Source organism: Enterobacter cloacae complex sp. IR53041, from assembly GCF_049238285.1.
GTDB classification, from domain to species: domain Bacteria; phylum Pseudomonadota; class Gammaproteobacteria; order Enterobacterales; family Enterobacteriaceae; genus Enterobacter; species Enterobacter roggenkampii.
Window position 1 is genome coordinate 1 of record NZ_JBMKHB010000034.1, and the last position, 46,218, is coordinate 46,218.

Annotated in this window: 46 protein-coding genes and 3 pseudogenes; 45 read left to right on the forward strand and 4 right to left on the reverse strand. The window is 50.6% G+C overall.

Annotated features, from left to right (window positions below):
- Positions 1-101: 101 nt before the first annotated feature.
- Positions 102-251 (forward strand): annotated as a pseudogene (locus ACOTXF_RS19660) (DUF5431 family protein); the annotation flags it as partial.
- Positions 193-318 carry a type I toxin-antitoxin system Hok family toxin gene (locus ACOTXF_RS19665; protein WP_223540704.1) on the forward strand — a complete coding sequence of 42 codons (126 nt, stop codon included), beginning with the start codon at positions 193-195 and terminating at the stop codon, positions 316-318. The pseudogene ACOTXF_RS19660 and the gene ACOTXF_RS19665, both read left to right, overlap by 59 nt.
- Positions 319-535: 217 nt before the next feature.
- On the opposite strand, the gene ACOTXF_RS19670 is transcribed toward ACOTXF_RS19665, so the two are convergent.
- Positions 536-1,276: an SDR family NAD(P)-dependent oxidoreductase gene (locus ACOTXF_RS19670; protein ID WP_058842246.1), complete on the reverse strand. Its 741-nt coding sequence runs from the start codon at positions 1,274-1,276 to the stop codon at positions 536-538.
- A gap of 906 nt (positions 1,277-2,182) precedes the next feature.
- Here ACOTXF_RS19670 and ACOTXF_RS19675 point away from each other — a divergent pair.
- The 3 genes from ACOTXF_RS19675 to ACOTXF_RS19685 all read left to right on the forward strand — a co-directional run bounded on the left by ACOTXF_RS19675 (position 2,183) and on the right by ACOTXF_RS19685 (position 4,679).
- On the forward strand, positions 2,183-2,587 hold the full coding sequence (locus ACOTXF_RS19675) for a hypothetical protein (protein WP_058842245.1): 405 nt from the start codon (positions 2,183-2,185) through the stop codon (positions 2,585-2,587).
- A gap of 898 nt (positions 2,588-3,485) precedes the next feature.
- Positions 3,486-4,307 carry a DUF932 domain-containing protein gene (locus tag ACOTXF_RS19680; RefSeq protein WP_058842198.1) on the forward strand — a complete coding sequence of 274 codons (822 nt, stop codon included), beginning with the start codon at positions 3,486-3,488 and terminating at the stop codon, positions 4,305-4,307.
- A gap of 63 nt (positions 4,308-4,370) precedes the next feature.
- Positions 4,371-4,679, forward strand: a complete 309-nt coding sequence (locus tag ACOTXF_RS19685; protein ID WP_058842199.1) for a DUF5983 family protein — start codon at positions 4,371-4,373, stop codon at positions 4,677-4,679.
- A 32-nt stretch (positions 4,680-4,711) separates the two neighbouring features.
- Here the strand turns inward: ACOTXF_RS19685 and ACOTXF_RS19690 are convergent, their stop codons facing one another.
- A complete protein-coding gene (locus ACOTXF_RS19690; RefSeq protein ID WP_058842200.1) occupies positions 4,712-5,197 on the reverse strand; it encodes a transglycosylase SLT domain-containing protein in 486 nt (161 codons plus the stop codon).
- A 420-nt stretch (positions 5,198-5,617) separates the two neighbouring features.
- Between ACOTXF_RS19690 and traM the strand changes: the two genes are divergently transcribed.
- The 35 genes from traM (at position 5,618) to ACOTXF_RS19865 (ending at position 39,374) form a co-directional block, all read left to right on the forward strand.
- A complete protein-coding gene (traM, locus tag ACOTXF_RS19695; protein ID WP_001568107.1) occupies positions 5,618-6,004 on the forward strand; it encodes a conjugal transfer relaxosome DNA-binding protein TraM in 387 nt (128 codons plus the stop codon).
- A 219-nt stretch (positions 6,005-6,223) separates the two neighbouring features.
- Positions 6,224-6,913 (forward strand): conjugal transfer protein TrbJ, encoded by a 690-nt coding sequence (locus ACOTXF_RS19700; protein ID WP_421635294.1) that lies wholly within the window; start codon positions 6,224-6,226, stop codon positions 6,911-6,913.
- A gap of 174 nt (positions 6,914-7,087) precedes the next feature.
- Complete coding sequence (locus ACOTXF_RS19705; RefSeq protein ID WP_071594636.1) at positions 7,088-7,252, forward strand: TraY domain-containing protein; 165 nt, start codon at positions 7,088-7,090, stop codon at positions 7,250-7,252.
- Between the two features lie 78 nt (positions 7,253-7,330).
- Positions 7,331-7,699, forward strand: coding sequence for a type IV conjugative transfer system pilin TraA (gene traA, locus ACOTXF_RS19710; RefSeq protein WP_001568105.1), 369 nt, complete (start codon positions 7,331-7,333; stop codon positions 7,697-7,699).
- A gap of 79 nt (positions 7,700-7,778) precedes the next feature.
- Positions 7,779-8,147: a type IV conjugative transfer system pilin TraA gene (traA, locus tag ACOTXF_RS19715; RefSeq protein WP_001568104.1), complete on the forward strand. Its 369-nt coding sequence runs from the start codon at positions 7,779-7,781 to the stop codon at positions 8,145-8,147.
- Between the two features lie 13 nt (positions 8,148-8,160).
- Positions 8,161-8,466, forward strand: a complete 306-nt coding sequence (gene traL / locus ACOTXF_RS19720) for a type IV conjugative transfer system protein TraL (RefSeq protein ID WP_024191986.1) — start codon at positions 8,161-8,163, stop codon at positions 8,464-8,466.
- An 18-nt stretch (positions 8,467-8,484) separates the two neighbouring features.
- Positions 8,485-9,051, forward strand: a complete 567-nt coding sequence (traE, locus tag ACOTXF_RS19725) for a type IV conjugative transfer system protein TraE (protein WP_001568102.1) — start codon at positions 8,485-8,487, stop codon at positions 9,049-9,051.
- The gene (gene traK / locus ACOTXF_RS19730) at positions 9,038-9,778 is read left to right on the forward strand and encodes a type-F conjugative transfer system secretin TraK (protein WP_001568101.1); all 741 of its coding nucleotides are present in this window, start codon (positions 9,038-9,040) and stop codon (positions 9,776-9,778) included. Before traE ends, traK begins: the two co-directional genes overlap by 14 nt.
- Entirely contained in the window at positions 9,778-11,190 is a 1,413-nt protein-coding gene (traB, locus tag ACOTXF_RS19735; RefSeq protein ID WP_001568100.1) for an F-type conjugal transfer pilus assembly protein TraB, read from the forward strand. Before traK ends, traB begins: the two co-directional genes overlap by 1 nt.
- Positions 11,183-11,419: a hypothetical protein gene (locus ACOTXF_RS19740; RefSeq protein WP_001568098.1), complete on the forward strand. Its 237-nt coding sequence runs from the start codon at positions 11,183-11,185 to the stop codon at positions 11,417-11,419. The genes traB and ACOTXF_RS19740 overlap by 8 nt, the downstream gene beginning before the upstream one ends.
- 18 nt (positions 11,420-11,437) lie before the next feature.
- A complete protein-coding gene (traV, locus tag ACOTXF_RS19745) occupies positions 11,438-12,007 on the forward strand; it encodes a type IV conjugative transfer system lipoprotein TraV (protein WP_072253691.1) in 570 nt (189 codons plus the stop codon).
- 113 nt (positions 12,008-12,120) lie between these two features.
- Positions 12,121-12,534: a hypothetical protein gene (locus tag ACOTXF_RS19750; RefSeq protein WP_001568093.1), complete on the forward strand. Its 414-nt coding sequence runs from the start codon at positions 12,121-12,123 to the stop codon at positions 12,532-12,534.
- Between the two features lie 4 nt (positions 12,535-12,538).
- Entirely contained in the window at positions 12,539-12,937 is a 399-nt protein-coding gene (locus tag ACOTXF_RS19755) for a hypothetical protein (protein ID WP_001568092.1), read from the forward strand.
- A 462-nt stretch (positions 12,938-13,399) separates the two neighbouring features.
- Positions 13,400-16,039: a type IV secretion system protein TraC gene (gene traC / locus ACOTXF_RS19760; RefSeq protein ID WP_001568090.1), complete on the forward strand. Its 2,640-nt coding sequence runs from the start codon at positions 13,400-13,402 to the stop codon at positions 16,037-16,039.
- Positions 16,039-16,416 carry a type-F conjugative transfer system protein TrbI gene (gene trbI, locus ACOTXF_RS19765; protein WP_001568089.1) on the forward strand — a complete coding sequence of 126 codons (378 nt, stop codon included), beginning with the start codon at positions 16,039-16,041 and terminating at the stop codon, positions 16,414-16,416. Before traC ends, trbI begins: the two co-directional genes overlap by 1 nt.
- A complete protein-coding gene (gene traW, locus ACOTXF_RS19770; RefSeq protein ID WP_023332867.1) occupies positions 16,413-17,042 on the forward strand; it encodes a type-F conjugative transfer system protein TraW in 630 nt (209 codons plus the stop codon). The genes trbI and traW overlap by 4 nt, the downstream gene beginning before the upstream one ends.
- Before the next feature lie 31 nt (positions 17,043-17,073).
- Entirely contained in the window at positions 17,074-18,045 is a 972-nt protein-coding gene (traU, locus tag ACOTXF_RS19775; RefSeq protein WP_176602138.1) for a conjugal transfer pilus assembly protein TraU, read from the forward strand.
- Positions 18,046-18,057: 12 nt separating this feature from the next.
- Entirely contained in the window at positions 18,058-18,684 is a 627-nt protein-coding gene (gene trbC, locus ACOTXF_RS19780; RefSeq protein ID WP_001568086.1) for a type-F conjugative transfer system pilin assembly protein TrbC, read from the forward strand.
- Complete coding sequence (gene traN / locus ACOTXF_RS19785) at positions 18,681-20,573, forward strand: type-F conjugative transfer system mating-pair stabilization protein TraN (RefSeq protein ID WP_001568085.1); 1,893 nt, start codon at positions 18,681-18,683, stop codon at positions 20,571-20,573. The genes trbC and traN overlap by 4 nt, the downstream gene beginning before the upstream one ends.
- 12 nt (positions 20,574-20,585) lie before the next feature.
- Positions 20,586-20,846: a conjugal transfer protein TrbE gene (gene trbE, locus ACOTXF_RS19790; RefSeq protein ID WP_001568084.1), complete on the forward strand. Its 261-nt coding sequence runs from the start codon at positions 20,586-20,588 to the stop codon at positions 20,844-20,846.
- Positions 20,843-21,175 carry a hypothetical protein gene (locus tag ACOTXF_RS19795; RefSeq protein WP_421635295.1) on the forward strand — a complete coding sequence of 111 codons (333 nt, stop codon included), beginning with the start codon at positions 20,843-20,845 and terminating at the stop codon, positions 21,173-21,175. Before trbE ends, ACOTXF_RS19795 begins: the two co-directional genes overlap by 4 nt.
- A 15-nt stretch (positions 21,176-21,190) precedes the next feature.
- Positions 21,191-21,940, forward strand: coding sequence for a type-F conjugative transfer system pilin assembly protein TraF (traF, locus tag ACOTXF_RS19800; protein WP_001568082.1), 750 nt, complete (start codon positions 21,191-21,193; stop codon positions 21,938-21,940).
- A gap of 10 nt (positions 21,941-21,950) precedes the next feature.
- Entirely contained in the window at positions 21,951-22,184 is a 234-nt protein-coding gene (traQ, locus tag ACOTXF_RS19805; protein ID WP_001568081.1) for a type-F conjugative transfer system pilin chaperone TraQ, read from the forward strand.
- 19 nt (positions 22,185-22,203) lie between these two features.
- Positions 22,204-22,740 carry a type-F conjugative transfer system pilin assembly thiol-disulfide isomerase TrbB gene (gene trbB / locus ACOTXF_RS19810; RefSeq protein ID WP_032160235.1) on the forward strand — a complete coding sequence of 179 codons (537 nt, stop codon included), beginning with the start codon at positions 22,204-22,206 and terminating at the stop codon, positions 22,738-22,740.
- Complete coding sequence (gene traH / locus ACOTXF_RS19815; protein WP_023332869.1) at positions 22,727-24,097, forward strand: conjugal transfer pilus assembly protein TraH; 1,371 nt, start codon at positions 22,727-22,729, stop codon at positions 24,095-24,097. The genes trbB and traH overlap by 14 nt, the downstream gene beginning before the upstream one ends.
- Positions 24,097-26,946: a conjugal transfer mating-pair stabilization protein TraG gene (traG, locus tag ACOTXF_RS19820; RefSeq protein ID WP_001568078.1), complete on the forward strand. Its 2,850-nt coding sequence runs from the start codon at positions 24,097-24,099 to the stop codon at positions 26,944-26,946. Before traH ends, traG begins: the two co-directional genes overlap by 1 nt.
- A 2-nt stretch (positions 26,947-26,948) precedes the next feature.
- Complete coding sequence (locus ACOTXF_RS19825; RefSeq protein WP_001568077.1) at positions 26,949-27,479, forward strand: hypothetical protein; 531 nt, start codon at positions 26,949-26,951, stop codon at positions 27,477-27,479.
- 177 nt (positions 27,480-27,656) lie between these two features.
- Entirely contained in the window at positions 27,657-28,388 is a 732-nt protein-coding gene (gene traT / locus ACOTXF_RS19830; RefSeq protein ID WP_001568076.1) for a conjugal transfer complement resistance protein TraT, read from the forward strand.
- A gap of 184 nt (positions 28,389-28,572) precedes the next feature.
- Entirely contained in the window at positions 28,573-30,780 is a 2,208-nt protein-coding gene (traD, locus tag ACOTXF_RS19835) for a type IV conjugative transfer system coupling protein TraD (RefSeq protein WP_001568075.1), read from the forward strand.
- A complete protein-coding gene (traI, locus tag ACOTXF_RS19840) occupies positions 30,780-36,035 on the forward strand; it encodes a conjugative transfer relaxase/helicase TraI (protein ID WP_001568074.1) in 5,256 nt (1,751 codons plus the stop codon). The genes traD and traI overlap by 1 nt, the downstream gene beginning before the upstream one ends.
- Before the next feature lie 80 nt (positions 36,036-36,115).
- Positions 36,116-36,838: a type-F conjugative transfer system pilin acetylase TraX gene (gene traX, locus ACOTXF_RS19845; protein WP_001568073.1), complete on the forward strand. Its 723-nt coding sequence runs from the start codon at positions 36,116-36,118 to the stop codon at positions 36,836-36,838.
- A gap of 98 nt (positions 36,839-36,936) precedes the next feature.
- On the forward strand, positions 36,937-37,521 hold the full coding sequence (locus ACOTXF_RS19850) for a fertility inhibition protein FinO (protein WP_001568072.1): 585 nt from the start codon (positions 36,937-36,939) through the stop codon (positions 37,519-37,521).
- 118 nt (positions 37,522-37,639) lie between these two features.
- The gene (locus ACOTXF_RS19855; RefSeq protein WP_001568071.1) at positions 37,640-38,428 is read left to right on the forward strand and encodes a DsbA family protein; all 789 of its coding nucleotides are present in this window, start codon (positions 37,640-37,642) and stop codon (positions 38,426-38,428) included.
- A gap of 3 nt (positions 38,429-38,431) precedes the next feature.
- Positions 38,432-38,968 carry a phospholipase D family protein gene (locus tag ACOTXF_RS19860; protein ID WP_001568070.1) on the forward strand — a complete coding sequence of 179 codons (537 nt, stop codon included), beginning with the start codon at positions 38,432-38,434 and terminating at the stop codon, positions 38,966-38,968.
- A 136-nt stretch (positions 38,969-39,104) separates the two neighbouring features.
- Positions 39,105-39,374, forward strand: a complete 270-nt coding sequence (locus tag ACOTXF_RS19865) for a replication regulatory protein RepA (RefSeq protein ID WP_001568069.1) — start codon at positions 39,105-39,107, stop codon at positions 39,372-39,374.
- 23 nt (positions 39,375-39,397) lie between these two features.
- Here the strand turns inward: ACOTXF_RS19865 and ACOTXF_RS19870 are convergent.
- Positions 39,398-39,508, reverse strand: a pseudogene (locus ACOTXF_RS19870) (replication protein RepA).
- A gap of 82 nt (positions 39,509-39,590) precedes the next feature.
- On the opposite strand from ACOTXF_RS19870, the gene tap reads away from it, so the two are divergent.
- From tap to ACOTXF_RS19895, 5 genes are all read left to right on the forward strand, one after another.
- Entirely contained in the window at positions 39,591-39,665 is a 75-nt protein-coding gene (gene tap / locus ACOTXF_RS19875; protein WP_071594637.1) for a RepA leader peptide Tap, read from the forward strand.
- Positions 39,646-40,539, forward strand: a complete 894-nt coding sequence (gene repA, locus ACOTXF_RS19880) for an incFII family plasmid replication initiator RepA (RefSeq protein ID WP_101706504.1) — start codon at positions 39,646-39,648, stop codon at positions 40,537-40,539. The genes tap and repA overlap by 20 nt, the downstream gene beginning before the upstream one ends.
- Positions 40,540-41,730: 1,191 nt before the next feature.
- Positions 41,731-42,054 carry a Tn7-like element transposition protein TnsE gene (locus tag ACOTXF_RS19885; protein WP_157843664.1) on the forward strand — a complete coding sequence of 108 codons (324 nt, stop codon included), beginning with the start codon at positions 41,731-41,733 and terminating at the stop codon, positions 42,052-42,054.
- A 163-nt stretch (positions 42,055-42,217) separates the two neighbouring features.
- Positions 42,218-43,126: a transcriptional regulator gene (locus ACOTXF_RS19890; RefSeq protein WP_032676764.1), complete on the forward strand. Its 909-nt coding sequence runs from the start codon at positions 42,218-42,220 to the stop codon at positions 43,124-43,126.
- Between the two features lie 14 nt (positions 43,127-43,140).
- Positions 43,141-44,274, forward strand: a complete 1,134-nt coding sequence (locus tag ACOTXF_RS19895; protein ID WP_421635296.1) for a DUF262 domain-containing protein — start codon at positions 43,141-43,143, stop codon at positions 44,272-44,274.
- Positions 44,275-44,283: 9 nt separating this feature from the next.
- Here ACOTXF_RS19895 and ACOTXF_RS19900 read toward each other — a convergent pair.
- Positions 44,284-46,137, reverse strand: a pseudogene (locus ACOTXF_RS19900) (Tn3 family transposase); the annotation flags it as partial.
- Between the last annotated feature and the right edge of the window lie 81 nt (positions 46,138-46,218).

The following is a 46,218-nucleotide window of genomic DNA, read 5'->3' on the forward strand; positions in this document are numbered from 1 at the left end:
AAATTAAAAGGTCTGAGTCCAATTGAATATCGAACCCAGACCTATGTGCCTCGTGTTTAACTGTCCAACTTTTTGGGGTCAGTACAACCCGAGGCCCCTGTATGTCTCAACAACAACAGTATGGCCGCTTACCTGCCGAAAGGCAAGGAGAAGTCAGCTATGAAACTGCCACGAAGTACCCTGCTCTGGTGTGTGTTAATAGTGTGTCTCACACTGCTGATATTCACTTACCTGACACGGAAATCGCTCTGCGAAATCCGTTACAGGGACACGAACAGGGAGGTGGCGGCTTTTATGGCCTACGAATCCGGTAAGTAAGCTACCTGAAGGCGGGGGAAACCCCGCCTTTTCAGGAGCCGAGTTGCTCTGACATGCCTGAAGCGCCTTTATGAAGGGGTTACCGGTTTACCGGTAGCCCCTTTTTCCTCCCCGACGCGACCGCACGCCTGAACTTCCGGGAAGGGCTGTTCCCCTGCGGGGAACGGGGGAAAGGGGACGCGCCTCCGGCGCTGCCCCTCTGCTCCCTCATGATCGCCTATAAACGCAGTAACCCCCCATCGACCACATACTGGCTACCCGTTACATATCCGGCATCGTCCGACAGTAAAAACAGTGCAACGGCAGCGGCTTCTTCTGCAGTACCGGGACGTTTCAGGGGGACGCCAGCGCTAATCTGGGCATCATACTGCGCACGGAAGGGGGCGGGAATAATGTCCAGTAACGGCGTATCGATGGCCCCTGGCACAAGCGCGTTCACCCTGATCCCCCGTGGTGCAAAGGCCGTTGCCCAGCTGCGAACCAGCGCCAGTTGTGCGCCTTTACTGGCAGCGTAAAGTGCTGCCATGGGGGTTCCTTCATAGGCTGCCGTGGAGGCGGTCAGTACCACGGAGGCCCCTTCTTTCAAAAAACGGGAGAGACTGGCGACCTGCAGGACTGCGGCCCGGACATTGTTTGCCATTATCGTATCGAACTGAGTCGCGCTGCAGTGTTCAACGGATGAGAAGGCGAGTTGTCCGGCGTTAAGCCACAGGCCATCCAGCATGCCGAACGATTCAACAGCATCTGCCAGTGCCTGTGCTGCCTCAGGCTCGGCGCCATCGTTCTGAAGAAGTGTGGTGTGACGGGGGAGTTGTGTCCGGAGTTGTTCCAGTTTATGCAGGTTGCGGCCGGTTATCATGACCTCGCCACCTTCTGCTGTAATGCGCTTTGCCCCGGCCAGACCAATACCGCTGCTTGCACCCGTTATCACTATTTTCTTGCCTGAGAACCGTCCCATTGTATCCCTCGCAGAGTGTTTTACGTCCGGTTTACTCACACTAGAACAACGGTTATTGGTTGTAAAACCATAAACCTGAGGGGCAGGGCTATGGACCCCTTCGGCTCCCGGCCAGCTGCGCTGTCCAGTCGTCGAGCCACACTCCGCCAGGGCAGCTGCTTCGCACCCGCCGGGCTCCGCCGAACCCGCAGGCGGGTTCGTGCCTGACGGCTAGTGTCTGATGTCTGAGGTCAAGATCAAGGTCAAGGGCAGCGCTTGCTGCGACCGTTCCGGTCACGCCGCTTTCACCGTGCCGGCGATAAAGCTGCCGGCACTCTAGTGCTTCTCTCCTCTCCTGCGTTCATAACCGGCGTTCTGCTGGTTAACTTTCTCAGCTGCAGCTCTGTGGCCATAACCCGAAAAACGGGCAGGGCGATGGCCCCCTTCGGCTCCTGACCAGCTGCGCTGTTCAGTCGTCGAGCCCCACTCCGCCAGGGCGGCTGCTGACGCACCCGCCGGGCTCCGCCGAACCCGCAAGCGGTTTCGGGCTGACGCTAGGGTCTGATGGCGAAGGTCAAGGTCAAGGGCAGCGCTTGCTGCGACCGTTCCGGTCGCGCCGCTTTCACCGCGCCGGCTGATGCCGTCGCTTTAATGTCGCCACGCCGTTCCGTCGTGTCGGGTGTGTTCATTCTCTTCCCGTGCTTCTGGTGAGCCATCTCCCGTTAAGTCCCCGGGCGGAGGGCTGGTAGTAGCACCGTCGTGTCGTCATCCGAAGGGTGAAATGAACTCCGCCAAAACTTTTTGCGAAGGGTCGCAAAAACTTTTGTCTCCGCCCTTCTCCTGCCGCCCCGCCGTCGCTCCTTTGCCCTTTGCCGCCAGGGAACTCACCGAGAGATGGATTAACCACCAGACAAGAGGAAAAGCAGAATGAACACACAGAACGTCAACGTCAAAACCGCCACCAAAGAATCTTCCGAAAGATGGGGTTCAGACCCGAAAGCGCGTCTGGCCTGTGTTATCGCGGAGCAAAAGTCATATCTGGCTGAGCTTTGCGGCGTGTGCAATCTCCAGCTGAGCCAGCACGATGAGGCTGAGGAAATCCTGCGTCTTCTCAGCCTGATGAGCGACAACATTCACAGGGAAGGTGTGCTGTGCTGGGAACGTTCATATCCGCTGGTTTCGTTTCATGTCGTGCAGCCATGGTTGCAGGCAAAAGATCATGTCATCCGCTTATACGGCATTATCGGGCGTAAGGCGTGGGAGAACGCGCATAAGGACCTTTGCAATAACATTAATCTTGCACAGTCTCTGTTGCGCCTGGAAGCTCGTTAATCAGCATCTCCATGCATAAATTTATGCGCAGCATGTCAGATGCTGCGTAATGTCCGGCAGGCAGGGGGGCATCCTCCTGCCATCGGGCCCGCTAAAAAACGCGCGCCTGCGGCGCCGGAAGGGCAGGCTGCGCTGACGCGCCGCCGGGCCCTTTCCTCCGCAATTTCTCTGTTCTCCGGATCCCTCTCTCCTGTCTGTCCGGTTTCAGCCTGCTGTTTACTGGCTTCCGGCTGTTCTCCCTGCTGTGATGCCTCTTTTTTAACGGCAACACCATTATGGCCCCCTTCGGCTCCCGGCCAGCTGCGCTGTCCAGTCGTCGAGCCCTACTCCGCCAGGGCGGCTGCTGACGCACCCGCCGGGCTCCGCCGAACCCGCAAGCGGTTTCGGGCTGACGCTAGGGTCTGATGGCTAAGGTCAAGGTCAAGGTCAAGGTCAAGGGCAGCGCTTGCTGCGACCGTTCCGGTCGCGCCGCTTTCACCGTGCCGGCGATAAAGCTGCCGGCACTCTGAGGGGCAACGCCGTTTCGCGCCCGCGCGTTCCGTCGTTGCGGCGGGTTCCTGCTCCTTTCCTCTGGTGCCGTTTCACCCATTTGAGTCCATTCGCCGGGGCTGAGACAAGCACAACCCGCCTGGCTGTCCAGGGACGGTAAACCTTTCGCAATAAATTTTTCCCGGCCATTCCGCAGGCTCCATTAGACCGAAAAAAATTTCCCGCTCACCCCGGACATCTGCGCCGGGCCGTGCTCGTTTACGCCCTTGCGGCGAACGGCTCTCAAACGGGTGAAGGTAACAACCAGGGGGCAGGTTCAGCAGGTCCCCGCAAAACGTCAAAACCGCGACCCCGGCAACTCAACGGGTGAAGGTTTTAAAAGGCAAAACAACGGATGAAGGAGAATATAATGCGTTTAGCTTCCCGATTTGGCCGTACCCAGTCCATTCGTCAGGAACGTCCATTAACAAATAACGAATTAATTCAGGTTGTGCCTTCTGTCTTTTCCGAAGAAAAGCACAGTTCACGCAGTGAACGCTATACCTGTATCCCAACTATTACCCTGCTGGATAAGTTACGTGACGAAGGATTTCAGCCCTTTTTCGCCTGCCAGTCAAGAGTGCGAAATGAAGATAAGCGAGGTCATACAAAACATATGGTTCGTTTGCGCAGGGAGGGTGTAAACAAAGGAAAGGAAGTTCCGGAAATCATTCTGCTTAATTCACATGATGGTTCATCGAGCTATCAAATGATCCCGGGCATGTTTCGTTTTGTCTGTACCAATGGCCTGATATGTGGAACATCATTTGGTGAGATCCGGGTACCGCATAAAGGGGATGTCGTCGGACAGGTAATTGAAGGTGCTTATGAAGTCCTGGGTATTTTCGATAAAGTGGCAGAGAGCGTAGATGTAATGAAATCCATTACGCTGACAAAAGAAGAGCAACACCTTTTTGGGCAGGCCGCTCTGACCTATAAGTATGATGACGTGAATAAAGCTCCGGTTAGTGTAGGACAAATTATTCACCCCCGCCGTTTTGAAGATAAATCAGAAGATATCTGGACCACGTATCAACGTGTGCAGGAAAACTTGATTAAAGGTGGTTTGCCCGGTCGTTCACAGAACGGAAAAAAAACGACAACCCGGCCAGTACAGGGCATTGATGGTGATGTCAAACTGAATAAAGCGCTGTGGTTGATTGCCGAACAGTTCCGCACATTCAAGGGATAATACAAAATTCCCCCGGACTGATATGTCCGGGGCCTTCAGTTCAGCGTCAGGGTGTTAATTACAATGTTTGAATTCACAGGCGTCTGCGTCAGTATTACACATATGGAGGAAAAAGATGTCAGGATCCTCCATATACTTTCCTTTAATAACCAGACCATCGAAAGCTATAACGAGTGGATCCATGACACGTCATATGGCGTGATCATCAGGATGTATGATTTTAAGCGCCATCTTCTGGCCCTTAAAAGAGGTGGCGTATCCAGGCTATTGCGCAGGAATCTTATCCGCATGTATCAGGAACGTGGATATCTCATCTATCATTTTGACAGCGATGCGGATCATTACCCCGATATAGACAGTGTGGAATTCTGAAAAGATGAAGCCTTCTCCACGAGAAGGCTTTTTTAGTTCATTGCGGTTTGCTGCGTTTTAGCTGGCAGACGTTTACTCGCTTTTATCGCGGTGTAGTACCGATTAATTTTTTTCGCATACTCATAACGCCTGGCTGCCTGAAGCGGCGTTCTTTTAAACCCTGCGTTATACGCACCTACAGCATCCCATGACACGCCCCATTTTCTGAAAGCCTTTGCCAGATAATACGCCCCGGTGTAGATATTCAGACAGGCATCCGTGAGCAGATGGTCTGATTTTATTCCATATCGTGACAGTTCGTCGAAATGCTGCGAATCAATCTGCATAAGTCCGGAGCCGTAACCTGTTACCGGATTACGACCAATGGCGCCAATTATAAAATGCGATTCCTGCCAGGAAATAGCACGGAGTAGATCTGGATCAATTCTGTAATCTCTTCCCGCCATATCAAAACAATCCGATGCCATGGAGGACAACGATATTGCTGACAGTGCGATGCCCAGTACCCAACCTTTCATGAATTCCCCTCCGGTGCAGTTGCCGGAAATACGTTAACCCATCCGAGAAATATACTCAACAAATGTGCACTCCTCACCACAAAACAGCACACCCCACGCAAAATTAAAATTTTGCAGATTGTTCTTTGGTTTCAGTTGCTTATGGTTAGTTATATTATGCTGTGTTATATATTGTTATATATATGCAAGTCGTCAAAGACTTTTCGGTGAGTTTTGTATGAGTCATATAAAACTCGCCTACAACTCGTCTATTAAAAATCAGTGGGTTAACCAGACTTAAGTCGGGACTTAAGTTGTTGAGTGAGTTGTATTGCAAGTTGCTTGAACTCTAGACTTAAGTTTAGAGTTGTTTTAATTGAATGATCACGATATCGTTGTGGCGAATATTGTTCTTGTCACCATATTAAGAAAGGAGTTCATATGGCTAGGGTTCAGGCATATCCCAGTGATGAGGTAGTCGATAAAATCAATGCCATAGTTGAAAAGAGAAGAGCTGAGGGTGCGAAGGAAAAAGATATTAGTTTTTCCAGTGTGGCCACAATGCTCCTTGAACTTGGTCTTAGGGTTTATGAAGCCCAGATGGAACGGAAGGAGTCCGGATTTAATCAGAAGGAGTTCAATAAAGTATTGCTTGAGAATGTTATGAAAACTCAGTTTACTATTTCGAAAGTACTGGCGATGGACTCTCTTAGCCCACATATAAATGGCGATGATCGTTTTGATTTCAAATCAATGGTTATGAATATACGAGACGATGCCAGAGAGGTTGTGGAAAGATTTTTCCCATCACAGGATGAGGAGGAATAAGATTGTTCCAGTCTCTGTATAGAGACTAATTAACTTTAGTATTTGTGCCTGTCTAAAGTTAATAAAAAAGAATAATGATCTAGGTGCTGGAAGTGACACGGAGAGTCAGGAGTTATAAAATGGAATTAGTGCAGTGATTAAAATTTGTTGAAGCGTTAGCGCCTGGGGTTTGCCCCCCCAGACGCCAACTATCCATAGTGTCCTTTAGTGGAGGCGCCTATGTGTGCGAAGGATCGTAGTCAAAATACGTTTGTCAGTCAAACGGATTCCATTCATTCTTTAGGTGAGATGCTTAACATTTCATCTTCCCTGTCATTTATTCGTAATGCCCGTGGTGAGTTAATTCACACCAGCCCACTTTTTGACAAGGTTTTCTTAACACGTACCGATGTTGACTCATGGTTTTCCTCTCTTCCACTTGAAACAGGTATGGAGTTGGTAAAGTCAGAGATTAATGTTTTATCAGAACGTTCTGCTTGCATTGTTAGAGATGTTCGCATCGATGGCTACGTATGGGATGTTTTTATAGAAAGCCTATCAGTTAATAATGAGTTCTACAGTAAATGGGTCTTTGTCAGGGAAACCTACGATGTTGGATTTATTTCTAACCCTTTTGCTGACGTGGGGAGAAAAATTGAAAAGTATATCTCTAGTTTGTCTTCAGGAAAGGATGATAAATGGAAAATACTCAATTTGTATGCCATAGGTTTAACACATTCAAAAATTTCTGCTATCACTGGCGTATCAGAAAAAACATCAAGAAATGTTGTGAGTGATTTTAATAAAGAATTTGCTTTCGATAGCAGGGATAACCTTATACTCTCGTTATTTTATTCTGTAAGTTATTACAGGCTGGCAATGAATATCATGGATATATTAAAGCCTTGTGTTAATGATTTGTTAAAGTGATAGGGACATTTCCGGTAAGGGAATGTAAAAATAATTTACTCACATTCCCTGGATTATTTGTTTACTTTAGTCGTTCGTAATGTAAAGATTTATTATGTGATATTAATATTTCTATGGGAGGCATGATTGGCAAGAGCGGTTAGGAGTAACTCAAGACCAGCACCAGGGCTTCATGTGCTTCTTCGTCTTGATGAAGATACAAATCGTCTTTTAATAAAAGCAAAAGACAGAAGTTCAAGAAGTAAGACTGCAGAAGCTTACATGCGTCTTAGAGACCATTTAGAGAGGTTTCCAGACTTCTATAATTCTGAAACTGTGGAGGGAAAAAAAGCACAATAAAACTTTCTTAAAATCAATGGACTGTTCTAAACAGGTTATGTCTGATATTTAAATCCATTTTATTCATTGGGTATAAACATGAATACTGTATTAACTGTGCAGGGTAGCTCTGTAGCTGTTGAAAACAAAAAGTCTGTTCTTTCGCGCATCTTTAATAAAAAGAATGTGCTGAAAGCTGCTAAAGGAATTTTGCCGCTTGCCGTTCTGGCTGCTGTATTCCCACAAGCAGCACTGGCCACTACTACCGGTACGGATTTAATGAAGACCGGTGATGGCACTGTAAAAGCAACTTTTGGTTCAGGTTCCAGTGTCGTGAAATGGGTGATTCTGGCTGAGGTTATTGTCGGCGGCATCATGTACATGATGACCAAAAACGTTAAGTTCCTGGCCGGTTTTGCCATCCTGTCGGTATTCGTTACCGTCGGCATGTCTGTTGCTGGATATTAATTTTCCTGCGGCAGATTTTCCCCTGTCTGTCGTTCTCCGGCAGATGTAATACCACTCGTTATTAAAGAAGGATTTTTACATGACTACAGCATTATCCATTCAGAGTGCTGAAATGAGTAAGGGTGTTAAGCCTTCTCTGCGTACCCGTCTCTTCAGCAAGGCCAAAATGCTGAAGGCGGCAAAAGCCGTTCTCCCTGTTGCTGTTCTTGCGGCAGCTTTCCCTGAAGTAGCGATGGCCACCACCACCGGTACCGATCTGATGAAGTCAGGTGACGGTACGGTTAAAGCCACATTTGGTAAAGGGTCAAGTGTCGTCAAGTGGGTGATCCTGGCGGAAGTTATCGTTGGCGGCATCATGTACATGATGACCAAAAACGTTAAGTTCCTGGCTGGCTTCGCCATTCTGTCGGTTTTTGTCACCGTCGGAATGTCGGTCGCTGGTTACTAAGAGGGCGTGAATGATGACCGGGGACGAACTCAAAAAGTACCGTTTCCCGGAAACATTGACGAACCAGTCCCGTTGGTTCGGTCTGTATCTCGATGAACTAATCCCGGCCGTAATCTGTCTCGGCTGGGGTTTCTGGACCAGTAAGTTTTTGTTCGGTCTGGTAGCGGCAATTCTGGTTTTCCTGGGCATCAAAAAACTGAAAAAAGGGCGGGGCAGTGCCTGGTTACGCGATTTGATTTACTGGTATCTGCCTACGTCCCTTCTTAAAGGGATTTTCCATGATGTCCCGGACTCCTGTTTCCGGCAGTGGATTAAATAATAGTACGGAGTAACTAACATGGAACACGGCGCTCGTCTCAGTACCACCCGTGTCATTGGTCTGGGGTTTATCTGTCTCGGTACCGTCACAGTACTGAGCCTGGCCACCAATGTTATTCAGGGCATCAATAACTACCGCCTGCAAAATGAGCAAAAGGTTGCGGTGACGCCCATGTTATATAACGCCCCTTTCGCGGTATCACAGAACCAGTCTGATGCATCCTATCTGGAACAGATGGGCCTGAGTTTTGTTTCATTGCGCCTGAATGTCACCCCTGAAACCGTGGATGCTCAACACGAACAGCTGCTGAAGTATGTGTATCCGGCATCGCAGAACAACCTGAAAATTCAGCTTGCTGAGGATGCAAAACGGATTAAGGACAATAACGTTAATTCCAGTTTTTACTGGACGTTTGTCCGTGCCTACCCGGTAGAAAACCGTGTTGAAATTCGAGGGGAGCTGAAGACCTGGATTGGGGATTCCAGGCCTTATTCAGAAATTAAACATTATGTTATTCAGTTTAACCGTTTAGATGGGATCAGCTGGCTGACACGTTTTGGAGAGGTGACTGATGAAAATCGTTAAACCCCTGTGTGTATCCGCCTGTCTGAGCCTTTGTCTGATGACACCGGCAATGTCTGCCACGGTAAGCGGAACGCTTGCACCCACAGTGGTACCACTGACAAATGGTGGTCAGGCAAACATCGCGGTCAGCAACACGGATCCTAATCTGTTTATGGTTCCGGGCGATCGCATCACCGCCATTAACAGTCTGGATGGCGGTCTGACGAACCAGGAGCAGACAGACAGTGGCGGAGCCATCCTGGCAACCGTCAGTAAAAAACCATTCACTTTCATTGTTGAGACAGAACGCGGACTGAATTTCTCAATTCGTGCCGTTCCGCGCGCGGGGGCAGGCCGGACTATTCAGCTGGTCTCCGAACTGGCCGGTACTCCCGGCCCGGCGAAGTCCTGGGAAGAGTCTTCACCGTATGAAAGCCTCCTGGTATCACTAAATCGTGCCGTTCGTCAGGGTGGAATGCCTGAAGGGTACCAGCCCGTTCCTGTCACGTCGGAAACCTTAACCGTTCCAGCAGGGCTGAGTGCAAAGGCAGAAAAAGTGTGGACAGGGCATCACCTGAAAGTGGTTCGTTATGCCGTGGATAACGTGTCGCTTTCTCCACGTATGGTCAAAGAAAGTGATTTCTGGCAGCCAGGTACGCGCGCCATCATGATCAGCGGGACAGCGGGTCCCCTGTTGAGTGGCGGACGCCTGCAGGTCTGGGTCACCACAGCAGAGGGAGATCGCTGATGGCCAACATTAATAAGCTGGTCAAGAACAAACAGTTTATGTGGCTGGGTGTCATCGCCGTATCTGCTGTCGCCATTATCGGTGGCGGTATGTATCTCTCTGATCTCGAGGTTGGTTCCGATGATGCCGCCCAGACGCAGAACGAACCCGCGCCGGACATGACGGGGGTAGTGGACAGTCGTTTCGATACCAAAGTTCAGCAACATGCGACAACTGAAATGCAGGCGACAGCAGCTGATCTGACAAAGCGTTTTGATGCACTTCAGAACGAAGTGAACCTGTTGAATAAAGGTCGCGGTGAAGATCAGAAGCGTATTGAGCAACTCACTACGGAAAACCAGGCAATGCAGGACCAGTTAAACAAGCTGGGTGTGAAGCCGACCACGACCAGTGGTGAGCCTGTTCCGAAACCACCGATCCCTGCACCGGGACCGGAGGGTGAGCCGCAACCGGCGAATTTCCCGCCGCAACCTGCAGGTGCTGTTCCACCACCCACGTCATTCTATCCGGGTAACGGGACTACACCGGCGCCACAGGTCAGTTATCAACCTGTACCGGCCCCTAACCAGATCCAACGACGTACATTCAGTTATGACAAAGGTAAGAAGGCAAAAACACTGCCGTACATTCCTTCAGGTAGTTTTGCGAAAAGCATTCTGATTGAAGGTGCGGATGCGAATGCCTCTGTCACCGGTAATGAATCTACGGTTCCGATGCAGGTCCGTCTGGTCGGCCGTGTGGAAATGCCTAACAGCAAAACTTATGACCTGACTGGCTGTTTTGTTGGCCTCGAAGCATATGGTGACGTTTCAAGTGAGCGCGCGATTGTCCGTACCCGAAATATCAGCTGCATCAAAGGTGATAAGACTATCGATCAGCCAATTTCAGGCCACGTTTCCTTTATGGGGAAAAACGGTGTGAAAGGTGAAGTCGTGATGCGTAACGGAAAAATCCTCGGCTGGGCGTGGGGAGCTGGTTTTGTTGATGGTATTGGTCAAGGGATGGAACGTGCGGCACAACCTTCTGTTGGAATTGGTGCGACGGCATCCGTTGGAGCCGGTGATGTGCTCAAAATGGGCGTTGGAGGAGGTGCATCTAAAGCAGCGCAGACACTGAGTGAGTATTACATCAAACGTGCAGAACAGTATCACCCTGTCATTCCAATTGGTGCCGGTAATGAGGTGACCGTTGTGTTCCAGGATGGATTCCAGTTGAAAACGATTGAAGAACTGGATGCAGAGAAAAACGGTAAGCAGCAGGAACAAAATCAGGAACAGCAGCCGCAACAACCTCAGCAGGCAGGTGCATCCCTGAACGGCTTCAGTACTGACCAGATGCTGAAACAACTCGGGAAATTAGATCCCCACCAGTTTTCACCTGGTGCCATGTCAGAGGGGAACAACAATGGCTAGGCAGAAAATGGAGAAAAGTAATCCGCTCCCGGAAACGTCTGGTCATACCGTTCCTGTCGGAGATACGGGGGCCGGCAAAACAACCATTATGTCGAAAATGGTATTTGCCTTGTCAGATACAAACCAACTGGAGAAAGTTTATGGTGCCATGAGTTCGGAAGAGAGAGACAGATTTACTCAGGAAATTAAAGCTAACACCCTATTCAGGATGAACCTGAAAAAGAGCTAATAACAGGCGGAGAATATTATGAAGGAATTAATTCTGTTAATTCCTCTGGGCAGCGCATTGCTTTTAACCGGATGCGCAGGAACGGAGACTGATTTTCAATGTAACGCAACAACATCGGATACCTGTATGACGATGGAACAGGCCAATGAAAAAGCTAAGGCGAAAGAGGAACGCAGTGAGGCAAAGCCGGTTGCGGCCGGGTTGCCTCGACTGGCTGACGGTAATTTCAGAACGACGTCAGTAAATTCATACCCGTTGCCGCCACAACCTGATTTAGTACAGGCGAAAGCCCCAGCGGCTGTAGTAGTAAATAAAAGTACCCCGTCATTATTAAATGTCAGGGGGTCGGTAAATAAGCCTAGGTATATACAACCCGTTACACCCCAGGTTATGCGTCCGGTGACAGTATCAACATTTACATCACCTCAAACTGTACCGGGCCAGTATCCGAGACCATTAAGAAAAGGTGAGCAGACAACATCATTATGGATCGCTCCCTATGTGGATTCCGATGATGTATATCATCAACCAACGACAGTGTTATTTGTGGTGACCCCATCAACCTGGGGACAACCTCGTCTTAATTAATTATCAGCGCCATGACTGGCGCTGCTGGAATGCTACTGCTGGATTAAAACGAGTGCCCTCTGCGTTGAAAGGGATGGGCGGTAGCGTGTTTGTGATGTCAGGGATTTCAGTTTATGGTGTTAAATATTGATTTTATAAAGTATCTGTATTTACTGATGAAAGAAGATTCATCGTATGTCATTCTGAGCATTGCCCTTTTTGGGGTGATTCCAGCACTGTTGATGTCAAGCGTATTACGGATTAAAAACAGAACGAAGCGCTTCCTGTCGTTAATCATTATTATGGTGGTTTCATTTGGAACTCTTTCATTGCTCCAACCAGAAAGTAAGTACAAAGCAATATTAATCAATAAGCAAAATACTGAATATACATTACAACACTGCAAAGTATCGGCATTTAACGCGCAGCCAGAAACACCATTTACCAGTGCAAAAGATGCCTGGTCTTGTCCGGATAGCGTAACACGGTATATGGATGTGAAATACAGGGATAATGGCATTCACAGCCTTTCTGATAAAAAGGAGTAACGGTATGCATGCTTACATAAACGGTATGGATGTGTGGTGGATTTTAGTCATTGATCTGGTGATGTTAATTGCAGGGATCATCGGGGTGTTCTTAGCACTTATTCTTCCCGAACATTATCAATTCAGGGGCAAGCTTTTTCTGACAGGCGCGTTCACTGCGATTATTGGCATTGCAATCTGTTTCGTTATGGTGAGGTTAACCTATAGTGCCAGCGAGATCGATGCTGGCCGGCACTGGAAAACAGAGTGCTCACTTATTGAAGCCAATGTGCAGACCGGTTTTTTGAATGACGCCGTCAACAAATTAAGGTGTGAGGGAGTTATTGTTAATGTTCCGGTGTATGCCTATGAGGCCTACACTGAACAGTGGCAGTTATTACAAAAGAAAAAAGGTGGGGAATAAAATGACTTTCCTGAAAAGATACGGCTTTCTAATTTATCCTCTAATGTACTGGTCTGTTTATCTCACTTTGAGGTATCTGCTAACTAAATCTCCAGATCAAAGTACAGAGGAGTTTCATACCACTTTGCGTCGTGAGCTGGTTTTTATTATATGTAGCCTTGGTGTGTATTATTTCTTGTGTGTGTCGGTAACGAGTTATTATGAGGTTCTTCGTCTCGGTATCTTATCAACACTGATTATTCATAGTGCATTGCTCATTATCACGCTTCTGGTATCACTCTGGAACGGAAAGATTGTTATGGGTGAGGTGATATTTGCACAGTTGATGGCGGCAAGAATAATTCTTTTCTTTATGCCGTTTACTTTATTTTATTATCGGGAAAGATAAATATCGAGCATCTTGACTTTCCCCCTCAAAAAAATATGAAAATCTATTTTTGTTCCTCAAGAAGGAGTTAACCTGTGAGTCTGAACCCTATTGAGTCGGTAGCCAAAGCAGTTAATACATTACTCACAGCGCTGAAGCTACCTGATGAATCTGCAAAAGCAAATGATGTTCTGGCCAGTATGGATTTCCCTCAATTCAGTCGCGTTCTGCCATATAAGGATTACGACAGTGAAACAGGGTTGTTTATTAACCAGAAGACAGTCGGTTTTATTCTGGAAGCCAGGCCTCTACCAGGCGCCAATGAACATATTGTAGGTTCGCTTGAGAACCTGCTGAGAACGAAATTACCGCGTAATGTTCCGGTCACCATTAATCTGGTTTCCAGCAAGCTGGTTGGCGATGATATCGAATATGGCCTCCGTGAGTTCAGCTGGAGTGGTCCTCAGGCAGAAAAGTTTAACGCCATTACGCGAGCCTATTATGTGCGTGCAGCAGAGAAGCATTTTGCGCTGCCACCGGGAATGGATTTACCGCTGACGCTCAGAAACTACCGTGTATTTATCTCCTGCAGCATGCCGCGTAAGAAAAATTCGAATGCGCAAATCATCGAGCTTCAGAACCAGGTCAAGATAATCCGGGCCTCACTGCTTGGCGCGCAAATACCGACTAAGGCACTGGATGAGAAGGGCCTTGTGGAAATGGTCAGTGAACTGATTAATCCAAATCCAGGTGAGATGTACCGGAGGCCTAAAAAGCTGGATCCTTACCAGGAGCTGAATTACCAGTGTGTTGATGACAGCTTTGATATGGAAGTGATGGCGAATCATCTCAACATTGGCCTGCTGGACAAAAATGGGGTGGAACGTCATACCCGGGTGCTCAACTATCATCTTGCACGCGACCCGGAAATTGCGTTTTTGTGGACCAGTGCAGACAACTACGCCAACCTGCTGAACCCGGAATTGTCTATTTCCTGTCCCTTTGTCATTACGCTTACCCTGATGGTGGAAGACCAGGTTAAATCACAGAACGAAGCGAACCTGAAGTTTCTCGACCTGGAGAAAAAGAGCAAAACGTCATACGCGAAGTATTTCCCCTCAGTTGAGAAAGAAGTTAAGGAGTGGGGGGATATTCGCCAGCGACTGTCTTCCAATTCCTCTTCACTGGTGTCCTATTTTTTCAACGTTACGGCGTATACCGAAGACGATCCGGAAGCGGCACTGGCCACTGAACAGGAAATACTGAACAGTTTCCGTAAGGGGGGCTTTGAACTCATCGCCGCTCGCTATCAGCAGATGCGTAATTTCCTGTCGATTCTGCCTTTTAAGGCGGGAGAGGGGATATTTAAGGAACTGCAGGCGGCGGGGGTAGTTCGCCGTGCTGAAAGCTTTAATGTGGCAAACCTGATGCCGGTGGTGGCCGACAGTCCACTGGCTCCTTCCGGTCTGCTGGCGCCTACATATCGTAACCAGCTGGCTTTTATCGATCTCTTCTACACCGGCATGAATAACACCAACTTTAACATGGCGGTATGCGGTACTTCCGGTGCGGGGAAAACAGGCCTGATACAGCCGCTTATCCGTAGCGTCATTGATGCCGGTGGTTATTCCTGGGTATTCGATATGGGGGATGGTTACAAATCACTGTGCGAAAACATGGGGGGTGTGTATCTCGATGGCGATACGCTGAAATTTAACCCGTTTGCGAACGTGCTCGATGACAATAACTTCGATGCATCTGCAGAGCGTATCCGTGACCAGCTTTCCGTCATGGCCAGTCCCAATGGGAATCTTGATGAAGTCCATGAAGGCCTGCTGCTTCAGGCGGTCAAAGCGGCCTGGCTGACCAAGCATAACAAAGCCCGAATTGACGATGTGGTGGATTTCCTGCAGGAAGCCAAAGACAGCGAAACCTATGCAGACTCACCGACGATCCGCAGCCGTCTGGACGAAATGATTATTCTGCTCGACCAGTACACGGTTAACGGGATTTACGGCAGCTACTTCAACTCTGATGAACCGTCACTCAATGATGATGCCCGTATGGTTGTGCTGGAGCTGGGGGGGCTGGAGTCCCGGCCATCTCTGCTGGTTGCTGTGATGTTCTCGTTGATTATTTATATCGAGAACCGCATGTACCAGACACCCCGTAACCTGAAAAAACTGAACGTCATTGACGAAGGCTGGCGCCTGCTGGACTTCAAAAATGAGAAGGTCGGCACCTTTATCGAGAAGGGCTACCGTACCGCACGCCGTCACCTGGGTTCGTATATCACTATTACACAGAACATTGTCGATTTTGACTCAGATACGGCTTCCAGTGCTGCACGTGCCGCCTGGGGGAACTCCTCATACAAAATCATCCTTAAACAGTCTGCCAAAGAGTTTGCCAAGTACAACCAGCTTTACCCCGACCAGTTCACGCAGCTGCAGCGCGACATGATTAACCGTTTTGGTTCGGCTAAAGACCAGTGGTTCTCCTCCTTCATGCTGTCGGTGGAGGCGCATTCATCGTGGCACCGGTTGTTTGTCGATCCACTCAGCCGCGCCATGTATTCATCCAGTGGTGCTGACTTTGAGTACATCACACAACGAAAACGCGCCGGGGTGAGTATTCACGATGCCGTGTACGAACTGGCCTGCCGTAACTTCCCGGATGAAATGGCAGACCTGGAGGCCCGGGTGGCCATGAATAATACAAGGAGTGCTGCCTGATGGAAAAAAATATCAGAAATCGTCTGTTTACCCGACGTGCCCTTATCACTGGCGGGCTGATGGTTGCCATTCTTGCCGCCAATGCCGTGGTGACCCGGATCATGATAGCGCACAGCACACCTCGTGTTGTCGCGTTTGATATGAAGAAAACGCTCGATAACTTCATGGACAGTGTCAGCCGTAAGCAACTGACGGAAAGCCAGTCTAAGGCACTGTCGGATCGTTTTAACGATGCGCTGGAAAAAAGTCTGGATGACTGGCAGCAGAAAAACCATGTGCTGATTCTTGTTTCTCCTGCCGTGGTTAATGGGGCGCCTGACGTCACGCTGAGTATTCAGCGTGATATTGCGAAGCGGATGCAGGGAGGCAGGGAATGAAAATGATCCGCGGGGCGCTCTTTGCTGTATGTCTTGTCTCCCCGCTTACCCGGGCAGCTGATCTGGGTACATGGGGCGACCTGTGGCCCATACAGGAACAGGATATGTTATCGCTGATAACCCAGCGCCTTGAAGCGCTGGAGAAGTCCGGGCGATGGGGGCAGGAGATGGAGGCCTTTAAGGAGCGGGTGAAGACCAACAGCCAGCGCCCGGCTCCCGTCGAGGGGATAAAGAAAGCGGATAAATATGAGCAGCGCTGGTTTGATCCCAGCATCAAATTAACTGAAGACCTGAAGGATCAGAACGGTGTGCTGTTCGCCCGGAAAGGGCAGGTGCTTAATCCGCTTAAAACCGTTCCTTTTATGCAGACGCTTTACTTCATTGACGGTGATGATCCGGACCAGTTGGCCTGGATGAAACGCCAGGTACCTGAGACGTTAATCAGCAAGATTATCCTCGTTAAAGGCAGCGTCCCGGATACATCGGCGGCGCTCGACAGCCGGATTTATTTTGACCAGAACGGCGTGCTGAGCCAGCGCTTTGGACTGACGGCAGTACCCGCGCGGATCACCCCGGCCCCCTCGGGAGAACGACTGAACATCGAATACTTTCCACCCACGCGATAAGGATGTTTCTGTGAAACGTATTTTGTTTTTCATGGTGGCCTGCCTGCTATGGAGCCACAGTATGAATGCCGCTGCCGACCCGTCGTGTGAAGGACGATTTGTAAATCCCATTACAGATGTCTGCTGGCGTTGCATTTTCCCCTTATCGCTGGGGAGTGTGCAGGTGGGGAAAGGAGATCAGCCGGACACGCCTAATCCCGGCAGCCCGATACAGTATTGCCCGGCCCCACCCCCAATCTTTGTACGCATTGGTCTGGCTATCGGTTACTGGGAACCGATGGCCATGACCGACGTCAGCCGATCACCTGGCTGCATGGTGAATCTGGGGGGATTCAGTATCAATCTCGGTAAAACAGGGATGGGGACGGCCAAAAAGGACGACAAACAGGTCAACGGGGCGTTCTATCACGTGCACTGGTACAAATACCCACTGACGTACTGGCTGAACATCATCACATCAGCAGGTTGCCTGGAAGGCGGAGATATGGACATCGCCTATCTCTCTGAGATTGACCCGACCTGGGTGGACAGCAGTCTGACCACGATCCTGAATCCGGAAGCCGTACTGTTTGCCAACCCGATCGCTCAGGGGGCCTGTGCGGCCGATGCCATTGCCAGTGCTTTCCACTTACCACTTGACCCGTTGTTCTGGTGTGCCGGCTCGCAGGGCTCCATGTATCCCTTCAGTGGATGGGCCAGTAACGAATCCAGCCCGCTGCAATCCTCGGTTCTGCTCAGTGAGCGTATGGCCTACAAGCTTCACCGACAGGGCCAGATTATGGAAACGGTCGGCGCCGATACCGCAGTCTGTTACGAATATCCGTCGCCGATTATCCCTAAAGAGCGCTGGCGCTATCAGATGGTGAATATGTATCCGGACAGCGGGCAGTGCCATCCCCTCGGGCGCAGTGTGATGCGCTGGGAGGCCGGTCGCAACCCGCCTAATACCCGGAAGAATTTTGGTTACCTCATGTGGCGCAAACGTAACTGTGTTTTCCTCTGAAAGGAGTCTTCTGTGACACAACTGAATATTTTTATCCTCACGCTTTTACTCACCGGTACCGCTGTGGCAGCTGGCAGTCCGGGGAGCCCGACAACGGCTGACCGGGAGTGGCTGAAGCACCAGGAAGACTTCAGCGAGCAGTTACGCCAGCACCCGGACAAGCAGCTGCAGCAGGAACTGGAAGCGCAGATTAACCGTAACCCCCTGGCGAAAGCCGATCGCCAGTACATCGATAATCTGGCCAGCCAGCAAAGGGCGTCAGCACAGGGAAAACCCTCTGAAGGTGCGCTGTACTTCGTGTCGTTTTCTGTGCCGGAGGAAGGTCTGAAACGCATGCTGCATGAAACCCGCCAGTATGGCATTCCGGCCACGTTGCGCGGACTGGTCAATAACGACATGAAGGCAACCACCGATGCGGTGATGCGGCTGGTTAAGGATGGAGTTACAGACGGCGTCCAGATCGACCCGACGCTTTACTCACAATACAACATTCGCAGCGTGCCCGCCCTCGTGGTGCGCTGCAAAGCAGGGTTTGATGTGGTTCGGGGCAATATCCGGCTGAAACAGGCGCTGGAAAAGGTGGCGGAGAAAGGGGACTGTGCGGATATCGCCCGTCATATGCTGGGAGGTAACCAATGAGAACACTTCCGGCCATTCTCTTTGTTCATGCCCTGGTTCTGGGGACGTTTATCTGGTTTGCAGGACCAGCCTGCGCGGACAGTAACACGGATTACAGGGCAGGTTCTGACTTTGCAAAACAGGTACAGGGGGGCGGTCTTGATGCCCTGAAAAACTTCAACGGCGAGCAGAATCTGCCGGGGTATACGAAAGATCCCGAGCAAAAGAAATACTACGGTGGCGTGACAGCCGGTGGCGACAGCTCACTGAAAAATGACTCTGCTTCCCAGTGGGCCGGGAGTGAAGTCGGACAAAGTATTACCGAGTCATTTACCAACCGTCCTCCGGACAGCATCTCTCCGGACGCCCCGTTTATCCAGAACGCCAAAGATATTGAATCACGATCCGACACTATCATCGGCAATACCGGACAGGAGTGTAAGGCGGAAATCGTTAACCGGAGTGAATTTAAAAACTACACCTGTGAACGTGACCTGCAGGTTGAGCAGTACTGTACACGAACAGCCACGATAACCGGACACTATGAGGAAACCACGGTTATCAAAACGTATACCGTGCCGAATAACCAGTTCAGCTACAGCTATGACGGTAACAAAAGTGTGATGCTGACATTCCGCGCTCCGGCCACGGGAACGGTCCTGAGTGCATCAGCAGCGCTGCATTTTAATGACAAAAATATGTACTACCGCATGACCTGGTGGGGAGTAAATGAAGACTCCGTTGCCAAGAGGGACAACAGCTGGTCCCTTCCTGGGGCGACTGGCGCCTATCTGACCGAGGGCGGCTCTTCTCCGCAGGGCGTCATCCTCAACAAGAACTGCCTTAGCGGTAAGCAGAGTCGTTGCCGGGAATATGCCCGCAAGACACAAAACTGGTTACAGGGCGGTTCAGAGGCCTGGATGAGTGTCACGCTGACCATGCGTGTGACGGAAAAAAAATGGGTTCCGGACGTGAAATGGGTCGAGTTCTGTCCATTCAGTAAAGACGAAGGCAAGCAGACCACGACGGAATGCATTGAGCCAGGCGGAAACCGGACGGTTAACCAGGATGGTAATGTTTACCAGGTCTACCAGGCCTGCTGGAAATACCGTGATACGTATATTACCCAACCTTCTGATTACGGTTCATGCCAGACACTGATGGACAACCATAATTGTACGCTGGCATCCCGGCAATGCGCATTCACTTCTGATGACGGAACCTGTCTTCATGAATATGCCACGTACTCCTGCGAAACCAGAACCACCGGTAAACAGATGATTTGTGGCGGGGACGTGTTCTGTCTCGATGGTGAATGCGATAAAGCGGCCAGCGGCAAAAACAATGATTTTGGTCAGGCAGTGGCGGAGCTCGCCGCCCTGGCGGCGGCAGGGAAGGACGTTGCGGCACTGAACGGGGTGGATGTCAGGGCGTTCACCGGGAAAGCGAAATACTGTAAAAAATTTGCAGCAGGCTTCAGTAACTGCTGCAAAGACAGCGGCTGGGGCCAGGATGTGGGGCTGGCGCGCTGCAGCAGTGACGAAAAAGCCCTCGCTAAAGCCAAGAAAGATAAGCTGACCGTCAGTGTGGGGGAATTCTGCTCTAAAAAGGTGCTGGGTGTTTGCCTGGAGAAAAAAAGAAGCTACTGCCAGTTCGACTCAAAACTGGCGCAGATTGTTCAGCAACAGGGCCGGAATGGCCAGCTGCATATCAGTTTTGGTGGCGCCAGCAGTCCGAATTGCCGCGGTATCACGGTTGATGAACTCCAGCGTATTAATTTCGACTCACTCGATTTCACTAATTTCATGGAAGACCTGATGAAGAATCAAAAAATTCCGGATAACGATGCGCTCACCAATAAAACCAAAGAGCGTATAAAAGAAATTATGAGTCAGCAATCCTCGAAATAATCAGGGGGTAAAATGAAAGTTATATTCTCTTCAGGCTGTGTTACGGATTTCCTGATTAGATTATGCCTCACTGTTATTGTCTCATCACCGGTAATTATATGGTCATGGGATACGGTAAAACAAACCACGGGCAGTGATATTATCACTGCTGTGTTTTTCATCACTATCCTCGGTGGGTTCTGGTTTCTTCTGTACGGCTTTTTATCTTCACTGATAGACCTGCTGAAACCCGCTGGCGAAAACAGAACAAAAAGAAAAGAGAGGGGGGAATGAAAGAGGAAAACCCTAAATGGCCGGTTATCGCGATCGTTGCTGTGTTTATCTTATTTATGACGGGTATGATGTGTTACGGACTCATCCGGGATAAGCGAGAGGTACTTTTTCATATTACCAATCAGTTTTATGGTGTTAATTGTGAAAAAAGTTCAAGTATCGCCTGGGTAATAAAAAATGACTATCGTCAGGATTTAACGTTTCATGATTATGCGGTGTTCTGCAATGACACTGGTTTTTCAGGGAAGCAAATTAACACAGGTCACGAAATTCAGATAAATAAAGGCGTTATCTATAACGCTTTGTCCGGTAATAAACATCAGAAATAAAGATGAAGGTGTCCCATGAAAATGAAACGGCTCGTACTGCTGCCCGTTGTGCTGGGTTGCGCCGTTATGTCTGCCTGGGGGAAGGATGCGGGATGGCAGTGGTATAACGAACCACTGAAAACAACCGACCCGGATCCACAGCCGAACCCGCAGCCACCCCAGCAAATGGATATTCTGCAGAAGCAGGCAGCTCTGCAGCAGGCAACGAAAAAAGCATTAGCCGAAGCCATTATGTATCCATCGGTACCGGCTTTTGTGAAATATTTCCGCCTCCAGAATTACTGGACGCAGCAGGCAGGCTTATTTTCGATGAGCGCCAAGAAAGCGTTTCTTGAACATCCGGAGCTCGATTACAACCTACAGTTCAGCCACTACAACGGCACGGTTAAAAACCAGCTCGCGGCCGATTACGCGGAACAGCGTAAAGCCATATCGGCCATTGCTCAGCATTTCGGTGTGATGTTCTTTTACCGCGGCCGGGAGCCAATTGACGGGCAACTGGTTCAGGTGCTGAGTAACTTCCGTGAGACCTACGGGTTGAGTGTTATCTCCGTCTCTGTTGATGGCGTGGTTAACCCGTTACTACCGGACTCACGCGTGGACCAGGGACAGGCAGAACGGCTCGGCGTGAAGTATTTTCCGGCCATGATGCTGGTTGACCCGAAAAGCGGACAGGTTAAACCGCTCAGTTACGGCTTCATCAGCCAGGACGATCTGGCGAAGCAGTTTCTCTATGTTTCCAACGACTTTAAACCCAATTTTTAAGGAGAGCGTGATGCGTAAATTTCGCATGCCAGATCTGGATATCACGGGAACATGGGTGGTGGCCGTCGGCGTGTTTTTCCATCTCATTGCCCGTCTGGTGCGTAAACAACCGGAGATGGCTGTTGAGATGGGAGAAGGACTGGGTATAGCCATGATGATTTTCGGTGGTTACCGCATCATTAATGCCCTGATTGCGCAGGCTGAGAAAGAGGAAAAGGACCGTGAAAATCATCCTGAACATTAATCACCGCGCGCGGCCGGTAATGCTTTTCTTCGTCCTGCTGCTGTCAACATTTGCTCAGGCCGGCACGCTTGATGAGGTGAAATCGTTGTACAACCCGAAAGGTCTGACCGGAGAGTCGGCAGATCAGGCGCCAGTGGTAACCGCCACACCACCCCGGACCGGAGCGGCTCCTGTCTGGTACCGCCTCAGTAACGGTCGTCAGGTGAATCTGGCGGAGTGGAAGGTGGTGCTGTTTATGCAGGGGCACTGTCCGTACTGTCATCAATTTGATCCGGTACTCAAAACGCTGTCAACGCAGCATGGGTTTTCGGTCTTTCCTTACACGCTGGATGGTCAGGGCGATCAGGCATTCCCGGAGGCGCTACCCGCTCCACCTGAAGTGATGAAGACCTTTTTCCCTAACATTCCGGTCGCCACGCCAACCACGTTTCTTGTCAACGTGAACACGCTCGATGCTTTCCCGATATTGCAGGGCGCAACGGATGCTCAGGGCTTTATGGCCCGGCTCGATACCTTATTTCAGATGATGGAGACACCGAAAAATGGACAAGGTTAAGTCGGTAACATTGCTCAGCGGCCTGTTGCTCGGGTTGTCCTTCTCGGCAGCCGCAGACGTCAACGGCGACATGAACAACTTTTTCAATAAGCTCGGGTTTGCCTCAAATACGTCTCAGCCGCAGGTATGGCAGGGGCAGGCCGCGGGCTACGCTTCGGGCGGTTCTCTGTATGCCAGAACACAGGTGAAAACCATCCAGCTGGTCAGTATGACTCTGCCGGATATTAATGCCGGTTGCGGCGGTATCGATGCGTATCTCGGTTCATTCAGCTTTATCAACAGTGAACAGCTGCAGCGCTTCGCCAAACAAATAATGAGTAACTCCGCAGGATACTTTTTCGATCTGGCACTGCAGACCACAGTTCCTGAAATTAAAACGGCAAAAGACTTCCTGCAGAAGATGGCCAGCGACATCAACAGCACCAACCTCAGTTCATGCCAGGCTGCGCAAGGCATCGTCGGTGGTCTGTTTCCCCGAACTCAGGTTGCGCAGCAGAAGGTCTGCCAGGACATTGCCGGTGAAAGTAACATCTTCGCTGACTGGGCTGCATCCCGACAGGGATGCACTGTGGGCGGAAAGATGGACAGCGTCCAGGATAAAGCGAGCGATAAAGACAAGGAACGCGTGATGAAAAACATCAACATCATGTGGAACGGTCTGTCAAAAAACCGGCTCTTTGACGGTAATAAGGAGCTTAAAGAGTTCATCATGACCTTAACCGGGACACTGATATTCGGTGAGAACGGCGAAATCACACCGCTGCCGGCGCGCACTACCGACCAGGATTTGATCAAGGCCATGATGGAAGGGGGCAGCGCTAAAATCTATCACTGCAATGATTCGGATAAATGCCTCAAGGTCGTGGCAGATGCCACCGTCACCATCGCCTCGGATAAGGCGCTGAAGAACCAGATTTCGAAACTACTCAACAGTATCCAGAACAAGGCCGTTGCTGATGAAAAACTGACTGAGCAGGAGAAAGGGTTTATTTCAAGCACTACTATCCCGGTATTCAAATACCTGGTAGATCCCCAGATGCTTGGGGTGTCTAACTCGCTGCTTTATCAACTGACCGACTATATCGGTTACGACATTCTGCTGCAGTACATCCAGGAACTTATTCAGCAGGCCCGCGCCATGATGGCGACCGGGAATTACCCGCAGGCGACAATGGATATGATCCTGCAGAACCTTGACCAGGCCACGCAGCAAATCGCCACGTTCCAGGCGCGCGTACAGGTCCAACAGGATGCCTTACTGGTTGTCGATCGCCAGATGAGTTACATGCGTCAGCAGGTATCAGCAAGGATGATGACCCGCTACCAGAACAATTACCACTTTGGCGGAGGTATGTGATGCAGGAAGTGTATGTTATCGCCGGGGGCGACTGGTACCGGCATGTACTGAACGCCGTTGCGGCGTTTATGCAGACCGAAAACTGGAAAATTATCGAGAGAATGTGTATCGGTTTTTCCGTTTTGATCGTGGCAGGGAGCTGGATTAAAAAACACAGCGTGATGGATATGCTGGGATGGGTATTCTCGCTGACACTGGTATCGATGCTCGTTTTAATAAAAACCCCAGTACAGGTCATCGATTACTCTGAACCCTCATCGGTGTATCAGGTGGATAATGTGCCGATTGGCCTTGCGATTCCGGCATCCCTTACGACGCGCATCGGGAACGCGTTTGTACAGAGCTATGAAATGGTGATGACACTGCCGGACAGTTCGGTCTACAGCAAAACGGGCATGCTCTTTGGCAGCAACCTGGTGGCGAAAAGTACCGATTTTATGTCGCAGAATCCGGAGATTGTCACGCTGTTCTCCGATTACGTTCAGAACTGCGTTATTGGCGATATGCTGCTGAATCACAAATATTCGTTCGAAGACCTGATGCATTCAACAGATCCCTATACGCTGATTTTTTCTAACCCCAGCCCGTTAAGAGGCATATTTGACAAAAACAACCAGTTTAAAACCTGTCTTGAAGCGTCAGTCGATCTGAAGTCAGCGCTGGCGCTGGATACCCAGACGGGTGGAAAAACCTGGAACTATTATGTCCGCCAGATTTTTGGTGGCCGTCCGAACCCGGATGTGCTGATGTCCAGTTTACTGGGCGATAGTTACCAGACGTTCTATCACAACAGCCAGTCTGCCAGCCAGATTATCCGTCAGAATGTCACCATCAATGCCCTGAGAAGTGGGATACAGAGTTATGCAGCCCGCAGTGCAGATTCGGCGAGCCTGATCAATATTGCCACCACATCATCACTGGAAAAACAGCGTCTGGCGCAGGCATCAATGGGGCAGCAGGCACTGAGAACGTTGCCGATGATGCAGACCGTTATTCTCGGGATGATGATTGGCATGTTCCCGATTATTGTGATGGCGGCCATGTTCAACATGCTGACCATGCAGGTGCTGAAGGGGTATGTTGTCGCCCTGATGTGGCTGCAGTGTTGGCCGATTTTATACGCCATCCTGAACAGTGCCATGGCGTTCTATGCTGCCAAAAATGCCACGCCGGTGGTGTTATCTGAAATGTCACAGGTACAGTTGCGTGACTCTGATATTGCCACGACCGCAGGTTACATCTCGCTGATGATTCCTGGCCTGGCCTGGATGATGATAAAAAGCGTGGGGGCAGGTTTCTCAAATATCTACAGCCATTTTGCTTCCTCTGGCCTCAGTGCCACCTCTCAGGCGGCTTCCGGTGTTGTAGACGGGAATTACTCTTACGCCAATATGCAGACTGATAATGTCAGCGGGAACAGCTGGAATACTAACAGCACCACTGCATTTGGCCAGATGACCCGGCAGCTCTCTAACGGTGGTATGGGAACCCAGACACGGGATGGTTCAATGGTCTGGGATACCAGTGGCGCCATGTCGAAACTGCCGGTAGATATCAACGTCGGACGTCAAATTGCCAGCGCACAGCAGCAGATGGCCAGAGAATCAGAAGTACAGGCTGAAAGCGCCCTGCATGGTTATAACCAGAGCGTAACGAGCGCCTGGAATACCCTGAAGCAGTTCGGTACCAATATGGGGACCAGTTCCTCAATGACGACGGGGGCAGACAGTACTGAATCCTCTCAGGATACGATGGCCAGAAGCAAAATGTGGAATGCTGTTGTTGCTAATGCTAAAGCAAATAACATCAGCAATGAGGAGTCGTTCCAACAATTAATGGATGATTCGACTAAAAGTTCTCAAGCTGCGGATATTCATGCATCTGGTAAGTGGAGCTCAGGAGATCAACTATTCGGTAAATTAGGCAAGTGGGGAACTGGGCTATCTGCGGAAGCGGGTGTAAAAGGGAGTGCCGGGTGGACCCATAGCTCGGGCGATACTGATAATGTCAGTTCTTCAGGGCGGGAGTCACATGACAGTAGACACGATACTAGCAGTCAGGCAGCCAAAGACTTCAGAGAAGCTTCTGATTACTTTACTAGCCACAAAACTACAACTTCTGGAAATGTTACTGATAATAATGCATCTTCCCGTGTTGACCAGTTTGCAGCATCGTTGTCCAGCGCGAAAAACAGCTATGACCAGTATACAACCAGTAAGACCCGCAGTCATGAATATAGTGAAATGGCTTCACGTACTGAGAGCATGAGCGGACAGATGAACGAAAACCTAACTCAACAGTTTGCTAATTTTGTCCAGAGACAGGCGCCGCAGAATGCAGAGGCTATTCTGACGGATACCAGTTCACCTGAAATTGCCGCACAACGAGAGGCCCTGGCCAGAGACTTTGTAAAATCTCAGGTAGAGCCGAAAATTGATGGGGCATACCAGGAAGCCAGAGGAACGGTCGGAAATAATATGGGCGGTGTTTCAACCAGTGGAGGCAGAGAAGACGTTGCTTCTGACTATGGTCAGCATTCCGGAAGTATTGACAATATGACCGCACATGCAGGCATTAAACAGGATGTTGGTAAGAGCGTGGGTACGTTGGTTTCGGAGAACAGACAGGCTCACCAAAATACTCGGCAGGAAATAATCAACCAAGAAAATGACGTTAAAAAACAGCATGCAGATCTGGAAAACAACCATAAAACAGAGGGAAATAACTTCCATAATACATATAATGAGAAGAAGGGAAAGGTAAGTAATATGCCGGGAGCAGCCTCTTCCAAAGAGCTTGAGGAAAGGGCTACTAAACTTCAAAAGGATTATCTTGATGGGAAGAAATGAGAATGATGATTAACAATAAAGTCATTTTTGAAGAGGTGGAAGAGTTAAAACATATACTTTCACAAGGGGAAGTGGACATACCTTCCTTTTGGACATGTTTATGGCCTGGACTGGTTATAGTTGCTTGGAATGCACTTTGTTCTGTAATTAGTGTCGAAAGTGGTTTTTTTTCAAGCAGATATATATTTAGCGCGATGATTTTTCCATGCGGTGTTGGGTTCATAATTATGCTTGGCGTCGCTAGTGCGCGTTCGCTGTTTTTGTCAGTGCCAAGAACCTTTAGACTTAATTCATTTTTATATCGATTCTTTGGTAAAAAAATTATGGTATACACGATTACATATATGGTTGTGATCGTTCTGCTTGCCTTATTCAATCGTGTGTATTATAACTCACCATTACCTTTTGCATTCATGATTATTTTAACAACTATTTGTTGTGGTGTGGTAATGCATTTAGACTTTGGGCGATATCAACTATCATTGCTTACATCCGCAATAAGTACATTTAAAAGCAATAGGCTTAATAGCTAAGTTTTTCTTGAAGTTAAGTTAATACTATTGATTGGGATTTTTTAGATTAAAGGGCGTTGATGCAGATAATTAACGCCTTAACTCTCCCTTTGTTTGATGTGTCGTTGTATATCATATGTATCAATAGTTAATTTACATTGCATTTAAAATGATGCTGTTTATATCTGAAGGTGAAAGATGAAAAGAAATAATTCTATGGCTATTATTGTCATAAGTTCAGTGTTGGTGTTGTCTGGTTGTGGTGCGATGGGTACTGCAATTAAAAAACGAAACCTCGATGTCAAAACTCAAATGAGTGAGACTATCTGGTTAGAACCCTCTAATAATCACACGGTATTTCTGCAAATAAAAAATACTTCAGATAAAGATATGAGCGGACTGCAGGCTAAGATTGCCAGCGCAGTGACAGCAAAAGGTTACCAGGTGGTGACTAATCCGGATACTGCTGGGTACTGGATACAGGCTAATGTACTGAAAGCAGATAAGATGGATTTGCGAGAGTCACAGGGGTGGTTAAGTAAGGGATATGAAGGGGCTGCGACAGCTGCTGCTCTGGGTGCTGGTATAACAGCTTATAACTCAAATTCAGCAGGGGCTACATTAGGAGTAGGGCTGGCAGCTGGACTGGTTGGAATGGCGGCAGACGCGATGGTGGAAGATGTTAACTATACGATGGTTACTGATGTCCAGATCGCAGAAAGAACCTCGACAAAGGTTCAGACAGATAACGTTGCCGTATTGCGCCAGGGGACGTCCGGAGCGAAGGTACAGACCAGTTCAGAAACAGGTAATCAGCATAAATACCAGACCCGTATTGTCTCGAATGCCAATAAAGTTAATCTAAAATTCCCGGAAGCTCAGCCAGTTCTTGAAGACCAACTTGCGAAATCTATTTCTAATATTCTGTAATGTGTTCAATCCAATTTTCCAGATGATTTCTCTGTTGGATTAAAGTTGCGTCTCTATCCGGTAATGCCGGTGCTTCAGTAAATTCAGATAACGCCTCACAGGCACGCAAATATTTTGTGTGCCTGTGAGGCGTTGCCGGCTGCGGCCGGAATTCTTTTCAGTGGTTAATTGATGGATTATTGCCATGAGTTTTAACGCCAAAGATATGACACAGGGCGGTCAAATAGCGAGCATGCGTTTTCGTATGTTTGGTCAGATTGCCAATATTATTCTATATGTACTGTTCCTCTTTTTTTGGGTGCTTTGCGGGCTGATATTAATGTATCGCCTGAGTTGGCAAACCTTTGTTAACGGTGCCGTATACTGGTGGTGTACAACGCTTGGACCGATGAGAGATATCATCCGGTCTCAGTCCGTATATACCATTAATTATTATGGACAACAGTTGCAGTATACGTCGGAGCAAATACTCAAGGATAAATACACTATCTGGTGTGGGGAGCAGTTGTGGACCGGGTTTGTCTTTGCCGGAACAGTTTCCCTGATTATTTGTATTGTTGCTTTCTTTGTCGCCAGCTGGGTATTAGGTCATCAGGGGAAACAACAAAGTGAAGATGAAGTGACGGGAGGCCGTCAGCTATCAGAAAAGCCAAAAGAAGTAGCCAGAAAGATGAAGCGGGATGGTATGGCCTCTGATATTAAAATCGGTGACCTGCCTATTTTACTAAACTCCGAAATTCAGAATTTCTGTCTTCATGGTACTGTTGGTTCCGGTAAATCAGAAGTTATCCGACGACTGTTAAATTATGTCCGTGCCCGTGGGGATATGGCCATCATCTACGACCGCTCCTGTGAGTTCGTCAAAAGTTATTACGACCCGTCTATTGATAAAATTCTCAACCCGCTGGATTCGCGCTGTGCAGCCTGGGATTTGTGGAAAGAGTGCCTGACGCTGCCGGATTTCGACAACGTCTCTAATACCCTGATTCCGATGGGAACCAAAGAGGACCCGTTCTGGCAGGGTTCCGGTCGCACCATCTTTGCCGAAGGTGCCTACCTGATGCGTGAGGACAAGGACCGCAGCTATGAGAAGCTGGTTGATACTATGCTCTCCATCAAGATCGACAAGCTGCGCGCCTATCTGCAGAATACGCCAGCGGCAAACCTGGTGGAAGAGAAGATTGAGAAAACCGCCATCAGTATCCGTGCGGTGCTGACCAACTACGTTAAGGCCATTCGCTACCTGCAGGGCATTGAGAAGAACGGCGAGCCGTTCACCATCCGGGACTGGATGCGCAGTGTCCGTGAGGACCAGCCCAACGGCTGGCTGTTTATCTCCTCCAACGCTGACACCCACGCTTCCCTGAAGCCGGTTATCTCGATGTGGCTGTCGATTGCCATTCGCGGTCTGCTGGCAATGGGGGAAAACCGTAACCGTCGTGTCTGGATTTTTGCAGACGAATTACCGACATTGCATAAGTTACCGGACCTGGTGGAGATCCTCCCGGAAGCCCGAAAATTCGGTGGCTGCTATGTATTCGGGATTCAGTCCTACGCCCAGCTGGAAGATATCTATGGCGTGAAACCCGCAGCAACCTTGTTCGACGTGATGAATACCCGCGCATTCTTCCGCTCGCCCAGTAAAGGTATTGCTGAATTTGCTGCTGGCGAAATAGGTGAGAAAGAGATCAAGAAGGCAAGTGAGAACTACTCCTACGGTGCTGACCCGGTACGTGATGGGGTATCCACCGGTAAGGAGCAGAAACGGGAAACGATTGTCAGCTATTCCGATATCCAGACCCTGCCGGATTTATCCTGTTACGTCACGCTGCCCGGGCCATATCCGGCAGTTAAACTGGCACTGAAATATAAACCCCGCCCCAAAATTGCCGAAGGCTTTATTCCACGCCAGCTCAATCAGGCTATTGATGACAAGCTGGCTGCGGTGCTTGCTGCGCGTGAAGCTGAAGGGCAGAGCGCCCGGATTTTGTTTATGCCAGATCCGGTTGAAACTGTGCCGGTTGAGAAGACCGACGAAAAGCCTGCGTCACCGATAGCGGCCGTACCCACCCCTCAGGAGGATAAGGCAAAAGTTCCGCCGGTTACTGCCAGTAACACGTTCCACAAACCTGCAAGTGCAGCGGCAGCCGCCGCAAGCGCATCGGTGACCCAGGCTGGCGGTGTTGAACAGGAACTTCATGAAAAACCTGAAGAACAACTTCCATTACCCCCGGGCGTGAATAAAGACGGGGAAATTGAGGATATGAATGCCTGGGATGAGTGGCAGTCCAGTTCTGATGTTTTGAGGGATATGCATCGTCGTGAAGAGGTCAACATCAACCATAGTCATCATGTTGATCGTGATGATATCAATCTGGGGAGTAACTTCTGATGATGTCAATTGGTTCAGTGAAATCCGCGGGTAAAGCCGGAGATTATTACACCAAAGAAGATAATTATTACGTTATCGGCAGCATGGATGAACGCTGGCAGGGGAAAGGTGCTGAGGCGCTGGGCCTTGAAGGAAAAACCGTGGATAAGGCCCTGTTTACCGAACTGTTGAAAGGGAAGCTGCCGGATGGCAGCGACCTGAGCCGGATCCAGGACGGTATGAATAAACACCGCCCTGGTTATGACCTGACCTTTTCCGCGCCAAAAAGTGTATCCGTCATGGCTATGCTGGGTGGTGACAAACGCCTTATCGAGGCGCATAACCAGGCGGTCACTGAAGCTATTCGTCAGGTTGAAACCCTCGCAGCTACCAGGGTGATGGTGGACGGAAAATCTGAAACAGTGCTGACCGGCAACCTGATTGTGGCGAAATTTAACCACGATACCAACCGCAACCAGGAGCCTCAGATTCATACTCATGCGGTGGTGATAAATGCTACACAGAATGGCGATAAATGGCAGTCGCTGGGTACCGATACGGTAGGAAAAACCGGTTTTATCGAAAACGTGTATGCCAACCAGATTGCGTTCGGAAAAATATACCGTGAAGTGCTGAAACCCCTGGTTGAGGGGCTGGGGTATGAAACAGAGGTGGTCGGCAAGCACGGTATGTGGGAGATGAAAGACGTTCCCGTTGAGCCTTTCTCGACGCGTACCCAGGAAATCAATGCCGCTGCCGGTCCCGATGCATCACTGAAATCTCGGGATGTGGCCACTCTCGATACCCGCAAAGCGAAGGAAACTCTCGACCCGGCACAGAAGGTGACGGAGTGGCTTTCCACTCTGAAAGAGACCGGGTTTAACCTTAAGGAATATCGTGAGGCTGCCGATCAGCGGGCGAAAACACAACGGGAAGTTCCTTCTCCGGAAGCGCCAGCTGGACCAAATGTTGACGATATAGTTACGCAGGCTATTTCCGGGTTAAGCGATCGTAAAGTTCAGTTTACCTATACGGAGTTGCTGGCCAGAACGGTCAGCCAGATGGAGGCCCGCCCGGGTGTCATCGAGACGGCAAGAGCCGGTATTGAAGCCGCCATTGGGAGGGAACAACTTATCCCGCTTGACCGGGAAAAAGGGATTTTCACCTCCGGGATACATGTTCTCGATGAATTATCCGTCAGAGCCCTGAGCCAGGAAGTATTACGCCAGAACCACGTCAGTATGGTCCCGGAAAAGGCAACCGCGCGTCAGACGTCGTTCAGTGATGCGGTTACCGTTCTGGCTCAGGATCGCCCTGCAATCGGGATTGTATCGGGTCAAGGTGGGGCTGCAGGGCAACGCGAACGAGTGACTGAAATGGCCATGATGGCACGTGAGCAGGGACGGGATGTCCATATCATCGCGGCAGATAACCGTTCCCTGGAGTTTCTGCTGAAAGAAGAAAAACTTGCAGGCGAAATCATCACTGGTAAAAGCGCTCTGCAGGACGGTACTGCCTTTGTTCCAGGAGGGACGTTGATAATCGACCAGGCTGAAAAACTCAGCCTGAAAGAAACCATCAATCTGCTCGATGGCGCCATGCGTAATAATGTTCAGATCCTGATGTCAGACAGTGGAAAACGAAGCGGTACCGGCAGCGCGCTGACCGTCATGAAAGAGAGTGGTGTGACGGCGTATAAATGGCAGGGTGGAAAGCAGACTACAGCATCGGTTATCAGCGAGCCGGACAGGAATCAACGCTTTACCAGAATGGCCAGTGACTTTGTTGCCAGCGTCCGGGATGGTCAGGAAAGCGTGGTTCAGATACGCGGTCCCCGGGAGCAGGGGATCCTGACAGGGCTAATCCGTGAAAATCTCAGAAATGAAGGCCTGATAGGCAGTCATGAGGAAACCATTACGGCGCTGACGCCGGTCTGGCTGGACAGTAAAAACCGGGGTATCCGCGATAATTATCGTGAGGGAATGGTGATGGAGCGCTGGGATCCGGAAAAACGCATCCATGACCGGTTTATTATCGATCGCGTGACCGCTGTCAGTAATACCCTGACCCTGAAAGATGAAAAGGGAGAATCACTGAATCTCAAAGTCTCCGCCGTTGATAATACCTGGACGCTGTTTCGTCCTCAGCAGTTGCCTGTGGCGGAAGGAGAACGGCTGGCCATTCTGGGGAAAATTCCGGAAACCCGGCTGAAGGGGGGCGATACGGTTCAGGTGCTGAAAGCGGAGAATGGTGTCCTGACCGTACAGCACCCCGGTCAGAAGACCACCCAGAAGCTGGCCGCCGGCAATACGCCCTTTACAGGGATCAAGGTCGGTCACGGCTGGGTGGAAAACCCGGGCAGGTCAGTCAGTGAAACCGCAACGGTGTTCGCCTCATTGTCACAGCGTGAACTGGACAATGCCACCCTCAATGCCCTGGCGCAGAGCGGCAGCCAGGTTCGACTGTACTCTGCGCAGAATGAGCAAAAAACGGTTGAGAAACTCGGGCGCCATACAGCGTTCAGTGTGGTAACCGAACAGCTGAAAACCCGTGCGGGCGAGCAGGATATCAGCGCAGCAATTGCTCACCAGAAAAGCCAGCTGCATACACCGGCTGAACAGGCAATCCATCTGGCGGTTCCGTCGCTGGAAAGCGATAAGCTCACGTTTACCCGGCCTCAGTTACTTGTCGCCGCTCATGAGTTTTCTGACGGTACCGTTCCGTTCTCCGATATCGAAAAAACTATAGGAGAACAGATTAAATCAGGCGATCTGCTGCACGTTCATGTCGCTGCCGGCCATGGCAACGATCTGCTGATTTCCCGGCAGACCTGGGATGCAGAGAAAAGTTTGCTCACGATGGTGCTTGAGGGTAAGAACGCCGTTACGCCGTTAATGGCCAAAGTACCAGGTACGCTGATGGAAGGGCTGACATCGGGACAACGAAATGCCACCCGTATGATCCTGGAAACCCGGGACAGGTTCACGCTGGTTCAGGGTTATGCCGGCGTGGGTAAAACCACGCAGTTCCGGGCGGTGATGTCGGCGGTGAATTTGTTGCCGGAAGACTCCCGTCCGAAGGTAATCGGCCTCGGTCCAACACACCGTGCGGTGGGAGAAATGCAGAGCGCCGGTGTGGAAGCACAGACCACAGCCTCTTTCCTGCATGATACACAGCTTCTGATGCGAAGCGGCCAGACTCCGGATTTCAGCAACACACTTTTCCTGGTGGATGAGAGTTCGATGCTGGGGCTATCCGATACGGCAAAGGCCATGAGTCTGATCGCGGCCGGTGGTGGTCGTGCGGTTTCCAGCGGTGATACTGATCAGCTGCAGTCTATTGCCCCCGGTCAGCCTTTCCGGCTTATGCAGAAGCGCAGTGCGGCCGATGTGGCCATCATGCAGGAGATCGTGCGACAGGTGCCTGAACTCCGCCCGGCGGTGTACAGCCTTATTGACCGGGATATACACAGTGCACTTTCCACCATTGAAAGAGTCGAACCCGCCCAGGTTCCCCGAAAGGAGAACGCATGGGTACCTGAAAGCTCAGTCATGGAATTCACGCCAGAACAGGAGAAAGCGATTCAGAAAGCCATCGGTGAAGGCGAAGTTCTGCCTAGTATCTCGCCCGTCAGTCTCTATGACGCCATCGTAAGGGACTATACCGGACGCACGGAAAGTGCACAGGCACAAACGTTGATTATTACCCACCTGAATGATGACCGTCGGGTGCTGAACCGTATGATCCATGATGAAAAAATGCGGAACGGTGAGCTCGGGGAGGACAGTGTCACGCTGCCAGTTCTGGTGACCAGTAATATCCGGGATGGCGAACTACGTAAGGTTTCGACCTGGGAAGCACATAAAGGTGCCATCGCATTGGTGGATAACCAGTACCACCAGATAGTGGGCGTCAGTAAAGCAGACCAGCTGATTACGCTTCGTAGTGACGAAGGTACCGAACGCCTGATTTCACCGCGAGAGGCTTCTGCAGAAGGTGTCACGTTATACCGCCAGGAGAGTATTACCGTTTCGCCCGGCGACAGAATGCGCTTCAGTAAAAGTGATACCGAACGTGGCTACGTGGCGAATAGTGTGTGGCGAGTGGAAAGCATATCTGGTGACAGTGTCACGCTGAATGACGGGAAAAGTACCCGAACGGTAACGCCCGCTGCGGATAAAGCTGAAGCGCATGTTGATCTGGCTTATGCCATCACCACACACGGTGCGCAGGGGGCAAGCGAGCCCTTTTCAATTGAACTGGAAGGTGTGACTGGCGCCAGGGAACGGATGGTCAGCTTCGAATCAGCGTATGTAGCGCTCTCCCGTATGAAACAGCATACGCAGGTATATACAGATGACCGGAAAGGATGGACGGATGCGGTAAGCCGTTCTCAGGAGAAAGCCAGCGCGCATGATGTTCTGGAGCCTCTTAACGATCGCGCTGTTAAAAGCGCAGAGCAGATGTTTGGTCGCGCCATTCCCCTGACGGAGAGTCCGGCCGGACGTGCAGCACTGCAACAATCAGGTATCGCCCGCGGGCAGTCCACAGGGAAATTTATCTCCCCGGGGAAAAAGTATCCGTTACCGCATGTCGCGTTACCTGCATTTGACCGTAATGGAAAATCCGCCGGGATATGGCTGAGCCCACTGACGGATAAGGATGGGCGATTGCAGGCTATCGGTGGGGAAGGGCGGGTTATGGGGAATGAAGAGGCCCGTTTTGTCGCCCTGCAGGGAAGCAGGAATGGGGAAAGCCTGCTCGCCGGGAACATGGGAGAGGGCGTCAGAATTGCCCGGGATAATCCGGACAGTGGCGTGGTGGTTCGCCTTGCCGGCGACGACCGTCCATGGAACCCTGGCGCCATCACCGGCGGCAGGGTCTGGGGCGATATAGACGCCGTGGTTACGGGGGGGAGCGGTGCAAATATTCCGCTACCACCTGACCTGCTTGCTCAAAAAACGGCAGAAGAACTGCAACGCAAGCAGATTGAAAAGCAGGCACAGGAAACGGCTCGTGAACTGACCGGTGAAAAGCGTAAACAAGACGAAGTGGGTGAGCAGATCAAGGACATTATCACGGATGTGGTTCGCGGTCTGGAACGACAGAAGGGGCAGCATGAACGATTCCAGCTTCCGGATGAACCAGAAAACCGTCTCAGAAATGAGGCTGTTCAGAAAGTGGTAGCCGATAATCAGCAGCAGGACAGATTGCAGCAAATTGAACGGGATATGGTCCGGGATCTGACCCGGGAAAAAACACTCGGAGGCGACTGACGCGCCTGCGGCTTGTCTGCTCCGGCATGTTCCCCGATTAAAATCGGGGAACATGCCGGAGCGCTAAAAAGGAATATGATATGAGAGCACAGGGTACCTTTCTCAGCATGACGGACAGTTGGCTGCAACGCCTTTTGACCTGGACTCCCGGACAGACGGATATGATTAAAACCGTCGCTCTGGTACTGATGGTGATTGATCATACCGGTCTTCTACTGGCAGGAAACAATGAAGTCATGAGACTGCTGGGCCGCGGTTGCTTTCCGCTGTTCGGGCTTGTCTGGGGAATGAACCTGGCCCGGCACGCTGTCATTCGCCAGTCACAACTGAACCAACTCTGGTGCTGGGCGCTGATAGCTCAGGGGTCGTTTATTCTGGTGGGGTATCCCTGGTATATGGGGAATATCCTCTTTACGTTCGCCGTTACCGGACAGGCGATGCGCTGGTTCAGTCTGAGAAGCCGCAACGATATGCTGCTGGCGCTCGCGATAGTGGTGGCCTGGTTGCCGCTCTCCACTGACAGCTATGGTCTGGCCGGAGTATTCATGTTGATCAATAGTTACCGGCTTTGTCGTGCCACAGAGCCGGTGGAAAGAACAGGCTATGCTGTACTCTGGGCGGTCATGGTTTTGCTTATGAATATCCATGATGCCGGGCAGGCTGTGGCGGGGTTGGCAATTGCACTTCTTGTTGTGGGTGTCTGCTCGGATATCGGGAAGCAGGTAAAGCGATTCTGGCCAGCGCATTTTTTTGTCCTGTTTTACACTATTCACCTTGCGGTGCTCGGTATTCTGGCCGGGTGACGGACAGAACGTAGTCGGGCGACAGGCAGAAGGATGATCAGGCAGGCAACCTGGCGTATCTTACCCGCACAGTATTAACTGCAGGAAAACCTTAACCTATGACGGAAGATAAACGTCCCACTCTCAGCCTCAAAAGAAAGCCGGGGGAGAAAACACCGGAATCCGGTGCTGATACAGCCCGTGTTGTCCGCCGTAAGCAGGTGGTGAATGTGACCACCCCGCCGGCATGGAAAGTGAAGAAAGAGAAACTGGCCAGAAAAACGGAACCGGTGGCACCTGCTGCCCCCGTGCCGACAACACCAGACAAACCGGAAAGGATCGTCCGTCCAGTTCGTTATCTTTGCCTGCCGGAGCTGCAGGATGCAATTGATACCCTGAAGGTGTGGTGGCCTGGGCTGTTCAAGGGGGAAGCGCCTCACCTGCTGGCCATCGGCATCCGGGAGGCCTTTTTTGAGGATATTGCCGAACGGGGAATACCGTTGTCCCATAAACAGGCCATTAAATGCCTTAAAAGTATTACACGGTCTGAACTTTACTTGTCATCGATGATCGCCGGTGCTGAACGAGTTGACTTACACGGTAACCCGGTGAGTGTCGTGACCCCGGATGAAGAAAAGTATGCTCAGCTGCGTCTGGAAAAACAGCGACAGCAACAGGCCAGAATTCAGAATGAAATCATTTAAATTGTATTAATTCTTTTTATTTAATCTGTATTCCCTTTTTAACTCTGCTCGCGTAATTGAATACGCTGGCAGAGTGATAATATCTGCACGTTACACTTTGTCATTGAAAAGGATATTTATGAAGCTTAAAACTGTTTTAGCAGCTCCGCTTATTACCGCCATGTTATTTAATTCCTTACCTTCATTTGCGAGCGACACGAGTTCTGCATTTACTCCCGAGCAGGAAAAGCGGATTGGCGAAATAGCCGCAGATTATATGCGTGCACATCCGGATATTCTTATCCAGATGAGTGAGTCGTTACAGCAGGAACAACAGGAAAAACAGGCCCGGGGATTAAAAACGGCCGCACTCGCACAACAGGCCCGGATAATGGCGGATAAACGCATCCCCTCCTGGGGAGCAGAAGGCGGATCTGTCATGGTGGTCGAGTTCTTTGATTATCAGTGTATCTGGTGCAGTCGGCTGGCGCCTGAGCTGGAGAAGGTCATGAAGGCCAACACGAACGTGCGCTACTACTTCATGGAGTGGCCGGTGTTTGGCAGCCGCTGGCCAGAATCTTTACTGGCAGCGAAAACCGGATTGCAGGTCTGGAAAGAAAAAGGCGAGGAGGCTTACCTCAAATATCACAATGGCATTTATAGCTCCGGACTTAATGAAGGAAAACTAACCCAGGATGCTATCGGGAAATATTCAGAAAATATGAAGTTCAGTAAAAACACGATCGATGAAATTAATTCCACGCTGACCGATATCAATGATATTGCCACCACCATTGGTTTGACCGGGACTCCGGGTATTGTCATCATGCCCGTTAAGGGGGCAACAGAAGATAATACGACGGTTTTCGCTGGAATGACTGAGGCTGAAAATATCCAGCAGGCGATTAATAAAGCGCAGGGGAAATAAAGAATGAAACGTTCAACAGTGTCTGGTCTCTTGGCGGTCTGTTTAATAGTTTCAGGTGGTGCAGTCGCTCAGCCAACGGTACAGGCAGGATTTTCACCCGAGGGTTCTGCGCTGCAGCTGGTGCTGAACACTATCGATACCGCACAGGAAAGTATTCGTCTGATGGGGTACAGCTTTACATCGCCGGAGGTCACCCGGGCGTTGATTCAGGCAAAACAGCGTGGGGTAGATGTGAAGGCTGTTCTTGACTGGAAAGCGAACAGTACAAAAGGCAGTGCTGGTGTGGCTGCAATGAATCTGCTGGTGAATGCCGGCATCCCGGTACGTACCGTCAGCCAGTTCAAAATCATGCATGACAAAGTCATCATCACTGACGGCCGTAACGTCGAAACAGGCTCGTTCAACTTCAGCCGGGCGGCGGCGCGCAGTAACTCCGAAAATGCTCTGGTCATCCGGGATTATCCTGTTCTGGCAAATACCTACCTGCAGCACTGGCAAACTCGTTGGGAGATGGGAAAAGACTGGAGTTCTTCGTATTAACCCCCTCGCTGAATAACCTGTTCATTGCGCCAACAAGGGCAGGTTATATAACAAAAAATAACATAGACTCTCGCTGCATCTGGCTACGTGTAGTATCTTTGTCCAAGTATTTTGTTAAATGCTTGAGGAGGCAGAGATGTCACAGGTCGTTAACGCAGTTACTTCCTCATCTAAACGTCCCTACAGAAAAGGGAATCCGCTTTCTGCTGCAGAGCGTCAGCAGAAAGCTGTTGCACGTAAAAAAGCCACGCATAAAGAAGTGAGGGTGTTTGTGCGTGACTCGCTTAAAAGCCAGCTTCAGTTAATGTGTGAAAATGAAGGGATCACCCAAGCGGAAATGATTGAAAGGCTTATCGAAATGGAATCAGCCAAGCTTGGAATAGGCGTAACGACGTCACATTCTTGATCCTACTGGCTATGAGTGCTAGATTACTGATCGTTTAGAGATTTCTGGTTGGCCACGCCGTAAGGTGGCAGGGAACTGGTTCTGATGAGGTGTCTACCCAGAACCAGAAAAGCAAAAACCCCGATAATCTTCATCTAGTTTGGCGACGGGAAGAAGATTAACGGGGCCTACTTAAACTGTATAGAAGCTGTTGCTCTATGCAGGGAGTATAGTTTTATGCTCAGAAAACTGCAATACCTTCTGTGCTCAGTGCTCCTTCCGTGCAACATAAGTGCGGGAAGGTGTGACTGACGCCAAGGCCCTGTTCTCTCATTACCGACAGGTAAAAAATCCTTTCCCACAATTCGTAGTGCCGAAGAAAAAAGGCAGCGATGAAGAGAAAGCGACACTACCGTTCTGTCGTAAGCTGATGGCGAAAGCCGAAGGCTTCACGTCCCGTTTTGATTTTTCCGTTCATGTGGCGTTCGTGCGTTCACTCGGTAAGCGTCATCGCATGCCGCCACTGTTGCGCCGTCGGGCCATTGATGCCCTTCTCCAGGGACTGTGTTTCCACTATGACCCGCTGGCCAACCGTGTCCAGCGTTCCATCACCAATCTGGCTATTGAATGCGGACTGGCCACCGAGTCGAAAACCGGCAATCTGTCCATCACCCGTGCCACACGGGCGCTGAAGTTTATGGCGGAGCTGGGGCTGATTACCTACCAGACCGAATACGACCCCCAGATTGGCTGCAATATACCGACTGATATCACCTTCACACCAGCACTTTTCTCGGCGCTCGATGTCTCTGACGTGGCTGTTGTGGCTGCCCGCCGCAGCCGCGTGGAATGGGAAAATCAGCAGCGCAAAAAGCAGAACCTGAAGCCGCTGGAGATGGACGAGCTGATAGCGAAGTCCTGGCGGTTTGTGCGCGAACGGTTCCGCAGCTACCAGTCCGAACGTAAACAGCATGGCCTGAAACGTGCCCGTGCACGTCGTGACGCGGAAAGAACCCGCAAGGACATTGTGACCCTGGTGAAACAACAGCTGACACGGGAATACGCCTGCGGACGCTTTACCGGTGGTCTTGATGCCATGAAGCGGGAGCTGGAGCGGCGAGTGAAAGAGCGCATGCTAATGTCGCGCGGTAACAACTACACGCGGCTGGCCACCGTCCCCATATAACCCTTCCTGTGTGAAAAATCCGGCTGGCGCCGGAGGGTTCCGCACGTCTGCTTCCCGCCACAGCTTATTATCTGAGCTAAGTGGCGGGGCTGTTAACCAAATCCCATGTTTTCCGACCATCAGAATGGCCAGAAATTTCATCGCTGGCGTCACTTTCGGCCGCTGAATTCAGTTATCCACAAATAACTGCAAGGGAAGTTTCCATAAGGTTACAACCGTTATGCTTACAAAGCGCCAGGCGAAGTAATTTCAAAGTGCGTGGTTTCTTTTAAAAACCAGATCTCTACTTCTTTTAAATAAAGACTTTTTCTCTCTTATAAAGATATAACCTGTTCATCGCCTGACCTGTGGACAGGCTCCTGAGAATGCCCGCCCTTGCAGCGACCTGACGGTCGCGCCGGTTCGGAAACAACATATGTACCTCCCGTCGCCTTGCGACGGGCCCCGGAACCAGTAGTTACAACATACAAACAATCCCTTATGGCAGAAAACCAGCGCCGTTCTGACATCCCGTGCCCCTCCCCACCACTGAAAAGCGCCGCCGCCCCCGGCCAAAGGCCGGGGAACACCATCGCTTATAATGATGGGTGTTGTAACTAACCTTCTTCATCGCTTTAGGTGGAGCTGCGGTGAGTTTCTGAGTACACGCTCGTAAGCGGCCCTGACGGCCCGCTAACGCGGAGATACGCCACGGCTACGGCTTACGCCTTGCCGGGACCACTCCGACCGCGTACAGAGGCATCTGAGACGTTTTTAGCGGGTATAGCTTTGCAGCTACCGTGTTAAGTTCCCTGGTGTCGCTGAGATAGTTGATGAACATCCCCCTAAGCGTCAGCAGCAAGCTGCCGCCGCTAAGGCCCCGGAAATCACGCCCTTTACGTCGTAAACGCCGTAAAGCCCGCTCACCGGGGTTAAAAGGGATTACTTTGACTTCTTCATTGCTGTTAGCAGGTTAAGGCTAATCAGGGCAGGGGGTAGGGTGGCAGAATTTATAGCCCGGCAACCGGCTACGCCGGGCTTTCGGCGCCATTTGACTCCACAGACACATGTAACCTCATCTGGCGCCTCCATGCCGCTGACGCGGCATCCAGAAGTTTCCCGATGCTGTAAGTCTTAACGTCTGCTTTGTGCCAAAAGCGGAAGTAACTAACAGCAGTCTGTGTGAAAATACGGGGAGCAGGTTAAAGGTGCCTGGCCGTTGTTGAGGTGGAGTTGCAGGGCCGCACCTTCTATATCCTAGAAGTCGATACATCTGACGGTGTTTGTTCTCTATCAACTTTGCTATTACGGCTGAAGTCGCCTCTGGATTGGCCCAAGCAGCTTACGCTGTTGGCAGAAGAGTTAACCCAGAAATCACTGCACTGGCCAAATCAGCGGTTAAAAATGCTCTGCGGCAAGGATGGCTATTCCGGCATTCCTCACCCGCAGACCAAATCCGTGGATAAGGGCAAGTTGCATGAGGAGTCGATAGAGCACTGGGCGGCAAGATTTCACAGTTGGATGACATCAATCTAACGTATTGAAGAGATTTAATACAAGACGAACTATGTCTACGTTTGAGGCTTTATATCTTGTTGTTATAGTAAAGATGGTGCATGATTGTAATCAATTTGATGATAACAATAGCGCTATATGGATCACATCACTACATTCTCCTTTCATTTCATAGCTGCGGCACATGATTAGTTCTCCCTCTAAACGGGTCGAGGATTTGAGCCTTGCCCAGCGCGAGCGGCTGGCCTACATCGACTTCCAGCTCTACTTCTTCGGTGATATTGGGCGCCCAGACCTGATTGAGCGCTTCGGTGTGGCGCCGGCAGGGGCAACTCGCGATCTGGCTCTTTACCGGGAAATCGCACCGCAGAACATTGAATTCGATGGTAGCAACAAGATCTACCGCATAGGCAAGGCGTTTGTTCCAATTTTCGAGCACTCGACGCAACGTGTTTTGTCGACACTCGCGCTTGGGTTTGGAGATGGTGTGAACGTCGACTCGCGGCCGCTGCTGCCATGCGAGTCTCCAGTGGCTTTGAGCTGCCCACGGATGGATGTGCTGGCCCCAATCTGCCGGGCTATCCACGCCAAGCGGCCAGTAGCCATCCGCTACCACTCAATGAGCAGCGGTGAGACCGAGCGGATCATTGTGCCCTTTGCGCTGGTCGATACCGGCCTGCGCTGGCACGTCCGAGCTTTTGATCGCAAGAGTGGCGAGTTCCGCGACTTCGTTGTCACCCGCATTGAAGCGCCTATCCTGCTTGATGAAGAACCCAAGGCTAACGAGCGTTCGGACAACGACATTCAGTGGACTCGGATCGTGGAGTTGGACTTAGTGCCTCATCCGCGCTTTGCGCGTCCCGAGGTCATCAAGATGGACTACGGGATGACCAACGGGTCGATCAAGATGCGCGTGCGGGCTGCTGTTGCGGGCTACATGCTGCTGCACTGGAGCGTGGACTGCTCGCCTGACCATCGCCTCAAAGAAGAACAGTATCGCCTATGGCTTAGCGATCCGCTGGTGCTGTACGGAGTCGAGAGCGCCAAGCTGGCTCCAGGATACCAAGCCCTGAGCAGTTCCAAGGGATCATAGGAAAGAGGAAAACAATGGCCAAGACACTTGAAGCCCACGACAAACTGATCCGCGAGATCTTCGAAGGCAGCTACCAGTTCGAGATTCCGGACTACCAGCGTCCCTATGCCTGGACAACCGAGCAGGCCACAGAGCTGTTCGATGATCTGCACTCGGCGATGCTGGATGCGCGTGTCTCCGGTGCAACCAGCCAATACTTCCTCGGCAGTATCGTTCTGATCAAGAACGACCGAGAGCCCAAATCGTCGGTGGTCGATGGCCAGCAGCGCCTGTCGACGCTGACGATGCTGTTTGCAGTGCTGCGCGAGGCCATGCCGCACGCAGCCGACGACATCACCGATTTCCTCTACAAGAAGGGCAAGGTCAGCCTCGGCGAGAAAAATGAATACCGCCTGACCGCCCGCGAGGAGGATGTCGACTTCTTTCGCACCAACATTCAAGAGCCGGGCGGCATCGCACAGTTGGTCACTAGCACCGACAAGCTGGAAGACAGCCGACTTCGATACCGCGAAAACGCCATGCTGCTGCTTGCCAAAGCCAAGGCGCTACCGCCCGCCGATCTGATCGCACTGTGGCAGTTCCTGGCCAACAACTGCTCGCTGGTTGTTATCTCCACGCCCGATCTTGAAGCTGCCTACCGCATCTTTTCCGTGCTCAATAATCGGGGGCTTGACCTCGCGCCTATCGACATCATCAAGGCGCAGGTTCTGGGCCTAATCCGCACCACGGCAGGCGACATTAAGAGTCGGGTCTATGCCAAGGAGTGGAGTCGCATCGAAACCTCACTGGGCCGTGACGCCTTTGGTGATCTGTTCGGTCACATCCGTAGCATCTATGCGAAGAAGAAGCAGAAGTACATTTTGGTCAAGGAATTCCAAGAGCACGTCACCGAGTACAATAACCCTATCGCCCTGATCGACTCCGTCATCAAACCTTATGCAGAAGTATGGGACTTCGTGCGCGACGCTGACTTTGAGGCGACCGAGCACGCCGAGACGATCAACGAGCACCTGTTCTGGCTCAACCGCGTGGACTTTAAGGACTGGGTACCCCCGGCACTGGTGTATTTCAAGCGATTCCGGCAAAAACCAAAATTGCTCGCAGAATTCTTCGAATCACTAGAAGGGGTTCGAGGTCCAATGATGTAAAAAACCACGCTAAGAGGTTAATTCATTGTTTGTATTCAAATTTAATGGTCTTAACTCGCCCTTCAGAATATCTTCCGGTAACGAAAACGTATAATGTCCCAGCATATTTATATGGCCATGTATCAGCGGCGATAATCTTGCCAGATGCTCCTCTTCAGGTGTTTCCCCCGATTTGCGAAGATGTGACAACGCCTCCTGCATGTAAAGTGTATTCCACAGCACAACCGCATTGGTCACCAGACCCAGAGCACCGAGTTGATCTTCCTGCCCTTCACGGTAGCGTTTTCTAATCTCACCACGTTGTCCGTAGCAAATGGCTCGAGCCACTGCATGGCGTCCTTCTCCCCGGTTGAGCTGAGTGAGGATCCGACGCCGGTAATCCTCATCATCGATATAGTTGAGAAGATACAACGTCTTGTTGACCCGGCCCACTTCCATAATCGCCTGAGCCAGACCAGATGGTCGGCTACTTCTCAACAGTGAACGAATAAGCTCTGATGCATGGATGGTCCCAAGCTTCAGTGAGCCCGCCATTCGCATCATTTCATCCCATTGGGATTCTATTTTTGACAGTTCAACACATCCCCGGGCCAGCTCATTCAGGGCACCATAATGTGCCGTTTTATCTGCCCGCCAGAATATCGCCCCGCCTGCATCGGCCAGACGAGGGGAAAACTGGTAGCCCAGTAACCAGAACAGGCCAAAAATGATATCGCTGGATCCTGCCGTGTCCGTCATAATTTCTACCGGATTCAGCCCGGTCTGCTGCTCCAGAAGCCCTTCCAGTACAAAGATGGAATCACGAAGCGTCCCGGGAACTACAATGCCATGGAAACCGGAGTATTGATCGGAGACGAAGTTGTACCAGGTGATACCGCGTCCTGAACCAAAGTATTTACGATTTGGTCCGGAATTAACCGTTTTAACCGGTGTGACAAAACGCATACCATCTGCGGAGGCAACCTCACCACCTCCCCAGTACCCCGCGAGCGGCAGCGTGGACTGAAAATCAACCAGCCGTGCATTAGCGGTGACCAGCGTTTCTGCCCTGAGATAATTTTGTTTAACCCAGCTCAGACGATGGCGAGTAAGCGCGGGAATATTATGCTTTATCAGGGGTTCATGCCCTATATTGCAGGCTTCTGCCAGCAGTGTTGCGCACAGACTGACCTGGAGATCCTGCGCCCGAGCACCTGATTCACTGACGTGGCTGAATTCGCGGGTAAAACCGGTTCGGGCATCTATTTCAAGCAACAGCTCCGTCAGATCAACCGGAGGGATCAATTCTCTTACCCGACGATTCAATTGTATCAGTGCCGGTGGCTCATCCAGTTTATCCAGACTGCTAATCGTCAGTGAGGGATGCTTACCTTCATTGCTTATGCTGACCGCTGCGTTGCAGGCAAAACGTGAAGCCACTGATTTCCATGTGTCATCAAGCCGCGTAGCCAGTTGTTCTGCTGCTTTAGTTCCGTCTGATGGATGACCCAGCGCCCGACATACCGGGATGCGTTGTGCCTGCCATTCAGCTCCCTGAAGCAATTTTTGACGCGGGTCCCCCCACCGATCACTGTTCTCCAGCCAGAGATCACGACGGCGCAAAGAATCTTGAAGGCGCTCGAGAAGACACAGCGAGTAACCCGCTCGTAGAATCCTACCATCTCTGTCGTAGACCAGACGTTTCCATGGGCCGGAAATGATTTGCTCTGGTGCATCGTCGAGAATTCGCTTTTTTGAGCCACTCAGTTCGGCCAGATAATGGATTGCTGACAACGTGAGCTCCCCGGCCGGGGCGGCCTGAAAGTGTAAGTCACGCAACATCGCGGACAGGAAACGCTTCACCCGTCCAGGCACTGTTGCAAATAGTCGGTGGTGATAAACTTATCATCCCCTTTTGCTGATGGAGCTGCACATGAACCCATTCAAAGGCCGGCATTTTCAGCG

Bases quoted from the DNA above. Each gene is read 5' to 3' on its own strand.
- traK (WP_001568101.1), top strand. From the start codon at position 9,038: ATGAAAATCGTTAAACCCCTGTGTGTATCCGCCTGTCTGAGCCTTTGT.
- traU (WP_176602138.1), top strand. From the start codon at position 17,074: ATGGTGGCCTGCCTGCTATGGAGCCACAGTATGAATGCCGCTGCCGAC.
- ACOTXF_RS19755 (WP_001568092.1), top strand. From the start codon at position 12,539: ATGCATGCTTACATAAACGGTATGGATGTGTGGTGGATTTTAGTCATT.
- ACOTXF_RS19670 (WP_058842246.1), bottom strand. From the start codon at position 1,276: ATGGGACGGTTCTCAGGCAAGAAAATAGTGATAACGGGTGCAAGCAGC.
- traB (WP_001568100.1), top strand. From the start codon at position 9,778: ATGGCCAACATTAATAAGCTGGTCAAGAACAAACAGTTTATGTGGCTG.
- traF (WP_001568082.1), top strand. From the start codon at position 21,191: ATGAAAATGAAACGGCTCGTACTGCTGCCCGTTGTGCTGGGTTGCGCC.
- traN (WP_001568085.1), top strand. From the start codon at position 18,681: ATGAGAACACTTCCGGCCATTCTCTTTGTTCATGCCCTGGTTCTGGGG.
- ACOTXF_RS19890 (WP_032676764.1), top strand. From the start codon at position 42,218: ATGATTAGTTCTCCCTCTAAACGGGTCGAGGATTTGAGCCTTGCCCAG.
- ACOTXF_RS19860 (WP_001568070.1), top strand. From the start codon at position 38,432: ATGAAACGTTCAACAGTGTCTGGTCTCTTGGCGGTCTGTTTAATAGTT.
- traX (WP_001568073.1), top strand. From the start codon at position 36,116: ATGAGAGCACAGGGTACCTTTCTCAGCATGACGGACAGTTGGCTGCAA.
- traI (WP_001568074.1), top strand. From the start codon at position 30,780: ATGATGTCAATTGGTTCAGTGAAATCCGCGGGTAAAGCCGGAGATTAT.
- ACOTXF_RS19865 (WP_001568069.1), top strand. From the start codon at position 39,105: ATGTCACAGGTCGTTAACGCAGTTACTTCCTCATCTAAACGTCCCTAC.
- ACOTXF_RS19825 (WP_001568077.1), top strand. From the start codon at position 26,949: ATGATGATTAACAATAAAGTCATTTTTGAAGAGGTGGAAGAGTTAAAA.
- traH (WP_023332869.1), top strand. From the start codon at position 22,727: ATGGACAAGGTTAAGTCGGTAACATTGCTCAGCGGCCTGTTGCTCGGG.
- ACOTXF_RS19855 (WP_001568071.1), top strand. From the start codon at position 37,640: ATGAAGCTTAAAACTGTTTTAGCAGCTCCGCTTATTACCGCCATGTTA.
- traG (WP_001568078.1), top strand. From the start codon at position 24,097: ATGCAGGAAGTGTATGTTATCGCCGGGGGCGACTGGTACCGGCATGTA.
- traL (WP_024191986.1), top strand. From the start codon at position 8,161: ATGACCGGGGACGAACTCAAAAAGTACCGTTTCCCGGAAACATTGACG.
- traW (WP_023332867.1), top strand. From the start codon at position 16,413: ATGAAAATGATCCGCGGGGCGCTCTTTGCTGTATGTCTTGTCTCCCCG.
- ACOTXF_RS19685 (WP_058842199.1), top strand. From the start codon at position 4,371: ATGTTTGAATTCACAGGCGTCTGCGTCAGTATTACACATATGGAGGAA.
- traD (WP_001568075.1), top strand. From the start codon at position 28,573: ATGAGTTTTAACGCCAAAGATATGACACAGGGCGGTCAAATAGCGAGC.
- ACOTXF_RS19700 (WP_421635294.1), top strand. From the start codon at position 6,224: ATGTGTGCGAAGGATCGTAGTCAAAATACGTTTGTCAGTCAAACGGAT.
- traM (WP_001568107.1), top strand. From the start codon at position 5,618: ATGGCTAGGGTTCAGGCATATCCCAGTGATGAGGTAGTCGATAAAATC.
- traQ (WP_001568081.1), top strand. From the start codon at position 21,951: ATGCGTAAATTTCGCATGCCAGATCTGGATATCACGGGAACATGGGTG.
- ACOTXF_RS19675 (WP_058842245.1), top strand. From the start codon at position 2,183: ATGAACACACAGAACGTCAACGTCAAAACCGCCACCAAAGAATCTTCC.
- traA (WP_001568105.1), top strand. From the start codon at position 7,331: ATGAATACTGTATTAACTGTGCAGGGTAGCTCTGTAGCTGTTGAAAAC.
- traA (WP_001568104.1), top strand. From the start codon at position 7,779: ATGACTACAGCATTATCCATTCAGAGTGCTGAAATGAGTAAGGGTGTT.
- ACOTXF_RS19750 (WP_001568093.1), top strand. From the start codon at position 12,121: ATGGTGTTAAATATTGATTTTATAAAGTATCTGTATTTACTGATGAAA.
- traE (WP_001568102.1), top strand. From the start codon at position 8,485: ATGGAACACGGCGCTCGTCTCAGTACCACCCGTGTCATTGGTCTGGGG.
- ACOTXF_RS19690 (WP_058842200.1), bottom strand. From the start codon at position 5,197: ATGAAAGGTTGGGTACTGGGCATCGCACTGTCAGCAATATCGTTGTCC.
- trbI (WP_001568089.1), top strand. From the start codon at position 16,039: ATGGAAAAAAATATCAGAAATCGTCTGTTTACCCGACGTGCCCTTATC.
- ACOTXF_RS19850 (WP_001568072.1), top strand. From the start codon at position 36,937: ATGACGGAAGATAAACGTCCCACTCTCAGCCTCAAAAGAAAGCCGGGG.
- traT (WP_001568076.1), top strand. From the start codon at position 27,657: ATGAAAAGAAATAATTCTATGGCTATTATTGTCATAAGTTCAGTGTTG.
- trbB (WP_032160235.1), top strand. From the start codon at position 22,204: ATGCTTTTCTTCGTCCTGCTGCTGTCAACATTTGCTCAGGCCGGCACG.
- ACOTXF_RS19680 (WP_058842198.1), top strand. From the start codon at position 3,486: ATGCGTTTAGCTTCCCGATTTGGCCGTACCCAGTCCATTCGTCAGGAA.
- ACOTXF_RS19740 (WP_001568098.1), top strand. From the start codon at position 11,183: ATGGCTAGGCAGAAAATGGAGAAAAGTAATCCGCTCCCGGAAACGTCT.
- ACOTXF_RS19795 (WP_421635295.1), top strand. From the start codon at position 20,843: ATGAAAGAGGAAAACCCTAAATGGCCGGTTATCGCGATCGTTGCTGTG.
- ACOTXF_RS19895 (WP_421635296.1), top strand. From the start codon at position 43,141: ATGGCCAAGACACTTGAAGCCCACGACAAACTGATCCGCGAGATCTTC.
- trbE (WP_001568084.1), top strand. From the start codon at position 20,586: ATGAAAGTTATATTCTCTTCAGGCTGTGTTACGGATTTCCTGATTAGA.
- traV (WP_072253691.1), top strand. From the start codon at position 11,438: ATGAAGGAATTAATTCTGTTAATTCCTCTGGGCAGCGCATTGCTTTTA.